Genomic DNA, 57,671 nt, shown 5'->3' on the forward strand with positions numbered 1-57,671 from the left:
GGCATAGCCGATAAGTAAGCCAGCGCCTGATCAAAATCGGTAAACTGCTTTTCATTACCTTTCTCTCCAACGCGATATATGCCATTAGCATTACAGCATTCAGTGCCATTAGCATTACAGCATTCAGGCGTAAACATTGAGCCATCCTTAGCCTTGGGTAACTTCATTGCTTGCTACAGTTCTCCCTTGAATGCTTTTTGGCTTAGAGAGTTAACTAACTCCTCAATTTTTTGCTGACTACTACCAAGTTTATGAACGAATTTATCTATAGCCTTAACGACTTCATCAAACTTTTTCATAATGTTTGGTGGAGGAATTGGCAATTCTATTTCTTGCAAATCGGCTTTGGTTAAACTTGGAATTGTCACAGCTCTATTTAATTTTTCGAAATTAAATAGTTTGCAAAACCAGAAAAGGTAATTGTGGCTTAATAAGTCGATATTCGGAACTAATCCAAATGCTGTATCTACGTTCCAGTATTTTTCTTTAACTAGCAAAGGTTTGTTTATATTGCCTTTTCGACCGATTACAACAGAGTTTTCTGGGCAAAGGTAGTCTTCAGCTCGGCCCATTTCACCACCGCTCCCGTAGATTGGGTATGGTCCAGTATCGGACTCTACCTTTTTTTGATTTTTTCCATTGATAATTCGGACTGCTTCTTTCCAATATAACGTACGCCAACCGTTGGGATTTATGATTGGATCGCCAAACATTGTTAAAAACGTGTCGTGCAAAAACTTGTCTGCTAATTCTATGGCTTGTTGGCGTTTATCACGGATGCTGTTGGCTTTATCCAAGATCGCCGCAATTCGCTTTTGCTCGGCCAAGCTCTTTGCTGGGTCATTTGTAAAAGGAAGTGGTATTTCATGTTCCCAGAAGACTTTCATAGAAACACGTGGCATTTTAGCGCCAGCGACTTGTTGATTGACCCAGCTCAGGAAACGCTCAGATCTTAAATAGTGTGCTAAGTAGCCTCTATCCAATACATTTGGGTTAGGTAGTAAAGGTACTAGTTCAGTTGTGGCTAAACCTCTGCAATTAGGCAACACTACCTTGTTCAAGTACGGCCTTAGCTTTGAGTAAAGTACATGCTCTTCACTGAACCAATGAGTAGAGGAACCTGCCTCAGAGATCGGTGCCATAACCTTTTGAGTAACTTTGCCAGTATTTGACTCAATCGCATCTAGGTTTAAATGCCAAACCTCTTCGTCTGGCAAAAGGCTTTTAGGTTTTAGTGGTCTAGCCGGCGCAACATCACCGAGCTTTTTGGCTCCCCAGTTCAAAGTAACGACTCCAGTTCTTTAATTTCTGCCTGGATTTGGTTTTCCAATTCGCTCAAGTTTTTCAGTATGACTTTCGGGTCATCATAGGTAGGCTCAATATAGGGCTCTTGATAATATTGATTGAAAGACAAGTCATAATTGTTTTCGGCTAGCTCATCCTTGCTCACCCAAAAGCTTTGCTGAGAGCGGTCATTAGCTTCAGTATTTGCAATACTTTTATCGCGATTGTGATAACCGTCAACCACTTTGGGCAGGTCTCCCGCAAAGTCGATGGTATTACCTAACTCGTCCAGATATTTAGCTGAGCGCTTATCATCTAAAGTGAAGCCGTCGTCTTGCACGTTGTAAAACCACACGTGGTCGGTTTCACCGCCTTTGGTAAACACCAAAATGGCCGTGGCAACTCCTGCATAGGGCTTAAATACTCCTGAAGGCAGGTTAATCACGGCTTCCAACTGGTTATTTTCTATTAGCAGCTTACGCACTTGTTTGTGGGCATTCGATGCGCCAAACAATACACCTTGCGGAACCACCGTTGCGCTTCGCCCACCACTTTTCATCATGCGTAGTATTTGCGCCAAAAAGAGTAGCTCGGTCTTTTTGGTTTTCACCATTCGCAATATAGGTGGGTTGATAGTGTCTTCGTCCAGAGTTCCCTTAAACGGCGGGTTAGCCAGCACCACATCGAAGGCATCTTTTTCAGATGTCGGGAACCTCTCTGCAAAGCTTTGTGCGAGGGAGTCCTGATAATGAATGTCGGGGTCTTCGGCTCCGTGCATATATAAGTTCATGGCAGCAATGCGCAACATGGTGCTGTCAAAATCGAACCCGTGAAACATTTGAGTACGAATATGCTGCCATTGTTCTTGGTCGAGCAGATCACCGGTGTAGTTCTTATCCACTACACGCTGGCCTTTGTCATTGATAAGCTCTTCTTCGATAACGCCATCGGGTGACGTGTAGCGCTGTTTGAGCTCTTCCAGTGTACCTACTAAAAATCCAGCAGTACCACAAGAAGGGTCCACCACCTTTTCGTGAGGCTCGACACGCATGAGTAATACCATCAGCTTGATGATGTGCCGTGGTGTTCTGAACTGGCCGTTTATGCCTGCAGTAGATAACTTGCTTAACAGGTACTCGTACAAGTCACCTTTAGAGTCGCCTACTTCCAGCGGCAGGTCTGACACCATTTCCACTGCTTTGACCAGTAATGAGGGCTTATCAATGGCCAGGCGCGCGTCTTTCATGTAATCGCCAAATGAGATGTCGCTGGCGTGCTCTCGGAAGTGCTTAAATACTTGGTCTCGCACTATGTTCATCAGTTCGTCGGCATCTTCAATGTGCTTTAGCCTGGACCAACGTAATTGCTGCTCTGTTTCATTAAAACGCCTTTTGAACGTTTGACCGGTACGACTGGCTCGCTTTTCATCGCGAGACTCGTTAATGTCGAGCATGCGTGCAAACATTAAGAAGGTAATTTGTTCTATGACTACAAGGGGGTTTGATATGCCGCCCTGCCAGAATTCCAGCCATAGTTTGTCTACTTTCTTTTTTAAATCACCTGTGATCATTTAATTCTCTATTTTACTGTTTTTAATGAGATGCACTCGACGGTGGTGCGCTACCAAAGGAGGAAACGATAGCCAACAATTCGTCGATTTGCTGTTCGTTGTTAAAAATATTGTCTATGTCGCCAATTGATGTGAATGGCATTTCGTAAAGGCTACTTACATCGATAGCACCACTGCGTGCAATTTGCCGTTTTAGCATGCCCAGGAATTGCACTTGTTTTGCAGTGAGTGACGGGTAGTGCTGTATAAACTCAGCAAACTTGCTATTCACCAGCTCAGCATCTAAGCCAACGATAGTGCGAAGTATTTGTTGTAGCGGCACTGCTGTATCGTAAAAGCCTTTTAATGTTTCAAGGTCAATATCTGGATGTTGGGTGTGTATCAGGGTATTAAGCGAAGATAATTCATCTTCACTGACTTGCTCGCCATTTTTGATTTTTTGCAATACCGGGGCGTTGTCGAATACATCTTGTAAGGCTTGTTCTACCCGCAGCCTGTATGCCCGCATATCCACTGCACTTAAATAGGTTTTCTGTGGCTCGGCGACTTCATCACTGTCGGTAATATCGATCACCGGGGCTGTTGAAGGTGGTGTATTGCCTTTCTCGATATGCTCCATGATACTACGCAGGTCTTCACGCACTGACTCAAGCTCGTCATATGAAGCCGATTGCCACCATGAAGGTTCACGACATTGTTTGATAAGGTCTGCCTTGGCCTTTACCTGGTTCTTACGCATTTCCAGTTGCCACAACAAACCGATAGCTTTGCCAGTGAGGTCGTCAAAGTTGGATGAGTTTTTTAATTTCTCTTGTTCTATTTGGGTAATAAGTAAGTCCCACTGATATGCATTGCTGTGGCCGCGGGTATCCATGCCGCGCATAAGCGGGGCAATTTCTGTTTCCAATAGAGTCACGGTGTTGGGAGCAAATTGCTGAAGAATGCCAAGATCAGAAAGTTGTTTTTTTACTTTCCACTTCTCTCGCACCGCTAATGAATCGTCGTTCAGACTATTAATGGCTTTGTGGACCCAGCTTATAGCCATTTCAAACAGATCTGGCTCTGCGTAATGCAGTGCCAGTTTTGCCAATGATAGACGCGCTTCAAAGAGCCGCTGCATCATGCTTTTCGACTCATTTATCGTGACTTCACGTCGTTTGGCGCCGTGATATTCTATAACGCCCCAATGGTCAAACACCTGGAAATGGGTTTTATCTTTGCCCGGGCCGAACAGGTCTTTGCATAGGCGAGTGCCCCGACCGATCATTTGCCAGAATTTCACCGGAGATTTGACCGGACGCGCGAAAACCAGGTTTACAATTTCAGGTACGTCGATACCGGTATCCAGCATATCTACTGAAATAGCAATGGTAAGCTGGTCGTTGCTGCCTTCACCTTTGAAGTCGTCGATAAGGTCTTCAGCGCGGGGGTCATAGTTATCGATAACCTGGCAAAATTTACCACCATACTGTGGGTACATGTCATTGAATAACTCTTCGAGTAATTTCGCGTGCATGTGATTACGCGCAAACACGATAGTTTTGCCCAGGGTTTGCCCGTCTGCCTGGCGCTCGCCACAGTCCATCAGGTTCTGCAAAATCTTACGGTTGGTGTCTTTGTTGTATATTGCCCGGTCGATATCTGTGCTGTCGAAGTCCAACGTATTGGGGTCGATGCCTCTATCTTCCAGCTCGGCAACCTGTTCAGGCGTCAGTGCATGACCACGAATGCCTTCACGTAAAAATTTGGTAGTGTGCTTCACTGGATTATAAGGAACGAGATAGCCTTCTTCGATGGCCTTTTCTAAATCATAGTTACTCGTTGGCTGTTTAAAATCACAGCCGAACATTGAACAGGTTGAACGACTGACCATCTCAACGGGGGTTGCTGTGAGGCCTAACTGCAATGCATCGAAGTACTTGAAAATATCGCCATAGACATTGTAAATACTGCGATGAGACTCGTCGGCAATGATTAAGTCGAAAAAGCCAGGGTCGAATTTTTGAAAATGCTGCAACATAGCCGGGTAAGTCGATACAAATACACGGTTTTGTGTATCTTCCACACTCTTACTGGTTAACACAGTAATGGGCACGCTCAGCCATTCGCTGTAGGCGTTTTTAGCTTGTTTTCGTAATTCTTTGCGGTCACATAGGAACAAAATGCGCTTTACCCAGCTCGCTTTCATGAGAACGTCGGAAACAGCGATGGACAGGCGGGTTTTTCCCGTTCCCGTTGCCTGCACAGCCAGAGCCTTACGCTTTCGAGACTCGAAGCTTTCGCAGATGCGCTTTAGAGCCTCGTGCTGATATAACCGGTCAGTCAGAATCTCAGGCTTAGGTTTAACAGAGTTGAGTTTTTTGCGATTGTTTCGTTGCACGGTTTGGTACTGAAGACTTGACCGTGAATAAAACCCAAACAGGCGCCTGGGTGGGTAGTTCTGACTAGGATGGTCATCCCATATCCAGATATCATAACCATTTGTATAGAAAATAATGGGTCGGTGACCGTGCATCTTCTCTAGACCATCAGCATAGCCTTTAGCCTGATGCCTGCCTTTTTCAGCATCCACTGCCGTTTTTTTTGCTTCCACCACTGCAAGGGGTTTATCGTCATCATCCCACAGGATGTAATCGGCATAGCCGACACCTGTTGGTGTGGACTGATGGAGAATTTTGTTACGCTCGCGTGTGCTGCCGTAATCTACAGTAACCTGTTCAGGGTCTTCTACATTCCAGCCTGCACTGATTAATAAGCTGTCGATGAGATGCTTTCGGGTATCATCTTCGCTAAATGCCAGTGCGTCTGCTACTTGCTTAGCTTTAGTTCCTTTTTGCGCTACGCGTTGTTCCAATTCCTGCTTTGACTGCTCAAGCTGTTGGACTTTAGCTTGTTCGTCTTTGAGTTGGTCAAGTAACGCTGACATCTGCGCTTCTTGCTGGGCATATTTTTGAAGTAGCGCTTTCTTTTGCTTTTTGAACTGCGACTTTTCGCTTTCTTCAGGTTGGGGAGCAACGTATTCAGGAATACTAGTTACATCACCATTTGCGTAGGTAGCGAAAAGCCAACGGCCTAAATCGAATGCTTCTTTAATTAGCCAAAGTGCATTTTGCGTAGAAACTGTATCGCCATGAGCGGCCTTATTGCCATGAATACGAATTGCGTGCAACTTACTTACCACCACATCTGGAGTAACGGCTTCGAATGCATCGTTTTTGAGCAAATCAATAAATTGTGACATCCCTGGGCGAGGTAATTTGAGCTCGCCATACACAATATCCACGGTGCGTTCTGCAAAGCTGCGAAGTTTAGTGATTGCGCTTTGAGGATCAGAGAACGCATACTTCTCAGCAAACCCACCCAAACCGGCAAGTTCTTGCCAAGTACTTCTGAGAAATTCAAAGTTTATTGATTGCATAATATTTTTTTCGCTCATATTCCGTTAAATGCGAGAGGCATGCCAGTTTTTAACTTGCGCCATATTTTTCTATCCAATTATTTAACGTTTGATAGTTCTTCAAACCAAGTAGCTCTGAAGCACGCTTCTTGTTACCGCCAGTAACGTTGAGAGCTTTGCTGATATAAAACATGCATATATCAGCCACAACATCATTAATATCAATACCTTTAGCCACATCTAACGATTTAAAGTCCTCTCTTTTGCTTCTCTGTGTAATGAGCGCACTTTCGATGTCTGACCGTTGAATGGTTTTGCTCGAGCACCAAATTGAGGCCCTTAATAAGGTTGCATCCAATTCACGCACATTGCCTGGCCAAGGGTAAGAAGATATAAAATTTATTGCACTAGCAGAAAGTTTTTTATCATTATCGAAGTCTGAAATTGATTTCTTATTGTGTTGTTCAAGTAGGTATTCAGCGATAATCGGTAAATCACCTGCTCGTTCTCGAAGGGGAGGAAGATCGAGAACGCCGACAGCTAAGCGATAGAACAAATCTTCTCGGAAATTACCCTCTGCTACTTCGTTGATAAGATTTCTGTGGGTGGCAGCGATAATTCTTACGTTTACTGATCTCTTCTCCGTTGTACCAACTGGGCTGAATGTACCTTCTTGCAGCACCCGCAGTAATCGTACTTGGCTTTCTAACGGCAACTCACCCAGCTCATCAAGAAACAAGGTGCCGCCGTCAGCGTCTTCAAAATAGCCAGTAGCTTTTTCAGTTGCTCCAGTAAATGCACCTTTGACATGACCGAACAGAGTTGTATCGATAAGATCTTTTGGAATGGCGCCACAGTTGAGTGTTAGCAAAGGGCGGTCTTTGCGTCGACTAGAATTGTGAATTGCTTTAGCAAATAATTCCTTGCCGGTGCCTGTCTCTCCGTGTATCAGGATAGGCACATCTCGTGCTGCAATGATGGCTGCTCGTTGCTTGAGGCGCTCCATGTCGGGGTTTTGCGTAATTATGTTATCAAACTCAGCCGTGTCAGGAGCGTTTTTACTTAAGAGGGCGGTAAGCTCTGCATCTCGCTTGTTTACCAGGGCAGGTATAAAGTCAGCGGCAATATCAAAAGGTAAATTGACCTCCTGCACACCTTGTTCAATTGATGATTGTATAAACTTTGTAGAGTATTTTGCTTTTCCTAAAAGAATAGAGACAGCCGACATTGCTGGTGTGCCGGAAGTGATTTGTAGGAAAAGGTCACTTTTTGGATAAGATGCTTTTATCTTTTTTAATATGCTGTCGGCCGCGGTGTAAATTTCCGCAAACTCTATTGGGCTAGTCAGAGTGACTGGATTAAAACATACTTTTCCTTTGTACTTTGATAACAAAGCCTGTTTAAAATCTTCAACCTCGTCCTCGCTGTAGTTGTGGGCTATATGAAGCTCATCAAATGGTTTGTGTTCAATGATGCTCATCAGTGGACCAGGACCACCATTGCTGGTAGCGCCGGTAAGGTCCGCTTTTCCAACCCACGAAAATAGTATGGTCTTAACACCCATAAAATTATTTACTTTTATATAAAATATCTACTTATTGTATACGCTTAACGGTCTTTGTCAGCAATTAAATGCAAGCCTTGCATCTAGAGGTTGTTGATAGAAAAGGGCATAGTGTTTTGGTAGCACACTGAGTCGGTATAAAAGGCTTACATAGCGTAATTTCACGCTTTTTTAAGATTAGTTAAGCGCAGATCAAAAACCGGACACCAGATGCTACTTATCGATCACTTCATTTATTTAGTCTTGTACCTTTTCGAGTATGTCTTCTATCGGACAGCCAAAGTAATCGCAGAGTGTATCAAGCACTTCAAAGTCTACTCTTAACGCTGTTTCTTGATATAGCCGTGTAATTGTTCCCCTGTTAATACCTGTATCCCGAGCCACATCTACAATTTTTAGTTTTTTCTCGCCCATTAAGCGAGACAAATGACACCTAATCATACCAATTAACACCAAAATGTTCTTCTGTAGAGCAAAAAGTCTTGCAAAAGATAATTATGCTCTTATAATCAAAAATGTTCTCTAGGAGGTCATAATGATTTCTCCATGAGCTTTTAAGTCTACAAGAGGTGATGGTGTATGTCACAACAATATTTAACCACAGCTGAGCTGTCCAAAGTGATCAAGTACGACTGCCGTACGATTCGTGAGCAGTTAAAGGATTCTGTATTGATTGAGGGGGTTCATTACATTCGCCCGTTTGGTGGCCGAAAAATTTTGTATGACTGGGATGTGATTAAACGTGACATGTGCAAGTTTTCTAAGCAGGCAATGGCGATTCCTATGACCCAGGGAGGTGTGTCACATGGCTAGCATTAATGTGCGCAAAGAAACGGGGAAGTTGTACATCGACTTTCGTTATCGCAATGTGCGTTGTCGCGAGCAAACTGACCTGACTGATACCAAGAAAAACCGGGAACGTTTGCAAAAGCTGGTGGATAAGATCGAAGCTGAAATTTTGCTGGGGCAATTTGACTATGCAGCAACGTTTCCCAATAGCTCAATGCTAAAAAAGATCCGGCGGATTGATGCTGCGACTGAACGCGAAGATGTAACCCCAACATTTCGTCAGTTCGCCAAAATTTGGTATGACGAAAAATCAGTTGAATGGCGACAAAGTTACAAGGTGACAGTGGAAGGCATCCTTTCCCAACGAGTCATTCACTATTTTGGCGACTTCGCAATCGACTCAATAACCAAAGCCCAAATTCTTGATTTTAGGGCTGAGTTAGCAAACTCCAAAAAGAAAAATGGTAAGCCGCTGTCAAAGTCGCATATCAACCGACACTTAAAGATTGTTAAGGCTATCTTTGACGAGGCCTCCGAACGTTACAGCTTTGTATCGCCATACAAAAACATCAAGCTGTTAAACGTACCAAAATCGGATATTCAGCCATTCACGACAGAGGAGATCCTGTTAATTCTTGAAAATGTCAGGGAGGACTTTCGAGATTATTTTACTGTGCGCTTTTTTACTGGTCTTCGAACCGGTGAGTTAGATGGACTGAAATGGCGTTATGTCGACTTTGATAACCGACTCATTTATATCCGAGAGACGCTCGTGTGTGGGCAAGAAGAGTACACAAAGAATGATTTCAGCCAACGAGACGTGCAAATGAATGAGCCTGTTTTTCAGGCTCTTAAATCCATGGAACAGCGAACCGGTGATGGCACATTCGTTTTCGTTAATAAATGTGGGAAGCCACTCGATCACAATGCTGTGACCAAACGCGTGTGGTACCCGCTATTGAATCATTTGGGAATACCAAAACGAAATCCTTATCAAACACGCCATACAGCAGCAACCCTGTGGTTAGCTGCTGGTGAAAACCCTACCTGGATTGCTAACCAAATGGGCCATGCTAACACCGAAATGTTATTTCGGGTTTACAGCCGATTTGTTCCCAATCTCACCCGTAAGGACGGAAGCCAGGCTGATTCGCTGTTTCTGCGGATCTTGAATCAACCTCGCCCTAACAAGTAAGACAGCATTTTTTGGAGTACATGATATGAAGACGTTATCAGAAAAGTCACTGCAACCCCTTCTTGATGAAACAACGAATTTCTCTCGTTTCATGGGGCGTTATTATCTCCATGATTTTCAAGAAGGTGTAAGTGCGTGCGGTCAGGAATATTGGTTAATGACGTTGGCCGATGCTTCGGGAGAGCTGAAGGTATATTGCCATAACCCAGAATTGATGGAACAAAAGCCAATCGTGGGTATGTGGGTCCACATTGAAGCTTCTCTCAGCCAACCCAAAGGCATGGCTTATTTCTGTTGTAAAAACCTGCTGTTGGAAGCACCTTTTGAGCGTATCGGGTCCGATCTCTCATCATTGCCGCGTTCAGCATGTCCGATTGATTATGCGTTCGACGCTCTCTTTTTCATCGTGAGCCGAATTTCAAACCAGGTTTTGCGGGACTTTGTCCGAGACGTTTTACTTCAGCCTGATGTGGCTGTCAGCTACTTACGCTGCCCTGCCAGCGTTAACCATCACCATAACTATGAAGGAGGGCTCCTTGTACATTCCCTGGAAATGGCCTGGCAAATAATGTGTGCTGAGGAATTATCGACAGATGAACAAGATATCGCTGTGGTTGCTGCGCTATTGCATGATATCGGCAAGGTTTGGACCTTAAAACCTCAGCTGCGCCGCACGCCCATGGGCAGTCTGGTTGGTCATGATTATTTGACCTTAGAAGTGTGTGCTAAGCCACTTAAAAAATTGAGTGAGGCTGCTCCTGGATTCGCAAACCAGCTACGTCATGCGTGGACATGTCACTCTCCGAAAGCTCGCTACGGGTTTAAGCCGAGGACTCGCGTCGCAAAATATCTTCAACGTGTCGATCACAATAGCGCATTTGTTGGTTATCCAGAAACCTTCTTGCCTCGATTCTCACAAACGAGCGAAGCATTGGTAGGCAACCTTTAAAGCAATTAAACAAATTAATTGAATTAATTAAACAAAAGGAGATGGTTATGGCGCGACATCCTGAAATTCCGGACAAGGCAATCATTCAAGCTGGTAAGGAACTTGAGGAGTTAGGGAAAACACCTAACCCTGGCGCTATTCGGGCTCACCTTGGCTACCGCGGTGGCTTGATAAGAATCAAGTCAGTGTGGAACAGTTTTGTTCAGCAACGAGAACAGAAGCTGATACCCGAAACCCAGGCGGAGTTGACCTTTGACGCTTTGCCGGAAAGCTATGCGGAGAATGCGGGTGAATTAATGAAAAAGTTAAACGCTGCACTAGAGCAACTTATTCTTGAAGCGTATCAGCACAGCAGAAAAGTGTTCGAAAAAAGAATGCAGGATATCGAACATTCGGAGCGCTTAAGGCTTCAGGAATGGACCGACGCCGAACAGCAAGCAGACAAATCGATTTCTAGGCTTGAGGACGAGGTGAATGATCTTCAGAAGGAACTGACCTCGCTGGCGGACCAAAACGCAAAGTTGCTTATTGAAAATGCCGAGTTTAGGGGCCGCCTTGCCATTCTTGATGAGCGATTTGCATCCGAGGGTAAAGTTAAACAAGTAGGAGAAACCGTATGAGGTATGGAAAAGCGATCAGTGTCGATTTCACTCCACTTGCGGGCGATGCGCTTTTGGATGAGCTCGAAAAAGAGTTTCAATACCAAATGGATCTATCGGACGGTTGTTATGTCTTTTGGAATGACGACGCTTTTCAAGGATGGAGAGTGTCCCCGGCAACAACAGCCGAATCGCAGGCAATTCTTCAGTTTTTTGCTGACTGCGCCTGTCCAATAAGCCTACACCGACTTGGTTGCTCACTTTCTCCCAGAAACGCAGAGCATGGGCCTATTACCTCCAATGAGCTTGCTATCAGATGTTTACTACAAGGATTTGAAACGATAGCAAACTGGAAATATGACCCAAAAATTCAGAGTGTTTTGAACCTCTACAGAGCGACGAATGATTACCGGCTCGCTTGCGATATTCTGGCTACCTACTGGGAAGATATCCAGACCAATCAACTTTGCCCCGAGGTTTTCGATACCGTTATCGATTTGAAAACGCTCGGCGGTAAGCACTAGTTTGCCAACGCGTCCCTAAATTTGCACATGCTGGCCAGTTCCGTGACCTCGCCGCCAGCCACGTATTCTTCAGTGGCTTGCCACACCAAAGCACGCAGCGCTTCAATTTCTGTTTTCAATTCAGCCAGGGTGAAATGCACCACCTGTTGATCCAGCACCGTGCTGCCAAACAGGTTGCGCTGGCGTGTGTAATTGATGGTTTCGTTCAGCACATGCATCATGCCTTCGATGCTGTTGGCCGCGCCCCACAGGCGTTCCTCTTGAAACTGGATCATCTGGTACATGAAGCCTGCGCCTTCCATGCCAATCAAATTGCGCTGAGGCACGCGCACATTGTCAAAGTGGATCAGGCCGGTGTCGGAAGCCCACATGCCGATTTTGTGAATCTTCTTTTCGATCGTGATGCCAGGGGTTTTCATCGGCACGATGATCAGCGATTTGTTCTGGTGGGGTTTGCCTTCGCTGGTGTTGGCCAGCAGGCAGATCCAGTCGGCTTGCAGACTGTTGGTAATCCACATTTTGCTGCCGTTGATGACATAGTCGCTTCCGTCTTTTCTGGCGGTGGTTTTGACACCTGCAACATCTGACCCAGCACCAGGTTCAGACACGCCGATACAGGCCACCATGTCGCCTGCTACCGCAGGTGCCAGAAATTCACGGCGCAGTTCGTCGCTGCCGAACCGCGCCAAAGCGGGTGTAGCCATATCGGTCTGAACGCCGATTGCCATGGGTACGCCCCCACAATGGATTTTTCCCAAAGCCTGCGCCGCAACGACGGAATAGCTGTAGTCCAAACCCATGCCGCCAAACTCTTCCGGTTTGGTCAGGCCCAATAGACCCAAGTCACCCATCTTCTTGAATAGCGCGTGGGCAGGGAACATTTGCTCCTTTTCCCAGGTGGCCACATGTGGGTTGATTTCATTTTCTACAAAACGCTCGATTGTGCGTTGCAGTTCTTTGTGCTCTTGGGTCAGTCTCACTCAACTCTCCTGAAAACAAATCAAACGTTTGTTCGAAATAATAGCATCAGCTTTTGAAAATCGGAACTTTTAAATGCAATGAATTAACTCAACTTGACAGTCAATTTGATTTTGGAGTGTGACCCCCATGCCAGACCAGATTCGTTCAGCACAGCCTGAAGCCAGCCATGTTGACCCAGGCAGGCTGCATAAAATTGCGTCTGTAGCCAAAGCGGGTTTGAGTAAGTGCGCAGTGACCGTGAAGAACCTGGCGAGTCAGTTGAAGTCGACGGTGTCCGGTAACTTTTCCAAAGTGGTTGCATGTTTCGGGCAAGCGCCTTCAACTGTGCAGACTAGACAAAATGCCATTCCAGGCATATTGAAAAATCTGAAGCCCAGTCCGGTCGATCAAACCATGGTGTTGAAAAAACTGGATTCCACTGCGCCGAATGCTGTTACGAAGCAATTGGAAGCCTTGAGGAGCATGGAGTCGGTCGAGCGCTTGAAATCCGTTGTGAGTCGATCAATTTGCTCTGAAAGTGGCAAGGTGAACCTGAGTTTCATTGAGCATTTTTGCGGACTGCGTAACGATGCAGCCAAAGCGAGTCCAAATTTTCGTCCCTCGCCTTCAGAAGGAAAAACCGAGTTTTTGGCGCCTTTCAAAGACTTTTCCGTCGATATTCTGGCCAATGAAATTGAGTTGCTTGACAGCATTGTCAGCGATTGCGAGCGAAGTGATGTGGCAAAAGTGCAAGTGATCGCACTCGCGCGGCGATGAGAACCGTCTCTGACATTCTGAAGAATAGCGCGAATTTGATGTCGAAGATCAGCAGACATGAACTGCTGGTGAATCAGGCAGGTACGCCCAGGGCAGTGTCGAATGCCGCGAAAGAATGTCTTGCAGCTGTTGAGCAACTGCCGCCTAGCGGCAAAATCCTAATACCACTGACTTTTTATTCTCTCGGTAGTGGCGTATCAAAAAGTGCGGGCCATGCCACCTACATGGTGGTTGAGAAGAACTGGGACGACACCGTGAATTTGCACATGGTAAACCGGGGTGCGGGAAGCGGGTCGCACCCGCAACAGTTTGGCCAGCGTTTGAAGCCGGGCCAGCGACCAAAAATTGAATCAGCAGTATCCAAATGGAATTTGCCTATAGGGCAGAAAAAAGGATTTAGTCATAATTTTTTGTGCAAAACGTTGATGTACACACTCGACGCAGCCACAACGCACAATGGATGCGCAGTCGCAACAACTCGTGTTGATCCAAATCGACAGATGCGAGCGAACATCGAGCAGTTTTATCACGAGTTTGGACAACGTGTTGGTTGTAGGCCGGGCCCTACTGACCATCAGCCGATTTACCAGCGGTCCCAGAAAGACGGCAATTGCGGTTACTCGAATCTGAAAGCATCGATTCGTTATTTGCTGAACGATCAAAAAATGTACAACCAGATTGATTTGATAAAAACAGAAAAGGTTGCAAAACTGACGCTGGGTTATATGAAGGAGAATCTCCTGCATAACCTTAATGGGGATACTGCGGTATTGAAACGCTTTAGTTTTAATGCTGAAAATGCGGTTCAAAAGCTGACTGAGAAATTTGAAAAGGCGGAGCTGCGGACCAAAATGGACAGTGGGGCAGCTCTGCCATTGAAGTTACCGCCTCACTTGCAAAACGTGACAAATTAAGCCGTTATGGCCGCGCCACCCCAAACTGCATGGTTTGCACGCTACGTTCTTGTTGAAGGCAGGCAGTTAGCGCAAGCGCCAAAACCTGCCGGGTGTCGCGCGGGTCGATTACACCGTCGTCCAGCAACAAGCCGCTGGTGTAGAACGCGCTGGTTTGCGACTCGAATGTGTCAACAATTTGTTTCTTCATGTTTTCCAGCATGAACTCGGGCACTTCCATGCCTTTGCGGGCTGCGCTGGCCTGCATCACGGTGGCCATAGTGCCGGCAGCTTGTTCGGCACCCATCACCGCAGTTTTGCTGTTGGGCCAGGCGAATACAAAGCGGGGGCCAAATGCGCGACCACACATGCCATAGTTGCCAGCGCCAAAGCTGGCACCGCACAACACTGTGATTTGCGGGACGGTGGCGTTGCTGACGGCCTGTATCATTTTTGAGCCGTGCTTGATGATGCCGCCCTGCTCGGCCTCTTTGCCGACCATGTAGCCGGTCGTGTTTTGCAGATAGATGATCGGTGTTTTGGTCTGGCAGCAGCTTTGTATGAAGTGGGTGGCCTTGGTTGCACCCGCTGTGTCGATCGGCCCCAGATTGCTGATAATGCCAATGCTGACACCCATCAGTTTTGCATAGCCACACAGTGTGGCTGAGCCGTAACCCGCCTTGAATTCAAGGAAATCCGAGTCATCGACGATGCGGGCGATTACCTCGCGCATGTTCACCGGGGTTTTGATGTCGGCAGGCATCACCCCCAGCAATTCTTCCGAGGGGTAGCGAGGTGCAGGCGCGTTTTCGTTCATCGCAGGCAACACACTGCGGTTGCTGTTGTTCCAGTCGATTTTAGCCATCACTTCACGGGCCAGTGCAATGGCATGCCGGTCATCATCGGCGATGTAATCGCCCAGCCCGGAAATTGAGCAGTGCATGTCGGCACCACCCAGTTCTTCATCGGTTGCAATTTCACCCGTGGCGGCTTTCAACAAGGGTGGACCGGCGAGAAACGCGCGGGCCCGTTCGCGAACCATGATCACCACGTCGCTCAAACCTGGAATATAAGCCCCGCCTGCGGTGGATGAGCCGTGGAGCACATTGACCACGGGCAAACCAGCAGCGCTAAGCTTGGCAAGGCGGTAGAAGTTGCCACCGCCCAGTATGAAGTGTTCGACTTTGTACTTCAGAAGGTTTGCGCCCGCTGATTCGCCCAGATTGATGAAGGGCAGTTTGTTTTCAAGCGCGATGTCTTGCGCGCGTTGCATTTTCTCGATGCCCATGGCTTGGAGTGCTCCGGCTTCAATGCCGGAGTCGCTGGCCACCACCATGCACAAGGTGTTTGATACATAACCCAAACCGGCAATAATGCCGCCGCCCGGAATGCTTTTGTCAGCCTTCTGCCCGTCTTGCATGTAACCAGCCAGCGTGCTGAGTTCAAGGAAGGGGGAGCCTGCATCGAGGAGCAGGGCTACACGGTCGCGGGGCAAAAGTTGGCCGCGCTTGGCAAATGAAGGTGCTGCTTTGGCCGATGCGTCGCGTGTGCGCTTTTCCAGTGCCCTTAGCTCATTCAGGGCCGCTTCCATATTGGCTTTGTTCAGTTCAAATTCACTGGAAGTGGCGGCTACAGCGCTTTCTAGAATAGGCATTGTGTGGGCTTTAAATGTCGGTTAAAAAATCAAACGTTTGTTTGATTTTGAACGCGAGGCTTGATCAAGTCAAGCCGCGTGCCTGCTTGAGTTCTTATTTACTTTTTGCAGCCGCACGTGCAGCATCGCGGCGTTGAATGACTTCCGGTACGCCGCCCAGATGAAAGCTGTTAAACGCCGGATTGGCTTTGCCTGTGCCGACTTGCCAGATGCGGCGCGCATTGGGCGCTGCACCGTCGATTCGAATACAGGATCCTGAAATGAATGAGGCAGCAGGGCTGCACAGGAATACCAGAGCACCAGACACCTCTGCTTCCAAACCCAGTCGTTGCAGGGGTATGGTTTTGTCCAGTTGCATGATGGTTTGCTTCATGGGTTCGGGGTAAGTGTCCATGCCGCTTGATGCGATGAAGCCGGGAGCTACCGCGTTCACTCGCACGGGTGCCCATTCATTGGATGCCGTTTCCGAAAAGTTCAGCATGCCCGCGCGTGCGGCGCCGGAGTGGCCCATGCCCGGCATGCCATTCCACATGTCGGCGATGATGTTGGTAATGGACATGTCTGCCTCGCCCAAATGCAACATCATGTATTGGTTGAATACTTCACGGGCCATCAGAAAGCCGCCGGTGAGGTTGTTGCGCACCACGGTCTCGAAGCCTTTGCCGCTGATCATGTTCAAAGGGGAAGGAAACTGGCCACCCGCATTGTTAATGAGGTGGTTGATTTTGCCGTGTGCGGCCAGCACATCGGCCACGGTTTCCCTGACTCGGTCTTCTTCGCGAATGTCGCAGCTGTGCAGTGAAATTTTGACGGAACAGGTTTGCTCGATCTCCGCTTTGACGGTTTCGAGTTTTTCCATTTTGCGACCGACCAGTGCAAGGTCGGCACCCAGGCTGGCCAGTTCATGTGCGGTGCAGCGACCAATGCCCGAGCCGCCGCCAGTGACCAGCACGGTTTGGCCTGCAAATAGATTTGGGCGGAAAACGGACTGAAAGCTGTTCAAGAGATTCACCTGTAAATTGTGCGTGCAAAGTTTATTCAAACGGTCGTTTGAATTTAAGCACGCTTTTTTGGGTCGTGCCCTTGCAAAACACAATTCACAGGAGATTTTTAGCGCACGCTGGCGTCGGCAAGTCGAACATTCTGTGGTTTTGCAAACAGCTGGGCGGCAAAAGCAATGGTGTGGGCCTGTAGTGCCTGAGAGCTGTCGTGTTCAGGGTCACGGTTGGAGAAGTCGGTTCGAATGGATTTCACGCGTTTGAAGACCACGTCGTAATACTCAGGGGCCACTTTTTGAACATAGGCCAAGCCGACCAAATCGGCCAGTGTCTCTTCGAAATGCATATTGTTCTTGAATTGAACACCCAAATGCTGCTGCAGCGCCTGCCTGGCGGCAACGCGTTTTCCCTTTTCCGACATCAGGCAGTGGGTCAGTTCGTGGGCAGAAGTGAATGCAAGGAATGCGGATTCTGAACCCTCGTGGCCAGTGTCGAGAAAATGCGACCACACGCGCTTTGCATCGGCATGCTGGTTCACATGCAACACACAGGCTTTGACTCCGCTGTTCGTCAGAAACGGTGACGGATTGTTCATGGTGCTTTTGCGTACATGGATCCGGCCGGTGTCGATGGAATACACTTGGGCGAACTGGTGGATTTCGGCCTCCATGGCCGCCGTGTCGGGCAGACTGGCCTGGGGGGTGAAGAGACTGACCAAACCAAAAAACAGACCGTTCCACATGACATGCTCCAACAATTTGCGGGTATGTCTTGTGAACGGCAGCTTGGTACCTGTTCAACATTGCACCAATGCGTTGCCCTTAAAGGGGGTATTCAAAGCGGGCGGGGGCATGAAACAGGTGGGCTCATGTCAGAATAGTCAAAAATTCAACTTCATGGCAGGAGATATTTCTTATGAACAGCAGTCCAGTGGCGATCATCACCGGTGCAGCGGGCAATCTGGGGCAGGCGGTGGCCGTGCATTTGGGTGGTTTGGGATATCGCCTGTTGTTGATCGATCTGAATCAACCAGATTGGGACGGCGAAACGGATGCGGTGTCGATTGGCAATGTAGACCTGACCCTGCCCGAGCATGCTCAGGAAGTGGTGAATCAGGCCTGGGAATATTTCGGCCAGATTGACGCAGTGGTCAATATCGCCGGTGGTTTTGCATGGGAACGGCAGGCAGAGAGCAGCCTGGACACCTGGAACGCCCAGTACGCCATGAATGTGCAAACCACAGTGAACATGTGCCAGGCCATATTGCCCCAGTTCCAGGACCAGCAAGGTGGCGTGATTGTGAACATTGGCGCGGCTGCGGCCGGCAAAGCGGTCGAGGGCATGGGTGCTTATGCGGCTGCCAAGTCGGGTGTGTTGCGTTTGACCGAGGCATTGGCGGCGGAAAACAAACATTTGGGAATTCGCGCCAACGCAGTGTTGCCCAGTATTCTGGACACACCAGCCAATCGGGCTGCCATGCCTGAGTCGGACCCCGCAGATTGGGTCACCCCTGAATCATTGGCGGGCGTCATTGCATTTTTGTTGTCAGATGCCGCCCGCGACATCAATGGTGCGGGCATTCCGGTCACGGGCAGGGTCTGAACTATTTGCGGTTGACCAGTCCGTGCAGGTAGTTGTCGATCGTGAATTCGGCCTGTTCCATCAGGTCGAACAATTCCGGGCTCAGCACGTAGTTCGCGAACAGGCCGTCAATCAGTGAATGAAGACCAATCGCCGCCCGTCGGGCATTGGTGCTGGCGGGTAATTCACCCTTGTCAATGGCCGCCTGGAAATCAGTTTCAATGGTCTGCAGGCAACCTTGAATCGTTTCGAGGTGCATGTCGCGGATGGGCAACATGTCATCAACCATCTCTGTTTTGTGCATCACGATGTCGAAAACCCGTTGAATCTGTGGGTTTTCCGCCAAGGTGCGAACCACATGCATGGATCGAATTCTGAGGTAGGCCAGGGGTTGCTGCTCGGGGTGCAGGTCGGGTGTGGCGATGAATTCATCCATTGGTAATATGACGCGCTGTAACATGGCGTCAAACAGGTCGGCCTTGTTCTTGAAATGCCAATAGATGGCGCCCCGTGTCAGATCGGCTGCCTTGGCTATATCGTTCAGCGTGGTTCGTGACATTCCTTTTTCTGAGAAAACGGTCTCTGCCGTGTCCAGAATCAGATTGCGTGTTTCCTGCGCTTCTTCCTTCGTTTTTCTTACCACAATTGTTGTCACCAAAATTTGAAAAAAATATTTACATACACTCGTGTATGTATGTATTATCTGACTTCTCGGTCAGTAAATCAACCCGAAAAATTCCCACAAGGATATAACAGGGCACATATCATGCACAGCAACTCATTGAATTCAAAGCAAACTCAAGCTTCCCCTTACAGTCGCGCATTTGCAGGAGCCACCCTTCTGCCTTCGCTGCTGGTGACCGTTTTGTCCAGCGTTTTGTTGCTGGGTTGTGGTCAGGGCGCAGACGCCCAAGCCCCCGGAGGTCCCGGTGCCGGTCAAGCCGCACCAGTTCCGGTGGTTGAAGTGAAAACAGAACAACTGGAATTAACCTACGAATACCCAGCCCAAATTGCGGGACTGCGCGAGGTTGAAATTCGCGCCCGTGTGGCCGGTATTATCGAACGCCGACTGTTCGAAGAAGGCGGTCGTGTGAAGAAAGGCCAATCTTTGTACAGCCTGGACAACGCACCGTACCAAACCGCGTTGGCCCGCGCTTTGGCTGATGAAAATGCCGCCAAGGTTCGTGCTGCGCAGGCTGAGCGTGATTACAAGCGCGTGATGCCACTTGCTGAGAGCAAGGCGGTTTCGCAGTCAGAGCTGGATGGTGCCCAATCCGCGTTTGAAGTCGCCAAAGCAGATTTGCAAGTGGCTAGTGCGGCTGTTCGCACTGCACGCCTGAACCTTGATTACGCCAAAGTTGAATCGCCGGTGAACGGATTTGCAAGCCGCTCCCTGTATTCAGAGGGCAGTTTTGTATCTGGCCCTTCCGAGTTGTTGACCACTGTCACCCAGATTGATCAGGTGTATGTGAACTTCGGTATTCCGGAAAAAGACCATGAGCAGTTGCGCAAAGGCGTGGCCAGCGGTGCCGTCTCAATGCCCGGGGGCGATTTGGTGGTCGAAGTACTGGGTGCCGACGGCAAGCCCATGGGTTTTAAAGCCAAGCTGGGCTTTCAGGATGTGCGCGTGAACCCGGCCACGGGAACAGTGGATGCCCGAGCCGTGCTGGTCAATGACAAAGAAGTGCTTAGCCCTGGGCAGTTTGTGCGGGTCCGCGTTAGCGGTGCGGTACAAAAGGATGCCGTGTTGTTGCCACAGCGCGCTGTTCTTGAAAATCCGGAAGGTGGCAAGGTCGTGATGACTGTCAGCCCCGAAAACACGGTGGCACCCCGACCTGTTCAGGTTGCGCAGTGGAAAGACGACCAATGGGTGGTGACTGACGGTTTGGTGGCAGGCGACAAAGTGATCACCGACGGATTCATGAAAGCGCCCCCGGGAACCCCAGTACAACCCGTGATCGCTGGTGCCAACAACCAGCCTGAAGCAGCAGCGCCGGCTAAAGCCGCGCCAGCCACTGAGCAGAAGCAATAAGGGGTAAAACATGTTTTCGAAATTTTTTATCGACAGGCCTGTGTTTGCGGCCGTGTTGTCGATTTTCATCATGCTGGCCGGCTTGGCCGCCATGCGTGGTTTGCCGATTGCGCAGTACCCTGAAATTGCGCCGCCGGTGGTTCAGGTTCGTGCCGTATACCCCGGTGCTTCCGCTGAGGTGATTGCCAGCACTGTGGCTGCACCCATTGAGAATGCGATCAACGGGGTGGAAGACATGATGTACATGAGTTCAACTTCGGCCAGCAGTGGCGTGGTTGAAATCATGGTGACGTTCGAAATTGGCACTGACCCGGACCAGGCCGCGCTGAACGTGAATAACCGTGTGAAACAGGTTGAAAACATTTTGCCGCAGGAAGTACGCAGGCAGGGTGTGACTGTGAACAAGGGTTCTTCGTCGTTCCTTCAGGTGTTGGCGTTCTATTCTGAAGACGGTCGGTTTGACGACTTCTACACCTCGAATTATGTGACCTTGAACGTGCTCGACCGCATCAAGCGGATTCCCGGCACCACCAACGTGCAGATTTTAGGTGCGAAAGATTATGCCATGCGCATCTGGATCAAGCCCGATCGCATGGCCCAGTTAAAACTGACTGCGGGTGACATTGCTGCCGCGTTGAATGAGCAAAACGCACAGTTCGCGGCGGGCAAGGTGGGGCAAGCACCCAACAACAATGGCCAGGAACTGGTTTACACCGTGACTGCCCAAGGTCGTCTGAGTGAACCTGAGGAGTTTGAGAATATCCTGATTCGCGTGAATCCGGACGGCTCCTCACTTCGACTGAAAGACGTGGCCCGTGTCGAGTTGGGCTCGAAGGACTACGACTTCACAGGTCGTATCAATGGCAAGCCAGCCACGCTGGTAGAAGTATTCCTGCAGCCGGGTGCCAACGCGCTCGACGTGGCTCAGAATGTAAAAAACACGGTGGATGAAATTGCTGCGGACTTTCCGGAAGGTCTTGATTACGCAGTGCCTTATGACACCACGCGATTCGCGGAGGTGTCCATTCGTGAAGTGGTGAAAACGCTGGTCGAGGCGATGATACTTGTGTTCATCGTGGTGTATGTATTCTTGCAGAACTGGCGCGCCACCTTGATTCCGATTGTGGCCGTGCCTGTTTCATTGCTGGGCGCATTTGCAGGGCTTTATTTGCTGGGTTATTCCATCAACACGTTGACATTGTTCGGCATGGTGCTGGCCATCGGTATTGTGGTGGACGACGCCATTGTGGTGTTGGAAAACGTAGAACGGATCATGCATGAAGAGGGCTTGGGCGCGCGCAAGGCGGCGATCAAAGCCATGCAGGAAGTAACCGGCCCGGTGATTGCAATCGTGCTGGTACTTTCAGCGGTGTTCATTCCAATCGGTTTCCTGGGCGGCTTGACCGGTGAACTGTATCGTCAGTTCGCCATCACCATCGCCATTGCTGTGATCGTATCCGGCATTGTCGCGTTGACATTGACCCCGGCCCTTTGTGTGCTGCTGCTCAAGCACGAGCACAAAAAACCAGGCAAGTTTTTCACCGCATTCAATAACTGGTTTGCGCGGGTAACGACCAAGTACGTGGGTGGCGTGAAATTCATCAGCATGCGTCCAGCCATTGGTATTGGTTTGTTTCTGGTGATGCTGGTGGTCACTGCTGGTTTGTTCAAGGCCACACCGGGTTCATTGGTTCCTGATGAAGACCAGGGCTATTTTATTGCGGCCGTATTTTTGCCCGATGGCGCAACACTTCAGCGCACCGACAAAGTGGTTGCCGAGGTGGTGGATGCAGTGGCCGCCAACCCCGCCAACGAGTATTCCTTGGCGTTTACAGGCTTTGACGTCCTGGGCGGCAGTTTCAAAAACAACGCGGCCACCATGTTCGTAACCCAGCGCCATTGGGACGACCGCGAGGCTGTGACCACTGATTTGGTGGGCGAGTTGTTTGGCCGGACTGCGGGCATTCAGGAAGGGTTGGTGCTGGCTTTTGCACCACCACCCATCTTCGGTTTGGGCAATGCCGGTGGCTTTGAGTTCTATATTCAAAACCGTGGCGAAGGCGGCCCAGCCGAGCTGGCCAAGGTGATGAACGCCTTCATGGCCAAAGCCAATGCAGACCCGCGCCTGGCTGGAGTACAAACATTGTGGCGCCCCGGCACGCCTCAGCTATATGTGGATGTGGACCGCGAACGTGCCCGCGCAATGGGCGTGAACGTGAATGAAGTGTTCGACACCCTTGCGGCCAGCATGGGTACCTACTATGTGAACGACTTCAACAAATTCGGTCGTACCTGGCAGGTGTTGATGTCGGCGGATGCGCAATATCGCAAAAGCCCGACTGACATTGGCAACATGTATGTGCGCTCGAACACTGGCGAAATGATCCCGATTTCGGCCTTTGCCAAAGTGGAGTTTTCACAAGGGCCGGAAACTTTGGAGCGTTTTAACAATCTACCTGCTGTAAAGCTGTTGGGCAGTGGTGCACCAGGCATCAGTTCAGGCGAAGCCATTCAGGCCATTGAGGACATTGCAGCCGAGGTGTTGCCGGATGATTTCAGCTACGACTTTTCTGGTGCCTCGTTTCAGGAAAAGCGTTCTGAAGGTTCTTCCAGCTTTGCGCTGGTCTTGGGTGCGCTGATGGTGTTCCTGATTCTGGCTGCCCAGTATGAAAAGTGGACCCTTCCGTTTTCGGTGCTGCTGGCCATGCCGTTTGGCTTGTTCGGCGCGCTGCTTGCGGTGTGGATGCGCGACATGACCAATGACGTGTATTTCCAGATTGGTCTGGTGACGTTACTAGGTCTGGCTGCGAAGAATGCGATTTTGATCGTGGAATTCGCGGTGCTGAAGCGTGAAGAAGGTATGAGCGCCCTTGACGCTTCTCTGGAAGCGGCCCGTTTGCGGTTCCGTCCCATTTTGATGACCTCGTTTGCGTTTATTCTGGGCGTTGTTCCGTTGGCGTTCTCCAGTGGTGCTGGTGCAGGTGCACGCGCCGCTGTAGGTACCGGTGTAATGGGTGGCATGACCGCCGCCACATTGCTGGCCATTTTCTTTGTGCCCCTGTTTTACCGCTTGATCGATCGCAGTGAAAAAGGTGGACGACACCATGGTGATGAAGAGGAAGCAAATGATTCATCCAATCAACAATCAACAAACAAAGGGGGCGAGCATGTTTAAAGCCCTGCCGAAAACCGCAATCGCCTTGGGTTTGACTCTGGCCCTGACCGGTTGCGCATCCAGCATCCCTTTGCTGGACAGGTTCAATGGCAAGCCAGAGCAAGCCATGCAAGTTGAAGTGCCTGAAAACGCAAAAGGCGTGGGCATGAAGCAGGTTCAAAATGAGGCGTGGTGGCTGTTGCTCGGCGATCCGGCGCTGAACCAGGTGGTTGAGCAGGCGTTGCAGAACAACACCGATGTTCGTTTGGCCAATGAGCGATTGAATGAAGCAGGTGCGGTGCTTGGCATTGCCAAGTCGCAGCAGTGGCCTTCAATCTTTGGTCAGTTCACCACCGGTCGCAATCGCCCGTCACAGGCTGGCAACGTGCCGGTGTTTGGTGGGCAAAATGTGTATGAAAACCAGCAGCTGGGCATTGGCGCGACTTGGGAGCTTGACTTGTGGGGTCGAATTGGTGCACTGGAAGATGCTGCCCGCGCCGGCTTCATGCAGCAGGGCTATAACGTGCGTGGAGTGCGCCTGAGCGTAGCGGCCACGGCGGCTTCGTTGTACACCCAGGTTCGCGTGTTGGGCTTGCAGGTGAAAGTGCTGGAACAAACCCTGGAAAGTCGTGACGCAGCTTACAAGCTGGCCAAGCAGCGCGCCGATGTTGGCTTGAGCAACGAACTCCAGTTGCGCCAAACCGAAGCGGAATTGTTGGCAGTGCGTGCACAGTTGCCTGACACGCGCGAACAACTGTCCCGTGCGCAGAATGCACTGGCGGTAATTGTGGGGGGTAATTCACCGCAACTACCACCTCTTGAAGTTGACAACCTGCAGTTGACCAAGTTGTTCATCCTGCCGGAAGACACACCTTCCGAACTGTTACTGCGCCGCCCGGATCTGGCCGCAGCTGAACAACAGTTACTTGCTGGCGAGGCCAATCTGGAAGCCGCACGCAAGGCGTTTTTCCGACCATTGGTTTGAGTGCTTTTGGTGGACGAGAGAGCACCGATTTAAGCGACCTGTTCAGTGGCCCAGCCCGAATCTGGAGTTTTCAGACCCAAATTACACAGCCAATTTTTCAGGCAGGTCGTTTGTTTGATGAACGAGACGCCGCTGTGGCACGCCGCAATCAGGCCGTGTTGCAATACGAAGCCAGTATTCGTACGGCCTTCCAGGAAATTTACGATGCCATCGTAGCGCAGCGTGAGGCGCGTGAGCGTTTACAGGCCCGTCAAGAGCAAGTTCAGACCTTGACCCAGGTGGTTCGCCTGGCGCAATTGCGGGTGGACAATGGCGTGGCCAATCAACTTGAGCTGCTGGATGCACAGCGCAACTTGTTGAATGCCCAACTTAGCTGGGCTGCAGCATGGCAGAGCCAGCAAGGCGCCAGCCTTGCCATGATTCGCGCGTTGGGCGGTGGTTTTAACGCGGATCAAGTGGCATTTAAAGAGTAATTTCTTGCCTTTGAACTTTCTGAGCAGAGGCAACCGGGTAACTGGTTGCCGCTTTTGCTTCATGCATTGAACTTTAGTCGACCTGTGATATAACCAAAACGGGTTATCCCACAGCATTCACCAATAATTCATGCAAAGGAGTTGGAGATGGCAGGTTATTTCGAATTGAGCAAAAGCAGCGATGGGCAGTTTCGGTTTGTACTGAAGGCGGGAAATCACGAAACCATTTTGACCAGTGAGCTTTACAAAACCAAGGCAGCCGCTGAAAACGGCATTGAATCGGTTCAAAAGAATTGTGGAGAGGCAGCACGCTACGAGAAAAAAGTGGCCGCCAATGGCAAGCACCACTTCAACTTGAAAGCCGCCAATCATCAGGTGATCGGTTCCAGTCAGATGTACGCCAGCGAGGCTGCATGCGACAACGGCATTGATTCGGTAAAAACCAATGGCAAATCAACCACCATCAAGGATTCGACCGGCTGATTGGCATTTACTTTCTGCAAATCATGCGGAAATTTAACCGCATGATTTGCCGCACTGCGGTAGAGCAATTCCACTATCGGCGCTGCAACTTCCCGGTTATGATCAAACCATGACATCGAAGAATGTCATTCTCGACAAAATGCCGGAGACCGATCATGACCGCGACCACCACTGCCCGCAAAAAGCCTGCCCGCCCTGCATCCAGCACCGACACTGTGCTGAAGCAGCGAAACGTGAAATTTGATTGGTCGGAAACGCCGATTGACTGGCTGCCCAATGAGCCCTTCTCCAGTTACTTTATCAACGAAATCAACCTGATATTGCCAGCGGGTGAGTTCTGGTTCTGTCGCTTGTACAACAAAGCCTTGCCGTTCGTGACTGATGAGAAACTGAAAGAAGACGTGCGGGGTTTTATCAAACAGGAGGCCATGCATGCACGTGGTCACAGTTCAGCCACTGAAGAGTATTTGGCAGCGCGTGGCATTAAAACCGAGCGCAACCAGAAACTGATGAAATGGCTGTTTGATGTGGTGCTCGACGACAAACCGTTTGGCAAGAAAGTGCCTGCGCTTCTTGAACGTCGCTGGTTACTGGCACGCCTTGGACTGGTAGCAACCATTGAGCACATGACCTGTGTGCTGGGCATGTATGCGCTTGAAAATAAAAAGTGGGATGAGATCAACGCAGACCAGGTGATGCTGGATCTGATCCGCTGGCATGGCGCTGAGGAAGTAGAGCACCGCAGTGTTGCCTTTGACTTGTACAAGCACCTGGGTGGCGATTATTTGTCGCGCTATTACCTGGCTGCGATTGTGGTGCCAATGATCATCGGTTTGTGGGTGGACGGTGCCGCCAATATTGCCGGACAGGACCCTCGCTTCGCCAAGAAAAAACCTGCGGTGTACAAGCCCTGGATGTGGGTTGAATGGTTCAAGGCTTCGCGCAAGGAACTGCTGCCCAATCCGTTGTGGCTGGTCTTGCAACAGTTGCCCTACTTTAGCCCGTGGTACGACCCGGCCAAGGAGGGTTCTACTGAACTGGCACAGGCTTATCTCGATCAATCACCCGCAGCCATGGCCGCAGGGGCGATTGCTGCCAACATGAAAGTGGCTGCCTGATTTCAGGCAGCTTGCGCTTGTTGGGCGGGCTTGAGCTGCGGGAACCAGGTCGATATTTGTTGTAATCCTTCGAACCAACCCCACTGCGGGTATTCGCCCTTGTTGTTGTAGCCACCGGAAAGGCCGGGATTCATTCCGTCTTTCTCATGGCCATCATTGTCGTTCAGTGAGGTCATGTGCACGGCGTTTGCCAGTTCCCGGTTGCCGAACATGATGGCGTGAAGATTGTTGTGCTCATTGGTGCCCCAGACATTGATCAGTTCTGCATCACCGAGCCCAAACGTACTGCCCCCTCTGGATTCGATCAAATCACGTAGGCCGTCTGCGTCATTGTCCATGGCCATTAATTTGGCCTGGCCGTAAAAAACGCCCGCCTCGGTCTCGTTGGCAAACAGCCTTGGCGGTGCCATATTGTGTTTCATCACCAAATTCGCAATCAGGTAGGCTCCTTTCAGTTTTTGCTCTTCATTCTGGCCTTTGTTGTAGCCGCCAATTGAATCGAGTGTTTTGACAAGGTAATCAATCGTTTCCCCAGCCGGTCGCCCGAACATGGTTGCCATGGCTGCATTGTGCGCGTCGGCATTCAATAGAAAACCATGGCCATGACTCGCGTCGCCGACATGATCGTTGGGGTGGCTGCTGCCTTCCCCCGGGTCGATGTCGCCAGTCAGTGGGCCTGTTGAACTGCCAGTGTAGGGAAGCGGGGAGCCTGCGCTGTGACTGGCATGGCCTTCTTCGCTGGCTGGCGTGCTAGTGCGGCGTGCTGAGGTGGCAGGTGCAGTGACAGGTGCAGGCGAAGGTTGAGGCGATGATGTCGTACCATGACCATGGCTGTGTGAGTCATCAGTGCATTGTTCAGCCAATTCGCCGTGTAGGTGATCACTGTTGTCAGGGTTGCCGGTTTCATAGTGATTGATGGCCATTTGTAGATCACCGTCGTACATGTCTACAAGTTGTTTCAGGTGTTGAACTCCAGCGCGTATGCCTGCAGCCGGATTGTTTTTCAAATCAACCGCGCTCAAGGGGCGCCCATCGTCGTTGTAAAGGCCATGTCCACCAGGGCCTGCAAACACCCCGCCCTCAAGCAGTCCGCCGTGAACCAGCATGGGGCCATACAACTGCTCACCCGATCCATCGCTGCTGGAAATACTCCCGCCAAAATTCGGAGTACCTTTGCTTTTGATCAGTGAGGTAATGACCTCGCCCGGAATGCCGTATTGTTCTCCAACTGAAGCGGCGTAAGCCAGCCACTCGGCTTGACTGGCATTGATTGGCGGTTGTGTCATGGACGCACCCGTGGACGATGGCGAATGCTGGCTTGAATGGTCCCCGTGTGCGGCTGTGGTGGCTGTGGTGGTGCACATATTGTCTCCTGGTGTATCGAAATTCCTCCATGAGTTAAGTGGTAAGCTGAATGCATTAGTTCAACCATCTGGCTCGCCTTTCTGATGCAATCAAAATCAAGGACCGCACCTGAAATCCTGAACACTGTTGAACAGTGTGTGGAGCTTATTCTTCAGCGTCTGGGTAATCAGATCAGGGTGGGTTTGCCCTTGGGGTTGGGCAAACCGCCAGAACTGATCAATGCCCTGTATGTGCGCGCGCAGGAAGACCCTTCAATTCAGTTGACGATACTGACTGCGCTGTCTCTGGAGAAACCTGTTGCAGGTTCTGCGCTGGAAGCTGCGTTTCTGAAGCCTTTTGTTGAACGGGTATGGGGCGACTGCCCTGACCTGCGATACGCCGTTGACGCCACACAAGGCAAACTGCCTCCGAATGTGAAGGTGCAAGAGTTTTTTTTCAAACCGGGAAGCCGCATGGGTAACTTGGCTGCGCAGCAGAACTATGTCAGCACCAACTACACCACGGCTGCACGCGATATCTTTGACATGGGCTGCAACCTGGCGATGCAAGCCGTGTGCAGGCCAGATGAGGGCACGGCCACCCACTATTCACTGAGCTGTAATCCTGACACCTCAATCGAGCTGGTTCGCATGCTGCGTGAAAGCGATCGACCGCATCTGGTGGTTGGCGTGGTGAATCAGCGGCTGCCTTTCATGGGGCACAGCGCCCAAGTGGCCCGCGAGGAATTTGATTTTGTAGTCGACAATCCTGCGTACTTCACAACCCTATTCTCTACGCCAAAATTACCGGTTGATGTTGCGGACTATGCCTTGGGTTTTTATGCAAGCGCCTTGGTGAAAGACGGCGGTACTTTGCAAGTGGGAATTGGCGCTTTGGGTGATGCTGTGGTGCATGCATTGATACTTCGCCAGACCGACAATACAAACTACACCAAGGTACTGCAGGCCCTGCACCGTCCTGAGTCTACTGTAAACCTGATGACCAAAATTGGTGGCGACCAGCCGTTTGAGGCGGGTTTATATGGTGCCACTGAAATGTTTGTGGATGGCTTTCTGCATTTGATGCGTGCCGGTGTGTTGAACCGGCAAGTGTATGACCATTGGGCCTTGCAGCGCCTGATTAACCAAGGCAAATGCAGACCGGAACAAGTGCATGAATCTGTACTGGATGATCTGGCTGAGTTGGGTGTGCGTGAAATTACACCGCACGATTTTGATGTGTTCAAGCGACACGGCCTGTTCAAGGAAGGTGTGTTGCTGCAGGGTGTACACCTGGTATTGCCAAACGGGCAGCGCGTATTGGCCAATCTTGCGGACAAGGCCACCCGTGTAGCATTGGTGGCCAGTGGCCTGGGCAAGGTCTTGGTCAACGGCACCGTGCTTCATGCCGGGTTTTTCCTCGGGCCCAATGCCATGTATGAGGCGCTGAAGAACATGCCTGAACTGCAGCGTAATTCAATTCACATGCTGGGTGTGGAGCATGTGAATCAACTGGATCTGAACCATGCCCTGTACAGCGCACAGCGAGCGCATGCGAGATTTGTGAACACCGGCATCATGGCCACACTGAGTGGCGCGGTGGTGTCTGATGGACTGGACGATGGCCGCGTCATCTCAGGCGTTGGCGGTCAATACAACTTTGTGTCGATGGCACACAAGCTGCCCACGGGGCGAAGTATTTTGATGATTCGCGCAGTCCGGGAAAATGAACAGGGCGGTAAAGCCACCAGCAACATTGTGTTCAGCTATGGGCACTGCACGATTCCGCGCCACCTGCGGGACATTGTTGTGACTGAATATGGAGTCGCCGACCTGAGAGGCAAGTCAGATGCTGACGTGGCCAGGGAATTGATCAATATCGCCGACTCCCGGTTTCAGGCGGACCTGTTGAAGCAAGCCAAGCTGGCGGGAAAAATCGAGGAGACTTACGAGATACCAGAGAGTTTCATGCACAACACCCCGAAAAATCTCGCCAAGCGACTCGATTCCTTGACCAGAGAGGGTGTATTGCCAGCTTTCCCGCTGGGTTGCGATTTCACGGATGTGGAATGGGAATTGGCCAAAGCCTTGAAAGCCGTCAAGGCCATAGCCAACAAAACACCCAAATGGAAGCTGTTGTTGAAAGCAATGTTCGCCGCAAAGCCACCTGCATCGGCCCAACCCTTTTTGGACAGGATGGGGCTGAACGAACCTGCTGATCTACAAGCCAAGGTAGTGCGTGCATTGTTGGTGGAACAGCTCGGGCTGCAGGGTGCGTTGGTGTGATTATCATGGACAGGCATTGCAACTTTCCCCAACTTGCCGAGTCTGAGGACTAATGCTATGTTGCGGTCTATGACAAAAGTGGTACGAACCTTTCTCATGTGGATAATGTTGCTTGCGTTGCCTGTCCAAGGCATGGCGCAGGCGAGCATGTTTGCATGCCACTTGAATGGTGATGGACCTGGTTCAGTCCAGATCATGGACCATAGCAACATGGATCATCGCAGCATGGATCACAGCATGCATGAGATGGACTCGCATGATCATGCAAATTCTGATGACTCCAAAAAATTGATGAAATCGTTGCACGGTTGCTGCAACTGCGCACCCACCTGTGCGGTAGTGCTGCTGCCCGTGGCACAAGCCAGTTTCGGCGCGATCCAGCACGACACATTGCACCCGCTGTCTGCCCCCCAGATTCCCCATTCTGCCGACACGCGTCGAATAGATCGGCCACCGAAAACACTCGCAATTTGATTCGTGGGCACTGCGTGGGTAAAGCCCGTGCATGCCCTGTGTATTGAACAATTGCGAGGATGTATGACTTCCCATTACCCATTCGTACTGCTGTTGTCGGCGTTGGCTTTGCCAGCGCATGCTGAACCAGCTGTGCAAGTTCTTGAATATCAGTCGGCATTCGAAGGCTACCAAGCGTATTCCGATTCTGAGATACAAAACTGGCCCAAAGCCAATGAACTGGTTGAAGAAATTGGCGGCTGGCGCGTGTATGCGCGAGAGCCCTATGAAAACAAAGCCAAGGAGCAACCGACAAGCGCCAAGGAGACTGTCAAACCCAGGACGCACAATCATGGGGGTGAGCAATGAACACCCCCCATTTGCTGAAAAAAACCGTCGTTGCGCTGGCAGTGCTGGTGCTCGCGGGTTGTGCATCGGTGAACATCAATGAATCAGTGAACCAAACCAATCAGGAATTGACTGGTTTCACCAACGGCAAGCTGAGTCTTGTTCAAACTGATGAACAAAGGCAGGCCATGGCCTCCAAGGCCGGCGAAATACTGAAAGAGCCGCTAAGCCAACCCGCCGCTGTAGAGCTGATGCTGACCCACAGCCCACAGTTTCAAGCCGTGTTGGCCGAGAACTGGGCTCAAGCTGCGCAAGCCGCACAAAGTGGTCGCATTCACAACCCGGTGTTTACATTTGAACGCGTGCGCATCAAGGATGAACTGGAGCTGGGGCGTTTGCTGAGTTTCGGTTTACTCGATTTGCTCAGCCTGCCTGCGCGACAAGGCATTGCCCGCACACAGATTGACCGCGCGCAGTTGCAATTAACCAGTAGTGTGGTTGATCAAGTGACGCAGGTACGCCAAGCCTGGGTGGAGGCAGTGGCAGCCCAGCAGGCGCACACCTATGCCCAGCAAGTGTTTGAAAGCGCGCAAACCAGTGCTGAACTGGCCCGCCGCATGCAGGAAGTGGGCAACTTCACACGCCTGCAGCGTGCACGCCAGCAAAGCTTTTATGCCGATGCAGCGCTTAATTTAGCTGCCACAAGGCACAAGGCCACGGCCACCCGCGAAGCACTGGTGCGCATGTTGGGCTTGAACACCGAGCAAGCTGCACAACTGAAGCTGCCTGAGCGCCTGCCCGATTTGCCTGAAGCGCCCAAAGCACCTTCAGAAGTGGCCAAGCGCGCTGAAGATCGATTGGATGTCCGAATGGCCAAGCAGGGCTTTGACAGCAGTGCAAAGGCACAAGGCTTGGGCAATGTGGCCAGTTTTCTGGACATTGAAGCGGGCATTCGTTACGACACAATTTTTGAGAACGACACTGGCGAGCGCAACAACAAAAAAGGGTATGAGCTTGAATTGGCCTTGCCGATTTTTGATTGGGGTGGCATGAAGCGCGACACATTCAATGCCAACACACTGGCTGCTGCCAACCGGCTTGAAGCAACGTTGCGTAGCGCACAATCCACCCTGCGGGAAAGTTATTCCGCCTACCGCACCACCTATGACATTGCGCGCCATTATCGCGATGAAATCATTCCGCTGCGGCAAACCATCGCCGATGAAAATTTGCTGCGTTACAACGGCATGTTCATCGGGGTTTTCGAACTGTTGGCCGACAGCCGCGACCAAGTGAATGTGGTGGTTCAAGCCATCAACGCCCAAGCCGATTTCTGGCGGGCTGACGCCGCTTTGCAGGCCACTGTGGTGGGCAAGCCCATGATGGTGTCGGTCAGTGGCGCAGCAGCCAGTGCTGGCGGCGACGCTGGCGGTGGCCACTAAATGAAAGGATCTTCAACATGACTTCCAGACGAGAGTTTTTTAAAGCAGCCGCCTTGACCGGTGGCGCAGTGGCAGCGGCCAGCGTCAGCAAAGTCGCCATGAGCGCCTTGCCCGAACCTGTATTGCAAACATCGCCCGACACAATGCCCCCCCTGGTGCCCAACACCGGGCGACCCTACAACCCGGTGGTGACCTTGAACGGCTGGACATTGCCCTGGCGCATGAACAATGGCGTGAAGGAATTTCACCTGGTGGCCGAACCTGTGTTGCGGGAAATGGCACCGGGCATGACAGCGCATTTGTGGGGCTACAACGGGCAAAGCCCTGGCCCCACCATTGAAGTGGTAGAAGGCGACCGGGTGCGGATTTTTGTGACCAACAAATTGCCTGAGCACACCAGTATTCACTGGCACGGCCAGCGCTTGCCCAACGGCATGGATGGCGTAACCGGTTTGAACCAGCCCGGTATTCCTGCTGGCAAAACCTTTGTGTATGAATTTGAGGCCCGAAGGCCCGGCACCTTCATGTACCACCCCCATGCGGATGAAATGGTGCAGATGGCCATGGGCATGATGGGCTTTTGGGTTACACACCCCAAAAACAAGAACCCGCTAATCAGCGAAGTGGACCGCGATTACTGCTTCCTGCTGAATGCTTATGACATTGATCCTGGTGCTTACACACCGAAAATCATGACCATGCTGGATTTCAATTTGTGGACGTGGAACAGTCGCCTGTTCCCGGGTATTTCGCCTTTGGTGGCCCGCAAAAATGACCGGGTGCGAATTCGTGTGGGTAACCTGACCATGACCAATCACCCCATTCACATTCACGGCCATGAATTTGAGGTAACAGGCACCGACGGCGGCCCAACACCGAAGAACTCACGCTGGCCTGAAGTGACTGTGGACATTGCCGTGGGACAGATGCGGCAAATGGAGTTCATTGCCAATGAAGAAGGCGATTGGGCATTTCATTGCCACAAAAGCCATCACACCATGAATGCCATGGGCCACGATGTGCCCACCATGATCGGCGTGGACCACCGCGGCATGACCAAAAAAATCACCAACCTGATTCCGGATTACATGGCGATGGGTGAACGTGGCATGGCCGACATGGCGGAAATGCAAATGCCGCTGCCCGACAACACCATTCCGATGATGACCGGTGAGGGGCCTTTTGGATCTGTGGAAATGGGTGGCATGTTCAGCATGCTGAAAGTACGCAAGGACCAAAAGCCGGGCGATTATTCAGACCCGGGTTGGTACAAGCACCCTGAAGGTACGGTTGCATATGAGTTCACCGGTGAACTGGCCAAACCCAAACGCAGCGGCAACGCAGGGCAGCCGAGCATGAAGTTGGCGCAGAAAAACCAGCCTCACATTGAATTGCAGGTGCGCAAACCCACGGGTCATTCAGGTCATTGATTGGCTGTTAAGTAAAGGAATGTAAATGTTTAAATTTTCAGGACTTGTATTGGCCTGTGCTGCGTTAATAGGGGGAGTGAATAATATTGCTCTTGCCCATGGCGACAAGAAAGGCAGTAACGCACCAGTGGTGAAAGAACAAACTGATTGGGGCGTTGCGGGTGATGCTGCGAATGTGATCCGAACTGTCGACGTCAGCATGGGTGACGACATGCGATTCCAGCCTGGCAAGCTGGAAGTCAAGCAGGGCGAGACCATTCGCTTCCGGGTCAAGAACACCGGCAAGTTGTTGCATGAGTTTGTAATTGGTACACAAGCTGAGAATGCAAAGCATGCGGAGTTGATGCTGAAATTTCCCGGTATGGAGCACGACGAACCTTACATGACCCATGTGGACCCAGGCAAAACAGGCGAGATTGTTTGGACCTTTAAATTTTCCAACTAGGGGTTTTGCGCCCATCCCCTCGAAATCGGCATCAGAATGATGACGGCCAAATGAACGCGCTTTTTGTGAATTCTTCGAAAAACTGCCAAATAATTAAAAATAGGCATAGATAACTAAAATGATAAAAGCTTCTGCTGTGAGAATGACCCTCATGCTTGTTCAAGCAATAACTGCGCGTACAGTGAAATAGTCTTTTGACTAATGGTAGACATCGCCAAGACTATTACTACTAGTAGACAAAGTTGTGAGGTGTCCACATGTCTAAAGATGTAAATAAGCTACTCGCAGGTCAACTTCTGATTGTTGAAGATGACGCCATTACTTCTGAACTTATATCAAACAACCTCACAGCATTAAAGAAAATCCGTATTGTTGCAAACGGTAAAAGTGCAGTTAAGTTTTGCCAATTGTATAAACCAGATATCATTGTGCTAGATGTTTACTTACCAGACATCAATGGTATTGAGCGCTACCGACTTCCTAAAGAAGCCACTATCTCTCTCAACTCTTCAACAATGACTTGTTAAACACTTGAATACTTCAAAACAATTAGAAACATATCGAGAGTTGATACATGTAGATCAATTGACTGGTGTGTTTAGTCGGTACTATTTTAGTATGCACTCAATACATCATAAGCGGCATTTTCATCAGCATGGACAGTAGTTGAGCCGCAGATATGCTTTGTCATCGCTGCTTCAACGGCATCTGAATTTTCAGAACGAATAATAACAAGTAAACTTGAGGGGCGTTTTCGGGTTAGCAATCAACACCCCTCTAAATAGTTCTAGTAGAGGATGATGCTTGCGTTTGCTCTAACTGTCACATTGCCAGCTGGATCGATAATAGTACCCGCATTGGCGTAAATTGTACCGCCGAGACTCTTTTTATACTCCTTTGACTGTACAACCCAATTCATAGTGTAGATTGTATTGGGTTTTATCGGTGCTGTGAACTTTACATCCATGTGAGCTCCAAGCATAGGACCAAATTTCATGAAGTGAGTAGGAAGAAGAGCGGAAAATACTGCAGTGATATGGCTGCCACTTGCAATAATCCCTCCAAGACGAATTGTTTGTTCGTTATCTGGGTCATTATGTACAGGATTTAAATCGCCAATGAACTTGGCTCCATCTACTACTTCCTTCTCACTTAAGAGTAATTGGGACTCAATGATGTAGCCTACGTCTGGCAAATATTCTTTCTGCTCCTGAACGCTTTGCATAGATTGCATTAGCCAACCTCCTTTAGAAGATGGTGCTGATTTCTCAGATTAAGATTTTCGCTAGTTTGCAATGATGGCGCGGAATAGCGGAAATCATGAGCCCATACAAATTGATGCCAATAGCTCTCTGCAATCTCAATCCATATTTTGAGTAGATTTTCATCTTTGACGAATCTCTTTTGATTTATCATTATCCAACTCATTACAGCTTGGCTGTCTCTACAATCCTCGCAATGTCCTGAAGTGCAGCAAAAGTTTACCGTTTTGCAGTCTGAGGCGTAGGCATTAAATCCTGGAAGTACAGCATTACCGTTCTTAATTCTTTCAGCATTTTGTGGATGGTCTACACTCACACTGGGGCAAACATCATATCCAAAATCTCCCCAGTGACTTTTCCCTGTTACCATAGCTTCAATGTAGTAAGGGTGGCTAGCGAGTGTCTCTGGAAACAACTCCCTGACTCGCAAAATTTCATCAAGTAATCTTTTTTCGTACTTGGTCCGGAGTGGATCGCTCGTACCATACTTACTATAAAAATTAACTGAGACTGTATTTCCATTTTCCGATATTTTTCTCACTGTCTCTTCGATATGAGCAATTCCATCTTCAGTCACTGCAAAAATGAAATGGGCTCTCGGATCATATTTATAGTTCTTAAGAGCAGTCTCAAATAGACCCGAAAAGGAGTTTCCGTTAGGTTTGATCGCTCGCAGGTCATCGTCTAGAGAGCCACCACCAAACAAAGAGATTAAAACCGAAAAATCCTTAAAGCCTTCTTTGGGCAAAGCTTTAAGACCATTGGTTGATATGCTATTAAACTCCATAATCTCAGCAAATAATTCGAGTCTTTTGGGATGGAGCGTAGGCTCGCCTCCTATAATCAGACTAGTATTGATACCTCTATTCCTCTCAGAGATAAGAAACTTTTTAATTTCATCCTTTTTGGACAAATCTTTTGTTCTTTTGTCAAAGTCATATTCAAAAAACCAACAACCTTTACACCTTATATTGCACGCTGTAGTGATTAAATACTCTGACACTCTAACTCTTGAACTAATTTGTTTAATCCGTTGATAACGAGCATAATATTCAAAGTCACCGTTAAGCCTTTTAAATATTGCATTTTTGGTAACATCTTTCATAAGCAAATCCTTCTAGCATAAGATTAGAGAAACTTTCTGTTTGCAGTATCGTCTGGTACATGAAGTCCAAGAGCTTCTAATTTTCTTCTGGCCTTTTCCGCAAATTCGTTGCGTGCAACGGAATATGACTTTTGCCTCAACCCGTATTTCACGTACAATTCTGACCTTGGGGAATCACTTCTGCCAAAGGTATCAAGTGTTACTGGCCACATTCTTATAAGAGCTTCTTGAATTTGCTTGAATCCATTTTTCGTCTTACACATGCTCCTCGTAATCCTGAATCCATGCCCAACGTGCAGTTTTTCATCCTTTAAAACATGAGGGCACATGTCAGCAATAGGCCTGTAGGAACTTTGAGCCATTTCCTCTAGGACATCAATTACAGCGTCTTCTACAAGAGTCGAAATCAATGCTCTTTCAGCCCAATTTCGACAACTTTTTACGGCTTCGGTCGCGTAGAACGCTCTATCGTTCAAGTTTTGCGATAGCATAAATGACGTATCTATACCAATATCTAATAAAATGTCCGCAGCTCTTTGATAGTGGTCAAGTTCATCCTTGGCTAATTCGCAGCACACTGCTTTCTCGTAGGGGTCATTTGTCAAAAAGTAAAACAATTTTACATAGTCATCAGCTCCAGAAAGTTCCCCTTCAGCATGGGCAGTCAATTGCCTCTTAACGAGATCTTGATATTCTTTAGGTGTTTCAAGTAGTTCTGATGGAGTTGATATATGGAATGGGCTTACATCTTTTACAGCAATAGATTCTTGTAGCATTTCACAGTCCTTTTTGGAAAAGTAGTTACCAAGAACAAATGCGAAGTTAATCTTGGTAAGGTCCTGTCTATAGGATGCCCACCTTTTTCAGAAATTCAAATTGCTACTAATGTTCATGACAGCAGAAAATGAGTTACATCAATGCCTAACAGATAACTGGACCTTTAAAGCAAACACATGTTTTACTTGAACCTACAAAATAACTCAAAAAAATCAAGGCGAGTTCCACACAACGTCATACGGCTTTCCAATTGGAAAGTCCATACCACAAAATAACCATAGAAATGATCTGCAAATTTGTAAAGACGTTGTTTAAAAAATTTGCCAGAAAGTAATAAAGTTATTAACTAAGTTCTTAACGCTGGGAATTGATATCACGAGCTACGACCATACCTAAAGTATAGTCGCGTGATTACTAAAGGAACTTGACGGTCTAACTAACCTGAACTCGGTTTAAGAAATTGAACTAATTGCCTGTTCCAAGATCCGATCTTTCGACCAAGAAAAATATGGACCAAAAAGTGTTCAGCGTTCTCCAAGTCCCAATGCCACATACCGTCCAATGACGAGTGTTCAATAAACCTGAATATGCGCGTATCGGATTGAACTAAGTCGAGCAACTCTTTCTCAAGTCTATGCAATGGTAATACCTTTTAGTTCAACGCCGACGTTTGAACTTCCTCTATTTACACCTACTGCTGTGTTAATGATAGCGTCAGTATCTCAATGAAGAAACTAATTAAATTAATACTAAATCAATAAATTCATCAAACAAGAAAGTATTAAAAAACGACCGTTTTATGAGAGTGAAAAGTATTTTCTCCGCTCGGTCTGATTTTATTGGTTCTATTTGTTTTATAAACCCATCTCATTTAATATAGTCTCATAAAGTCATTTTTCAACATGTAAATAAGATTATGGGGCTCAAAATAGGGTATGCTCGAGTAAGTACATCTGATCAAGACTTAAATCTACAGATCGATGCGTTAATGAACAACGGGTGTGCTCCTGAACATATTTTTACCGATAAAACGTCGGGAGCAAAATCAACTCGACCAGGATTAGATAAATGTCTTGATACATTGTCATCTGGAGACATTTTAATAGTATGGCGATTAGATCGTCTTGGCCGCTCAATGTCTCACTTGATCAATTTGATTGAGTCATTAGTTGAAAAAGACATTGGATTCAAATCGATCCAGGACGGTGCTATTGATACAACAACAGCTTCAGGTGAGTTGATGTTCAATATATTTAGTGCATTGTCGCAATTTGAGAGACGATTAATCCAAGAGCGGACCAATGCTGGTTTATCTGCTGCAAGAGCACGAGGACGGAATGGCGGTAGACCTAAAATCGGTATCAACAACCCTAAAGTCCAGATGGCAAAGCAGATGCACCAAAATAATTCACTTTCTATAGAGTCTATTTGTAATTCACTTTCTATATCTAAAGCAACTTTCTATCGTTATTTAGCAATGTGATTATAAGAAAGCAACTCATTGAACTATTATTCACTTTGCAGAGGCTCCACACCACTAAGCAAACCTGCCAAATCAATCGCTTTACGATTTTTGTTAAAGGCATACTCTCCGTTCAAGTTGATGTGCTGCCAAGCAACCGGTGATAGTTTAGAAATAATATCTACCACATCTTGTCTACCGTTTCTTTCTTGGATCTTCAAAAAGGCTGATAACAAGGCAGAATTATAATAGATAATACAGTTTGAAATGAGCCGCGCACAATCATTCCATTGAGACACCTGATAATCGTTACCACCACGAAATCTATTACCATTGACTGAGGTAATGGCTCGTTTTAACTGGTGATAGGCTTCCCCTCTATTTAACGCTTGCTGAACATAATGGCGTAGTGTTGAGCTATCAACGTACTCCAAAACGTAAATCGCTTTAATTAGACGATCATACTCATGCAAAGCTGACAACGTGCGACTCTTGCCGTTACTGAGCTTTCTAATGATGGTGCTTTGAGTAGTTGTCTTTTGGCTAAGAGAACAAAGGATATGTTGAATGTTTTCCCATTCTTCAGCCACTAATTTATAGTTAACGTCTTTCTTTAACTGAATTCGGCCACCTTCTTCTTCAGTAACTTCAAATAAGTCAAAAAACACTCGTTTCATTTTTGCGTATCGAGGCGCAAAGGTGTAGCCAAAGAAATCTAAAATAGCGAAATTGACGTTATTCGTGCCGTGGTTATCGGTGGATAACGTATTTGGCTGTATCTCAGAGGTATTGTTGTAAAGCAAATCAAATGCAAAATGACCTTCATATTCATTCGCGCCAATAACTTGAGTATTCACTGGCACATGATTTGACACTAACGTCAGCGCTGAGACACCTTTGCCTTTGGCAAAATACTTGGATGAATAACGGGCTTTAAAGGTGTTGATCCTACACTCGAATTTTTGACCATCGATGCTTGAAAATAACTGATTGTCATCAATATGGTAGTAAGCAAATATTGGCAGGATAGCAATGGCATTAGAGATCTGATCATTAGACTCTTTCAGCGTCTCGTATCTGATGTAACTATCATTAACACTGCGCAACTTTCCCATCGAACGGTCGGAGATATTGGCCATTTTATATAGGCCGTAATTCGTACCGTTGGCGAGTATGCAGGCAACCAGATCTTCTTTGTCTACTGATGATTTTTGTTTTGTGGTAGCGATATGTGTAAAAGCATTGAGGTAATTAGTTTTTTCGTCAACAAACAGCATAAGCTCGACAATACCCATATGCTGAATTTGATTATAGAGAGGGTTATCAACCGTTTGTTGCCAGCGGCTATTTGGGATAGACCATTTTAGTTCTGACTTACCAGGTATAACTTCGACGTATTTGTTGTCACCACTGAATATATGTGTGCCAGCCTCTTTCAATTTCACTTCAAGCTGATACTGCTTCTCATCCAAGGTTTGGTTAATTGGTGCTGATAGTTTATCAAGCCCTGTATTTTCAATAATATCGTCTTTGTTTTGCCATTCTTTTGGCTGGATTAAATCTGAACTCAGACTACGATTATTGACACTCTCTTTTACGGTAAGGCTATTGTTTTGAAATAGTTGCTCTGCTTTACGATACAGGAAGTACTCAAAACGAATAGCTATTTGCTTAGAAACTTCTCCTTGCAAATACCCTCGGTCACCTTTGGGTACCAAGTCTAGGTTGATGGTTCTAACAGCCTTGCATTCACTGAGTTCAGAGCGCAACGTTACATACTGATTATGTAAATCATCTTTTAAATGGATAAACTCAATGTCTATGGCCATGAACAAGGAGCGTAGAAGTTTACTCACCTTGCTTGACTGTTTATCAATAAATTGCCACTCATATTTACGCCCATCAAAATCATTGCTATCAAGATGTTCGCTAAGCAATTTAATGTTCTCAGCAGGTAGCAACTTAAAGGCTTTTTTGCGTACATCGCCAAAGGTCAATGCATCGTCAATATCGCTGTCAATGAAGTAATTCAGCAGACTGCCAGCCGATTTCAATTTTGTTCTGACAATGTTTATATCTTCGATAACTCCCTGTTTGGCGTGACTCTTTGCTCCTTCAGCAAGCTTTCGGACGAGATAGATAAATGCAGAAACGAGGTTGTCGTTAGTTTCGCGGTACCTGAAGAATAGATAACAAACAAGATATAACAAGGTTTGACTATCAGCATGTCTTTTTAACTTATAAACCGACTTGTGTTTTACTAAAGACGCGTAGTATTCAAGGTTTTTCGGTGACAGCTCTAATTCAGCAATCAGTGTCTTAATTTCTGGATAAAGCGCACGTATGATTTTATGCGTCTTTAGTTCTTGTGATATTTGGCTGGCTGAAAAATCCTTCGCCATGCGCTTTAACATAGCGAGATCTGTGAACGTGCTTTTGGAATCAAGCAATCTAAGAAGCGTAGCTTTTGTATCACTGCCTAGGTTTTGGTTCAGGACAGACTCAATGCGACTACGCTCACTAGAAAGTACACTCGATATGATATCTTGAAGTGTCGTATAACCAGCTAACGCAATCCTGTTTTGTCCAAAGTAAGCAATGCATTCATCAAACACATATCTTGGCTCTTGATTGATTTTAACAACGACATTGAGCCTTTTGAGTAAAGGTGCCTTGTCATTCTTGCTCTGGTAAACGGAGAAGCCTGTATAAGTCAGAAGTTTTCTAACTAACGCTGTTTTGGTTCGCGGTGGAATATCTTCATCTTGAACGCTTTTATCGCTGAAATATTTTGCTTTAACGTAGTTAAAGTCAGGTTCAACATCTGAGAATGTAAAATTGAAAATTATTGGTCTGGATCTGAAATAACCCAATAAGAGGATAAAATAGATTCTGGTCTCTGTTTGCCTCAACGTATTGACCAGTTTCTGAGTTTCCTTGTCGAGTGAAAAGTAGTCTTCTCTGTCGGAGTGACTAAAGTTGGGGAGAGCATAAAGTTCTTTGACTTCAAACGACGTGAGTATTTGAATGCGTTTTGTTTGTTCAGCAGCGATGGCATATAGTCCTGATTATTTTTTCATAATCATAACAGACTCAATGTTTTAATTCCTAATGCCGATTTCGAGGGGATGGGCGCAAAACCCCAACTAGTAGGAGAGAACTTATGAAATCACTTTTGCCGATCATTTCAGTCAGTAGCGGTAATTCCTCAGTCATTCTTGTTAATGGTGAAAAACTGAGTCGCAGATTTGGTTGTGAAACGCTTATCAAGGTAGCAAAGACTAGGGTGCATGTTCACCCTGAGGACTGGTGGGAGTTTATGCTGGTAGATGAAGCACAACGAGTGACACTGCTATCTTCAAATGATGTTGAAGTAAATGAGCCTACATCAATAGATTTGGTCGATCAGCTTGGGCACCAGGTCAGCCTTGCCCCTTGGCAACTGTTATGTCTTAATGGCAGCTTCGACCGTGGTGCATACGTTACATACCTAGCGGATGAGTAAGTACAGCTAACGAGATACTTCAACGTTGCTTATCTGTTTTTTTACGTCGAGGCTCAAGCTCAAGAGCCTTGATTTTTCTTTTTACTGCCTGAAGCGAAACACCAAGCGCCTGTGCGATTTTGGCTAACTCTTCACCTGATGAGTATTTTGAGACTAGCTGGCTTGTTCTCTCATAGCTCCAGTCATAGTGTGTATGACCATCATTGCCGCGCGAGAGCCCGAGAGTTTTCAACCTCCTCATTACCGCCTGCTTTGAAACACCTAGAATGGCAGCTAATTCAGGGTTATTTTTTATTTGATAGTGGGTTTTCAGATAGTCATCCATCTCTTCAGACCATTGATAATATTGAGGCCTCATTACATCTACCGGTTTTTTCTCAATATTGAGCTTGCGAGCACGACGCAACACAGCGTCCCGGGAGAATTCAAGGTGCTCCGCAATATCAATTGCACGCATTTTCAACCAGTTAGCACTTAGAAACTCGTCTGCATTTTTTGTCCAATCATAATTTGCCATGGTCTACTCCTCAGTCTCCGTTTCTAGCTCGCATGCTCGTTGATAAATGGCGAATATGTGTGCCGCGTATTGCAGTGCATTGGTTGAGTACTTGCTGTAACTGTGTTTGTCGAGCTCCATTTGCAATACTTTAGGTTTTAGTAAGTGAAGACTTGCTCTTCCCAATGGATACTCTTCAAGTCCTGTAACGTTTGAGCGTTTCGCTAAAGTAACGTCAATACGTGTCTTTTTTTTCCACTTAGATTGCTGTATCGCCGGGTCTATAGCCTTTTTCCCAACGTTTGGTTCTAGGATGAGACACCATTTAGCAGAGCTGGGTAAAATTGGGATAATATCGTTTAAAAATTCTTTAAGTCGGCTGGGACTGGAAAATATAACTCCACTTCGACCATGAGATGTTTGGCGAAAGAGGTAATCGACACTTTTTCGTAGTGTTGACCACGTGCTTTCAGGGGCTTCAATTAGCTTTTTCCAAATAGTCGTTACATATTCCCTTTCGTTAAGAGATTGTGGCGCAGGTGGCGCTAATTTTAGTGAGTTTTTGGGATATAGACGGCTATTTTTTCCGCGTGCGGTGAAATATTTTTTATACTGTTTGATATCTTGAGAAGCCTTAACGACATTAGCTGCCCAAGATGGTGTTAAGCCACATTTTGTGACAGCAGCAAAATAGTTATCAGAATTTCTGTCATAAGCTTTCAAGACTGTTTCACAGTCTTCCGGGCAGTATTGATGTTCTTTAATAGCGACTCTCTGGCACTTAATATCTGATTGTTTAGGACTTAAAGCGTTACTGGCTTTTGATGGCTGTATACTTCGCAGTACTTGAAGAACTTCAGAACCACTTAAATGGCCGACATTAGTTTTCTGTTTAGCATGTTTAAGCAGCGTCGAGGGTCTGAGACTACTGAGGTTCTGACAAAAACGGAGAGGATATTTTGCTTCTAAATTGCAGCAAGCCTGAAAAAGTAGTAGGTCAGTATGATGGGTGTATGTAGATAGTGTTATTGAAGACGACAAATGCCCAGCTAGAGACGATAGCTGCATTAACGTCTCATTATTTGCATCTCGGGCTAACCATTCCCGAATTTTTTTTGCCTGCTTAGCAGTGTAGGGAGTCAATTGCTCTATGAGTTCGTCGCTACCAAAAAGTACTAGCTGCAGAGCGGACTGACCGGCATGGCGCAATTGGTAGCAAGGCGTGTGCTCTCCTAAATAAGCAGTCAGAAGTTTAGTAACAGGTCGAGAAAGTGTAGAGCTTGAAAATCTAACATCATGATGCGGGTCAATCGAGAAAAGAAGTCTATTTTTACTCCCGTCAGCCTGATTTTTTCGTTTCGTTAAAAATTTTTGCAGAAGCGCTAACTCGTCACTTTTTAGCAAAAGGTGTGCAGGTAATCTTCTGACCGCTGAATGTGTCTTGACGAAGATAAAAGGGTGGCGACGGACAAAAAGTGAACTGTCAGTACTATAAATACTCACGTCTTTGATCCGAATACCAACCACTTCATAAGGTCTAAGGAACAGACGACGAACCAGGATAAGCATCAGATGAATAGCCTCTCGAATCTCATCCCTTTCGTTTTTGAAGTAAACTGCAATGTCAATCTGTAGCTGGCGAAAATGCGCTTCACTTGGAAGCGTATTAACTACCATAGTGTTCGGGTTTTGGTCATTCAGAGATTCAGGCAACGGAAATGAATAGCGATGATTAGTAAATCTAAAAAGGCTTTGTAATGCGTTGAGCACATTAGCATCTTGTTTTTTTCTGGCTTCTTTTATTAAATCATAGAGACATGATGCTCCATCAATATCTAAATCAAGCAATTCAATATCGTTGCTGAAAAGCAGCCAAGGTATACCAATAGCTGACAAGTTTCTCATCACTGTGCTGCTGGCGTTCCATTTACCATGCTCAAGTTCGTATATTGCCCACTCAAGTAGGATTTCTCCTGCCAAGGACCAATCTCCCGCAGTAAGACTTTTTAGTCTTTGTTTTGTCTCATTTACTGGGCGAAAATTTTTTGTGGTTGGGCATTTTATGGCCTCTATTACTACCGAAATGAAGGGGTGCTCCGACGGCTTTTGATTTGAAGCATGTTTCTCTTTTTTTCTCTTCCGCGGCGTTTTTACAATGTCGGCATTATAAGTTTCGGTCCTTGATGGCGCTTTGCAAGTGCCGCTTACCAAGGCTTTAAAGCTTCGAAGTGTCATCGAACTAGACTGTATAGTGCCGTCGGCGTAAAACCTTTGCCATTGAGGCATATTACTTTCAGGATTAAGCATAAGCCGGAACGCTGCGGTCCTGTAGAGCTGCCTTTGCGATAATGCGGTTACGCCTGTTGCGGTGTATGCGCGCCTCAGTAATGGCTTTAATATCGAAAATGCTGACTCCTCCACTAATTCAGACTTATCGGCTTTCTCTAACCGTTTGCGAAAACCATTTATCGCCATTAAAGAAATGGGCTCAATAAACAAGAGCCTTTCTGTTATTTGTCTGCCTTTGTCATCTTTTGCGTTAAAAAAGTGGCTTGGCTTTGTGTAAAAGAGCTGTATCAAGTCGAATTGGGCAACATGCTCTATAGGGTTCTTTTTGTGCTGAATTTTTTCCACTACAGCATCAGCCAGCTCTTTAAAGCAGGCACCCGACGACACAATCAGAAAATAGATCGCCCATTGAAGTGATTGTTCAAGTGATGGTGCGCTAGTTTCACTAATTTCTTTAACAACATACTCATGGATTTGGTTAAGAACTGATAGGTATTTTATATCTGATGCGCGAAGTGGATTCTGATTTTCCCTGGCAAGCCGTAACTTCAGCTTTTCTGACAAAGCGCTAAGTAGGCAGCCCATGCGTGCTTTGCTTAAAGAGGCTTGGCTAAAACCGATTTTAGCTAAATCATAGATTTCTCTTCGTCCACTCATTGGTATGGATGAAACGTTAGGTTCAGCCACGAGCTGCTCTAAAATGACTGACACGATGTGGTTAGCCATTTTTTTAATGAGCTTTTTATCACAAGTCCTGAACTCAAAAATCAGCTGGCTTAATTCCATCATCGCAAAGACCCTCTGCCAAATGGAGGCACAATGATTGGTACTTCCCAGTGTTCAAGGAGTAATTCGATTTGACGTGAAATCTCAATAATTGGTGTGTAGTCAAGAGACGAATATTGATTAAACCAGTGATCAAGAGACGGCTGGTGATCCGCAAAACAAGCGAGTTTGTCTGTGCAGAGTCCCTTTTCATACAAGGCTGTAATGACAGTGTGCCTATGCCAGTTTCGATGTATATCAAAGTGCGAAAGTCGAGTCTTAATTTTGCTAACAGTGACCGGAAGCATCTCGTCTTCTTCCCAAAAATGAAAAAAAGAAGCCTTCCCAGCAAGAATTTTTTGGACGATCTCAAAGATATATTTGTTGGTGAATGTTGATTGCGACTGGATTTCTTTTAAATAGCGAATGTAACCCTGTAGAGTAGGCCGAATAATCTTAGGAAGGGGCAGCAGACGTGGCGAGTCGTCGCCTTTATCCCGAATGAATATGAATTCAAAGGAATGATCGAAATTATCCAATGAACCAAAGATTGCATCAACCGGTCTACACAAGGTTACTAACTGCAGAAGGTCTATAACATATAGCGTAAAAAGATTAAAAATTGCCCGACTATCGTTAAAAATAGTTTTTTCTAGGATGTTGCTCTTGTACCAAGCAAATATTGATTGAATGCCCAGTTTATTCAGTGCACGTTTGCTTCCGAAATTCTGTACTGGCGGGGTAGGGTAACGCCAAGAGGTTTTAGCGAGTACCCAATCCCAAAACTTATAGAGTTTGTCGTATGTAGTCCCAACATCAAAACATACATAGTAGTTTTGACTTGTTTCATGCATTCGTTGCCCTGAAATAAAACGGCATTCGAATTTTGAGAGGCCAGCGCTCGAACCGTGATAGTGTAGGGTGTTGCTCACACGTACAGGCGTGATCCTAAAATCTTCTTCAGTTGGAATTTCTGCAAGTAATTTTCCTACACTTTTCTTGGTCACACCCCTCAAATTATGATGCGACTTTATATCCTGAAGCAGTTTGCCGAGCTCTTTGGGGAGTGGTATGGCAGCTTTGTTTTCCGGCTTAAGCAAATGTGCACAGAGAGGTGATTTGATTTTTGGGTCAGTAAAGCTCCATGGGGAAAGAAGATGAAAAGCACCTGATGAGTCGCAGACAAGTTTTGTTTCACTCTTAAGTAAATCTGTAACTGACCAACCAGTGAGTAACGAAATCATTGCCACTGCAGCATTTGGATTATCTAGCCATTGCTGGCAGTGTTCGCTCACTACCCGAACATAGTTGGAAGACAACCACTCAAGTTTACCCGCAAGCTGCTTTTCATTGCGTGCAGCATGCGTTTTCACATAACTGTTTTTTCTGTTTTTATTGATTGATTCATTCGCCACTTTAGAAGCCTCCATGCATGCTAACTATCAGTTCTTGCTGAAATTTTGTTAGCTGACGTATTGAGCGCTTCCTACCAACTTGATGGATATGTTCTGCAATTAGGTGAGGTTTTCCTTTGAGCCTTTCTGGTAGTTCCACAATTTTGCTCACACCCTCGTACTCCATTGCGAGTTGATAGGTGTGCACAAGAAACGTGTTTTCTGAAAGCGTACGGCTAATCTGCGTTAATAAGTAGGCCCAGGCTTGCTGCTCAATTTCTCTGTTGCTGACGCGTCGTTGTATCACGCTGATTGGTATGATTTGTTGTTTGTTAAAAAATTGTTGCTGAATTGACTCCCAGCCAGCGAAAACTTGGTAGTCCTCTTCTTCCTTTCCTTCAATTGCAAAAGGGAGGTCGTATGAGCGTGAACCGAAAAAGTTAACCGGTATGAGTGTAGTGTCTGCTTGATAGCAAAATTTCTGTGCAATGTTGAATGCTCTTTCAGCCATCGGATGAATGCTCACGGCACCGGCCGACACCCACACTAGTTCGGGTTTGTTTTTCCTTTTTTCGGTTGTCATGGCTATACCCCTTGCCAAGTTTAGATATGAGTCTAATTACAAAGGGTGTGCCAACAGTGTATAGAATTAATTTTGAACGATAATTATTTTTCTAAATATATGTTTTTATTAGGGAAATATATTTTTCATAATCGTTTTATCAGGTGTAGGGCCAAGGCTTGAGGTTGTAAGGCTTTTTACACATCGGCCAAAGGGCATAAAAATTGTGTAAAAGAAATTAGACACATTCAGCTTTGAAAACTTCGAAATTAATATTCCTATGATCAAGCTCTAAATACATCCTTGCGGAGGGAAACAAGTCAGAAAATAAATCATCATTTAGGATGAAATATTACTTCTAATATGATTCGGAACAAATAGCAGAGCTGTCCGCTATCCATTCAGAAAAGTCGTTATTTTACGCAGGCAAGTGAGTGTGCTTTCGGTTATGACCTCACCTACACTCATATCAAAATGTGCATTCGCCTGCTTGAGGGTGGAAGTGAGCGCTTCTTCAACCTTTTCGTCTAAGGAGGCTAATATGCCGAGTGTTTGCCCCTTATCTATACCTTGCCGCTTGCCGTGCTCTGGCCAGTGTCTAGGCATAATTTCATTCCATTTGTAGTGTGTATTTTTACTATGGACTTTCATTGCCATTTTTATTTTTTTTGCCTGAATATTGCCTTGACCAAAGTACGGATAAGCGCTTAGCACATCGTAGAAGGGGGTTAGACGGTATCCATCCTGATTCAGTGCGATGCTGAAGTTTTTTGCATGCCCATCAATAGCAGCAAGCAACCAAAATACTATTTGTACACGAAAAAATTCGAGTCGATCGTCATATGCGTTTTTTGAGCTCGACAGCAGTTCCATGACCTGCTGAGAACCAGGACCACCTTTTTCTTCATACTTTGAACCACTCACTTTCCCTAATGCTTGACACATATCCTCTTGGGGAAGCCGGAAAATAGTATCTTCCTCGATTCTGCGATCAAAGCGTTCCACCACCAATACTTTCTGGTCTTCAAATTGCGCAATTTCACAATCTGCCACATCCAGACCTAAGTTTTTCATAAATGTTTGGCAGAACCATTCGTTGTCTACACTAGAAGATAAGTCTATTCCCAAGCTTTCATGATGAAGTATGGGCGGCTTAAAGATATGCGTGGTTGGCGTTGAGCCATGTGGTCGGCACCATCTTCCTTCCCATAAGGTTAGAGCGGTCTTCTCCTGCGCGCCAGCAAGAGAAATTCTGAAGTCATCATCTGAGTTCATACCTAACATTTTCTCAAGACGAGTTTCTCTTATAATTTGTGCGACTTCCCCCTCAGATAATGGTGTGAGCGACAACGGAAGCATTTCTCCTGTTGCAGGCGATTGAGTGAATGTGAGCGCACCCACACAATCTTTTCCAACCTTAGCTAACAAATCGAATGGCTTGGCACTATCGGCGCCTAAGCGGTCTTTCATATGCTCTCTGATAGCGCTTGTATCCGGCAGCAAATTATCAAAATAAGCATGAACAGCGTCTCCTGTAATTTCAGCTCGTTGCATAGGTAGGCTTAGTGAGATAGCGCGGCTTCCCTCTACCTCTAGCCAGTTGGGGTCGTACTTAAAGCTCATGCGTCCATTTTTTAAATACAATTCACCCACCGGGAATCCGTTCATTGAGCAAAAGAGTGTGCGGGTATGTGATTTTCGTCCCATCAGAATCTCAGTGATTTTTTCGCGAGTGGAGTAGTCAGTGTGGATACTTCATCCTTGGACAGACTGTCGACCTTCAGCTCTAAGTCTAGTGACGCACAAAGTTTGATGAGCATATCGACCGAGACTTTTTCAGGTTTGGTTTCACAGTTAGAAATATCTCGTTGATAGACACCAATGCGTTTAGCCAAATTAGCTTGAGTCCATCCTTTGGCTTTTCTACTGTCCTTGATGATGGCGCTAAGATCCTTGGACGTATTAATTTTCATGTTAGTCTCTTATACCGATTTATGTATAAATTTAAAATATACGTTTTAATGTATAAAATTACTATATACACAAATCTGTATAAATCAAGTTTATGCGGATTTGTGTATAAGAAAGTAAATCTAGCCAGAGTATCGATTTTCTAATCTCACCAGGCCAACACTATTGATTGATACCAACTTATCGACCTTATCAGGCGTTATGGGATTCCCATAACGAAAAGCCTCTCGTTTAAATGGAATTCACACGGCTTGAGTCAATTCACCAAATTAATAAGAGGCAAAATGATACGACTTGCCTGAATTTTGATAAGCGCTAAACTAGGGTTTTACTCTTTCGCAAGGGTGAAAAGTGGACAATTTGTCCATCATTAAGAGCCGCTTTTGTGACCTAAGGTGTGACCAAGACCGATTTAACCGGTCCTAAATGGTGATTTTAGATATCTTGATAAAAACTCATAACCTCATGTAATTGAAGGGTTTATACGTTTTTCACCGTTTAATATCGACCTAAAACTTTTCGTAGGGTCGCTCTGAGGAGGCAAAGGTCGCGCGTTCGAATCGCGCCGGGTGTGCCATTTTTAAATGCTTCACCCTAATTTCACTTCCCATGCTCTACACTTAAAACTCGCTATACGCTAGGAGTTTGGCTTTCCATAAACAACATTTGTACCTCGCTTGTGGATACTAGAGCCAACTACGACCGCGTGTTTAATGAAGTATTGTTGAAAATTACAGATAGCTTACCTCGGAGAGACAATGGCAAGGTTAAACAATAAAGTCGCGCTGATAACAGGGGCCGCGCAAGGTATTGGTAAAGCGATTGCAGAGGTTTTCGCTAAGGAAGGTGCCTTTGTCATTCTATCTGACATTGAACGTGAAAAAGGGCAGCTAGCGGCAGCGGCTATCGGTGCTAATGCCTCGTTTGTGTATTTAGATGTTACTTCCGAGCAAGATTGGATAGATGCTATGCAGGTTATCGCTAAAGCGCATGGCCACCTTGATATTCTTATTAACAACGCTGGCATTACAGGGTTTATGGAGGCATCGGGGCCATTTGATCCTGAACACGTCAGTATGGATACCTGGCGTAAAGTTCATAGCACAAATCTGGATGGTGTTATGCTGGGGTGTAAGCACGCTATAAGTCTTATGAAATCAGCAGTCAGAGCAAGCATAGTTAACATATCATCTCGTTCTGGCTTGGTCGGTATTCCGGGTGCGGCCGCTTATGCGTCTAGCAAAGCGGCGGTTCGAAATCATACCAAATCAGTAGCACTTTATTGCGCGCAGCAATATTATCCAATTCGTTGTAATTCAATACATCCAGGGGCAATACTAACGCCTATGTGGGAGGAAATGCTTCCACAGGGAGACGATCGCGCCAAGGCAATTGAAAGTATTGCTGCAGATATCCCCATCGGCAGAATGGGTGAGCCCGAAGATGTGGCCTATGCTGCACTATATTTAGCCAGCGACGAGTCTCAATATGTTACGGGTATTGAGCTTAACGTAGACGGTGGCATTTTAGCGGGTAGTGCTGCTGCACCAAGTAAGCAATAAATTATGATAGCGTCAGAAAATATAGCCATAAGAACAGTACGTAGGCAGGATTTACCCTTGCTTTACGCCTTAAGCCAAGACTTCAGTAATGCAGGTGAATTTATGCCAGTGTCGCTTGTTTCTGAAAGTGAATTTTATGACACATTTGACCAAAATGGATTTTGGCAAGACAGTTGTGGCAGGCTGGTTATTGAAGATAATCAGTACAATATCGTGGGTGAAATTGGAAGCTTTAAAACCGCGCATTACATGAACGGAAGAGAAGTTTACTACCGCATTTTCGCTGGCCACAGACAAAAAGGCTATGCAAAAAAGGCACTTTGCTTATTCACGCAATTTTTCTTTGAGTCTACACACTTCAACCGGCTTCAAGCGGTTACAGTATGTGAAAACGTAGTGTCGTCAGCCATGCTCAAAAAACAAGGCTTCGTTTATGAAGGCACGCTTAGGCAGGGAAGATGGTTTAAGGGTAATCTTGTAGACTTAGAGATGTACTCATTACTCCGAGAAGAATGGAAGCGAACTGATAGCAAGCTGTGAGAATGTGTAGCCGTTTTCCCCGCACGCCTTATGAAGAAATATTGACGCTAAATTCACCCTGCCACTGTTAACGTTATTGCAAATTCGCTTCTATATCATAAGGAACTAGCAATGCGTTTAATGAAACTAGTCACAATTATTCTCTGTTTCTTTCAAGTAGCAGTATCAATGGCTGCTGATACCACTGTTATTTTTGAGGCAGGCTTTGGAACCAAAGGTCAAGTGTGGGACCCTGTGATAGCGCTGCTACCCAATAACCTAAAAGTCATAAACCAGACCCGAAGCAGCTTGATGACGCCCGATGCTGAACCAACAACATTGGCTCAGGATGTAGCTGCAATGCAAAAAAGAATAAAACAAGCCAGCCAAAACGGAAATGTGATTGTGGTAGGACATTCCTATGGTGGTTTGGTTGCAACGCAAACGTTAAAAAATAGCGTGTCAGAAATTGATGGTATGGTGCTTATTGAGCCGACGACGTTAGTACATCGATTGCGTTTCAAAGCATTAGACGAGGAGCGCGTTGTTGCTGATGACCTTGTCATCGCGAAGTACATGCCACCTCATCTTCAGGCGCAGTATCAGCGGTTAACTGACACATTAGATCAGGCTCAAGAAGCTTTAATTTCATTACCCGCCGCGCTTCCGACTATTCTTTTCACTTCAACACAAATATATGAAAAGCCAATGTTTATTGAGGAAACTCAAAAAGGCAAAGCGCTTTGGCTACAATTACACAATGCACTATTTCAGCAGGTGGAAACTGGACAGCATATTCGCTCAAACAAGTGGGGGCACTCGGTGCACATTGAAGCACCGGAAGAAGTAGCGCAAGCAATTATGAAAGTTGTTGAGATGTCAGCGCTAAAAGAAAAGTAAACTATAAATAGCATGTGGCTTTCCACCTAACCATGACAATAGACTTTCATAAATAATATTAACGCCAGATGGTACTTCACTTAGGATGAATGTATTGTTTATAACGTTAATTGAATATAAGGACGCAGAGATGAAAATTGATATCGCACTTCTAGAAGGTCAAAAGTTGCAGGCGAGTTTTGGTAAGCATCAAATTATAAGCGATCAAAGTGTATCAGCTGGGGGCGAAGAGGCCCATCCTGAACCGTTCGATTACTTCTTAGCTAGCATGCCGTTATGTGCGGCGTTTTATATTCGCAAATTCTGTGAGGCAAGAGACATAAGCACAGACGGTATAAGTTTAACCCAAGAGCATAGTACGATTGGTGAAGATAAATATCATAAAGCGTTTTCTATTAAAGTTACCTTGCCTGAAGGCTTTCCCGAAAAATATAAAAAGCCACTTTTAGCTGCCGCAAATAGCTGCACAGTGAAAAAAGTAATTCAAGCAATGCCAGAGTTCAGTATTCAAATTGAAGAGTAGTGGGCGCAATAAGTGGCATCTATTTCTTGTGCCACTTTAAAGGCAACACATATGAATTATGAAAAGTACTACTCACCGCTGCGCGCGGTGCATTCGGCAGATTTCCACCTCTGCTTCTATTGTGGCTGCGAGTCGGCTCAAAACGACTTTATTCCACCGATGAAGTTCATTCACGACTGGCGCGAGGGGAGTAAAGAGGCGGACTTTATTTCAGTTCCAGCGTGTAATGAATGTTGTGACCTTCTGAAAAACCAAAGCAACGGTACTTTGGAACACAGAGTAAGTGTTTTAAAAAGGCTCCTATCAGAAAAATACGCCAAAGCAATTAGGGTTTTTAACCATTGGAGCATAGATGAGATTGAAGAAATGGATGCCGCATTTCAAATAAGCCTTAAAGGCGGTATGCGTTTAGGTAAAGAAGCCCTTTCAAGAATTCGTTTTGCAGGCTTCGACTACGAAGTGAATGGCAGCTTTACGCGCGTTGCTGCACCGCAACACCAAGCGTTTACGGTATTTGAACAAGAGTTCGAGAGTTTTCGAGAGGCGTTAGCGTTCGCAAGCAACGCCTATCAGATAAAAAAGAGCCGCTTAAGCAAACTTTATTTTGAAAATGATGAATCGTTTGAAAAGGCGATTGAGGCTTTTCATGAGTTGATCGACCTGAATACTTAAGTTGGTAAGGCAAAAGACGCGCTATCACTGCTACCAGTCCTCCAGCTGCTGCAACGCTTTTATTCGATCGCGTTGAAGCGCAAATGCCTCAAAAACATCTTCAAAGTTTGTGTTATCTGGGCGTAGGTTTGGTAGCGCTAAATTTGCTTGGCTGAAAAATTCATTTTGGTCGTGCTGCCAGCCTTGTTTCCACCAGTGCACTATCAGTTCTCTAGAACTTGAAAGCTTTAGGCTTGTAGGTAGCTTGTCTGACTTTTTGGCATTTATTTGGGCCTTGGTTGGCAACAGGTTCCATAGGTCGTTGTTGGGCCATCGCGCGAAAGGGAAGGCATGGTCAACGGCGTAATTTTTTGCCATCAGCTTTTTGCCAGACCAACAACATGCCACGTCTTCATTGGCCATTAGCTCACTTACTCGCTTGCGAATTTTTGAGGTTGTACGTTCAGGATCTTCCCATTTCAGCGCATTTAAGTAGTCTAACTTGGTAAATTGCTTTTCTTTGTTGCGCCCGTAACCCGCCATTAACGAAGACCATTCATTGATTAACGCAGGCTCTATCCATACGCTAAATTGCGTTAACGAATCCCAAATATGTACCGGAACACAAAACTTACCCAGTGAAGATAAGAAGTTGAAGTCTAAACGTAGGTCAGTGGTGGGGCGTTTAGTTTTGTTAAGCTCTACGTGAAATACACTTTCTTTCGTGCCAGGTAGTGTAGTGTATTTGGCTGGCATGGTTTTGATGGTTGAGGCTATATCCTTAAGCGCCTGATACAGTGCCTGCACGCTTTCGTTGTCTGTGTAATGTGCGCCGATATAAAAGTCGTTACTTGAATAACCAGCAAAGCGCTCCCAGCCGTTTTCTGTTATGAATCCAAGCCCTTTACTCGAGTTGCTGTTTTGCTGCATACCAAACTGATCAACAAGGGGCTTGTAAAGCTTCAACCAGTAAAGGGCAACAAGCCCAACAGGCAGTACAACATATTCACTGGTTTGTTCAATAACGGCCCCTGGGTGACCTTCAGCTATTCTCAGTAACGCTCTAAGCAAGCCAACCTTGTAGGTAGATGATTTACTGTCGTTTACTACAATGTTTCTAATAAGTGGAAATGCGCCCGTGCCATTATCTGGCAAAGTAAGCATAACCGTTTGCCATGTCACACCATCACGCCCTAATACATCTGCGCTTTGTTCGTTAGTAAGCAGTCGGTAAGTAAGGCCGAATTGGCTAGCAAACTTCGCTAACTCATCTGCCGAAACGTCGTACATGGTGCGTTCATCGTCACAAATACCGTGGCGCAGAGAAATAATCAATTTGCCGTTGGGTTTTAACAGTGAAGATAGCTTTCTAAAGGCGCGTTCTCGTGACGATGGTGCAATGTGCATCCACACAGCACTTAGTAAAATAAGGTCGAACTTGGTTTGTAGCCCAAATACTTCAGTAAGTTCTGGTAGTGAGTCAGCAATCCAATGAATGGGGTTAGAAACTGTATACTGCTGGGCAAGTTCGCGAATGCCATTTGACGGCTCAACGGCTACCACACCAAGGCCTTTTGCTGCTAAGTAGCGAGCATCACGGCCTGAACCCGCACCTACATCAAGCACCATTCCGTCTTTAGGAATTTCGTTCAGCCAATCCTTATGGACAGCTTCAAACGGAAGGCTGTTATATTGCCTTGCCAGCTCAGAAGCGTTGGCAGAATAGTAGGTAATATTCTTCGTCAAAATGTTTACTAATTCGCAGCTTTGTTAGGTTCGATCTTATAGTGATTTTTTCAAGTATTCATCAAATTCAAGAATTTCATCTTTAAACGGCGATTGCTCCAAAAAGTCCTTGGCCTGCTGAGTACTTTTGCGTTTTAAACCCTGATATATAGTTTCTGAAAGTCGTTGTTGGTCTTTTTTACTATCAAGATAGCTCATGTAGTTCATTGCAAATTGAGGGTTTGAAGAGGCTGCATCATTAATAAATTCCGCAAACGTTTTTTGGTTGTAAATTGCGTTCGGTTGTTTAGAGAACCATCGCATAGCGGCCTTAGGTTCGTCCCAAGCCCAAGAGCGCAGGAAGTTGACAACTTTTCTTTGCACCTTGTCGGGCGCCGTATTGTCTATAAGCCAGTTTCCACTATTCTCTCTGTCGTTCGAAGCCCAGGTCAAAATAAAATTATCTTTTAGCTGCTCAAGGCGTTCACCATCATAATCTTCAAGAAGCCACGCACCCACTTCCTCGGGGTTATGCCTAGTCCAATTACTAATAATGCCTTCTTCAATTTCATGGTTATCCAAAGATTTAGTCAGTGTCAGTAAATCAACGAACTCTTGTTTAGACTTAAGGTTCTGAGTTAGTCCCCACATTGGCAACATAAGTTTGTGTCCGAGTTTGTTTAGCTCGTACAACTTATCAATCGCGAGCGACAAATCTTGCTTTGCCAAGCTCGAGAAAATTGGCATCAAACTACCAGTGAGGTGCATGTTGCTAGCCCTCGCTATGTTCTGTTGTGCGTCTGTTAGCCTGATAAAGTGGTCATAAGAAGCTAAGGGGTCCTGCTGGGCTAGACTGATTAAGCTTATGTTCAGCATGGCACTTTGAAGCCGTTCATCGCCTATTTCCGTTTTGGCAAAGTCGATGGCCGCGGCTGCGTTAATTTCGGTATACCGACTAAACAACATCATAAGTGCTGATTGGTTCTCTTTAACACCTGTATTTGATAACTCTTGAATAACCGCCAACAATTGCACTTCAGATAATTCCCCTACAAAACTGTAAAAGTTAGCCATTTCAGAAAAGGTAAGCGCCATAGGGTTGCTACCGATGAGTGCCTTAAGCTGTTGGGCAATTTCGTCGGTAGTAGGCGCTCGAGCGTCGTTTTCGCTTTCTACAGTATTTGTCGATGGTGCAAGTGCGGTTGTATTGGAAGTAACAAAGCTATTGTTGTCAGTAGCATCTTTTGGGGCTGAAATAGGTGCTTGAGGCTGAGCATCCAAAGAAAGCGTTTCAGAAGAAAAATGATTAACAAAATAGCCTGCAGTAAACGCAAGTAAGACACACACAATCCAAATAAGGTTTTTCATATAAGATTACTTACCAAGTCCTTTTAGTCAGCTCAGACTATCACCTTCAATTACCAAGAACAATGCAGGCTAACCATGCCGCTATTCATGCATTTTTGCGTTTTGGGCC

The 57,671-nt window shown here is 46.9% G+C and carries 54 protein-coding genes (2 of these 54 cut by a window edge); 28 read left to right on the forward strand and 26 right to left on the reverse strand.

Features of this window, described 5'->3' with window-relative positions; all coding sequences use genetic code 11:
* The 6 genes from LHL20_RS04775 to LHL20_RS04800 form a co-directional block, all read right to left on the reverse strand.
* Positions 1-167, reverse strand: partial view of a hypothetical protein gene (locus tag LHL20_RS04775; protein WP_226432453.1) — the 5' end (the start) only. The gene continues 1,585 nt to the left of window position 1, outside the view; 167 of the gene's 1,752 nt are visible here — the first part of the coding sequence; the start codon lies at positions 165-167; the stop codon falls past the left edge of the window.
* Positions 168-173: 6 nt separating this feature from the next.
* Positions 174-1,283, reverse strand: coding sequence for a restriction endonuclease subunit S (locus LHL20_RS04780; protein WP_226432454.1), 1,110 nt, complete (start codon positions 1,281-1,283; stop codon positions 174-176).
* The gene (locus LHL20_RS04785) at positions 1,280-2,854 is read right to left on the reverse strand and encodes a type I restriction-modification system subunit M (RefSeq protein WP_226432455.1); all 1,575 of its coding nucleotides are present in this window, start codon (positions 2,852-2,854) and stop codon (positions 1,280-1,282) included. Before LHL20_RS04785 ends, LHL20_RS04780 begins: the two co-directional genes overlap by 4 nt.
* A 22-nt stretch (positions 2,855-2,876) precedes the next feature.
* Positions 2,877-6,272, reverse strand: a complete 3,396-nt coding sequence (locus tag LHL20_RS04790; RefSeq protein ID WP_226432456.1) for a DEAD/DEAH box helicase family protein — start codon at positions 6,270-6,272, stop codon at positions 2,877-2,879.
* A 49-nt stretch (positions 6,273-6,321) separates the two neighbouring features.
* The gene (locus tag LHL20_RS04795) at positions 6,322-7,815 is read right to left on the reverse strand and encodes a sigma-54 interaction domain-containing protein (RefSeq protein WP_226432457.1); all 1,494 of its coding nucleotides are present in this window, start codon (positions 7,813-7,815) and stop codon (positions 6,322-6,324) included.
* A gap of 237 nt (positions 7,816-8,052) precedes the next feature.
* On the reverse strand, positions 8,053-8,256 hold the full coding sequence (locus LHL20_RS04800) for a helix-turn-helix domain-containing protein (protein WP_226432458.1): 204 nt from the start codon (positions 8,254-8,256) through the stop codon (positions 8,053-8,055).
* Between the two features lie 138 nt (positions 8,257-8,394).
* On the opposite strand from LHL20_RS04800, the gene LHL20_RS04805 reads away from it, so the two are divergent.
* The 5 genes from LHL20_RS04805 to LHL20_RS04825 are packed head-to-tail and all read left to right on the forward strand — an operon-like array spanning position 8,395 to position 11,871.
* Positions 8,395-8,628 carry a hypothetical protein gene (locus tag LHL20_RS04805; protein ID WP_226432459.1) on the forward strand — a complete coding sequence of 78 codons (234 nt, stop codon included), beginning with the start codon at positions 8,395-8,397 and terminating at the stop codon, positions 8,626-8,628.
* Complete coding sequence (locus LHL20_RS04810) at positions 8,621-9,799, forward strand: Arm DNA-binding domain-containing protein (protein ID WP_226432460.1); 1,179 nt, start codon at positions 8,621-8,623, stop codon at positions 9,797-9,799. The genes LHL20_RS04805 and LHL20_RS04810 overlap by 8 nt, the downstream gene beginning before the upstream one ends.
* Positions 9,800-9,824: 25 nt before the next feature.
* Complete coding sequence (locus LHL20_RS21225) at positions 9,825-10,748, forward strand: HD domain-containing protein (RefSeq protein ID WP_413228880.1); 924 nt, start codon at positions 9,825-9,827, stop codon at positions 10,746-10,748.
* A 47-nt stretch (positions 10,749-10,795) separates the two neighbouring features.
* The gene (locus LHL20_RS04820; protein WP_226432461.1) at positions 10,796-11,368 is read left to right on the forward strand and encodes a DNA-binding protein; all 573 of its coding nucleotides are present in this window, start codon (positions 10,796-10,798) and stop codon (positions 11,366-11,368) included.
* The gene (locus LHL20_RS04825) at positions 11,365-11,871 is read left to right on the forward strand and encodes a hypothetical protein (RefSeq protein WP_226432462.1); all 507 of its coding nucleotides are present in this window, start codon (positions 11,365-11,367) and stop codon (positions 11,869-11,871) included. The genes LHL20_RS04820 and LHL20_RS04825 overlap by 4 nt, the downstream gene beginning before the upstream one ends.
* On the opposite strand, the gene LHL20_RS04830 is transcribed toward LHL20_RS04825, so the two are convergent.
* Entirely contained in the window at positions 11,868-12,851 is a 984-nt protein-coding gene (locus LHL20_RS04830) for an acyl-CoA dehydrogenase family protein (RefSeq protein ID WP_443983610.1), read from the reverse strand. The two genes, LHL20_RS04825 and LHL20_RS04830, sit on opposite strands and share 4 nt — an antisense overlap.
* Positions 12,852-12,978: 127 nt before the next feature.
* Between LHL20_RS04830 and LHL20_RS04835 the strand changes: the two genes are divergently transcribed.
* Both LHL20_RS04835 and LHL20_RS04840 read left to right on the forward strand, forming a co-directional pair.
* Entirely contained in the window at positions 12,979-13,608 is a 630-nt protein-coding gene (locus tag LHL20_RS04835; protein ID WP_118845435.1) for a hypothetical protein, read from the forward strand.
* Positions 13,609-13,646: 38 nt separating this feature from the next.
* Positions 13,647-14,522, forward strand: coding sequence for a hypothetical protein (locus LHL20_RS04840; protein WP_162898085.1), 876 nt, complete (start codon positions 13,647-13,649; stop codon positions 14,520-14,522).
* Positions 14,523-14,526: 4 nt separating this feature from the next.
* On the opposite strand, the gene LHL20_RS04845 is transcribed toward LHL20_RS04840, so the two are convergent.
* From LHL20_RS04845 to LHL20_RS04855, 3 genes are all read right to left on the reverse strand, one after another.
* Complete coding sequence (locus LHL20_RS04845; protein WP_118845430.1) at positions 14,527-16,155, reverse strand: acyl-CoA carboxylase subunit beta; 1,629 nt, start codon at positions 16,153-16,155, stop codon at positions 14,527-14,529.
* A gap of 94 nt (positions 16,156-16,249) precedes the next feature.
* Positions 16,250-17,158 carry an SDR family oxidoreductase gene (locus LHL20_RS04850; protein WP_226432463.1) on the reverse strand — a complete coding sequence of 303 codons (909 nt, stop codon included), beginning with the start codon at positions 17,156-17,158 and terminating at the stop codon, positions 16,250-16,252.
* A gap of 107 nt (positions 17,159-17,265) precedes the next feature.
* Positions 17,266-17,895 carry a hypothetical protein gene (locus LHL20_RS04855; RefSeq protein WP_118845425.1) on the reverse strand — a complete coding sequence of 210 codons (630 nt, stop codon included), beginning with the start codon at positions 17,893-17,895 and terminating at the stop codon, positions 17,266-17,268.
* A gap of 173 nt (positions 17,896-18,068) precedes the next feature.
* On the opposite strand from LHL20_RS04855, the gene LHL20_RS04860 reads away from it, so the two are divergent.
* Positions 18,069-18,755 carry an SDR family NAD(P)-dependent oxidoreductase gene (locus LHL20_RS04860; RefSeq protein ID WP_118845422.1) on the forward strand — a complete coding sequence of 229 codons (687 nt, stop codon included), beginning with the start codon at positions 18,069-18,071 and terminating at the stop codon, positions 18,753-18,755.
* A gap of 1 nt (position 18,756) precedes the next feature.
* On the opposite strand, the gene LHL20_RS04865 is transcribed toward LHL20_RS04860, so the two are convergent.
* Positions 18,757-19,377 carry a TetR family transcriptional regulator gene (locus tag LHL20_RS04865; RefSeq protein WP_226432464.1) on the reverse strand — a complete coding sequence of 207 codons (621 nt, stop codon included), beginning with the start codon at positions 19,375-19,377 and terminating at the stop codon, positions 18,757-18,759.
* Positions 19,378-19,500: 123 nt separating this feature from the next.
* On the opposite strand from LHL20_RS04865, the gene LHL20_RS04870 reads away from it, so the two are divergent.
* The 6 genes from LHL20_RS04870 to LHL20_RS04895 all read left to right on the forward strand — a co-directional run bounded on the left by LHL20_RS04870 (position 19,501) and on the right by LHL20_RS04895 (position 26,979).
* Complete coding sequence (locus LHL20_RS04870) at positions 19,501-20,766, forward strand: efflux RND transporter periplasmic adaptor subunit (RefSeq protein WP_162898083.1); 1,266 nt, start codon at positions 19,501-19,503, stop codon at positions 20,764-20,766.
* Between the two features lie 10 nt (positions 20,767-20,776).
* Positions 20,777-23,941, forward strand: coding sequence for an efflux RND transporter permease subunit (locus tag LHL20_RS04875; protein ID WP_219142648.1), 3,165 nt, complete (start codon positions 20,777-20,779; stop codon positions 23,939-23,941).
* On the forward strand, positions 23,892-24,905 hold the full coding sequence (locus LHL20_RS04880; protein WP_226432465.1) for a TolC family protein: 1,014 nt from the start codon (positions 23,892-23,894) through the stop codon (positions 24,903-24,905). The genes LHL20_RS04875 and LHL20_RS04880 overlap by 50 nt, the downstream gene beginning before the upstream one ends.
* Entirely contained in the window at positions 24,902-25,378 is a 477-nt protein-coding gene (locus LHL20_RS04885) for a TolC family protein (protein ID WP_264180785.1), read from the forward strand. The genes LHL20_RS04880 and LHL20_RS04885 overlap by 4 nt, the downstream gene beginning before the upstream one ends.
* A 147-nt stretch (positions 25,379-25,525) precedes the next feature.
* Complete coding sequence (locus LHL20_RS04890; RefSeq protein ID WP_118845412.1) at positions 25,526-25,861, forward strand: YegP family protein; 336 nt, start codon at positions 25,526-25,528, stop codon at positions 25,859-25,861.
* 155 nt (positions 25,862-26,016) lie between these two features.
* A complete protein-coding gene (locus LHL20_RS04895; protein ID WP_226432466.1) occupies positions 26,017-26,979 on the forward strand; it encodes a metal-dependent hydrolase in 963 nt (320 codons plus the stop codon).
* A gap of 2 nt (positions 26,980-26,981) precedes the next feature.
* Here LHL20_RS04895 and LHL20_RS04900 read toward each other — a convergent pair whose 3' ends face one another.
* The gene (locus tag LHL20_RS04900; RefSeq protein WP_118845410.1) at positions 26,982-28,265 is read right to left on the reverse strand and encodes a hypothetical protein; all 1,284 of its coding nucleotides are present in this window, start codon (positions 28,263-28,265) and stop codon (positions 26,982-26,984) included.
* Between LHL20_RS04900 and LHL20_RS04905 the strand changes: the two genes are divergently transcribed.
* The 7 genes from LHL20_RS04905 (at position 28,264) to LHL20_RS04935 (ending at position 35,253) form a co-directional block, all read left to right on the forward strand.
* Entirely contained in the window at positions 28,264-28,428 is a 165-nt protein-coding gene (locus LHL20_RS04905; RefSeq protein ID WP_162898081.1) for a hypothetical protein, read from the forward strand. The two genes, LHL20_RS04900 and LHL20_RS04905, sit on opposite strands and share 2 nt — an antisense overlap.
* Positions 28,428-30,608 (forward strand): acetyl-CoA hydrolase/transferase C-terminal domain-containing protein, encoded by a 2,181-nt coding sequence (locus LHL20_RS04910; protein ID WP_118845408.1) that lies wholly within the window; start codon positions 28,428-28,430, stop codon positions 30,606-30,608. Before LHL20_RS04905 ends, LHL20_RS04910 begins: the two co-directional genes overlap by 1 nt.
* A 537-nt stretch (positions 30,609-31,145) precedes the next feature.
* Positions 31,146-31,430: a hypothetical protein gene (locus tag LHL20_RS04915; RefSeq protein WP_118845404.1), complete on the forward strand. Its 285-nt coding sequence runs from the start codon at positions 31,146-31,148 to the stop codon at positions 31,428-31,430.
* Positions 31,427-32,851 carry a TolC family protein gene (locus LHL20_RS04920; protein WP_118845402.1) on the forward strand — a complete coding sequence of 475 codons (1,425 nt, stop codon included), beginning with the start codon at positions 31,427-31,429 and terminating at the stop codon, positions 32,849-32,851. The genes LHL20_RS04915 and LHL20_RS04920 overlap by 4 nt, the downstream gene beginning before the upstream one ends.
* Positions 32,852-32,868: 17 nt before the next feature.
* A complete protein-coding gene (locus tag LHL20_RS04925; RefSeq protein ID WP_118845399.1) occupies positions 32,869-34,281 on the forward strand; it encodes a multicopper oxidase family protein in 1,413 nt (470 codons plus the stop codon).
* Positions 34,282-34,306: 25 nt separating this feature from the next.
* On the forward strand, positions 34,307-34,726 hold the full coding sequence (locus tag LHL20_RS04930) for a cupredoxin domain-containing protein (RefSeq protein ID WP_226432467.1): 420 nt from the start codon (positions 34,307-34,309) through the stop codon (positions 34,724-34,726).
* A 257-nt stretch (positions 34,727-34,983) separates the two neighbouring features.
* The gene (locus tag LHL20_RS04935; protein WP_015068647.1) at positions 34,984-35,253 is read left to right on the forward strand and encodes a response regulator; all 270 of its coding nucleotides are present in this window, start codon (positions 34,984-34,986) and stop codon (positions 35,251-35,253) included.
* Between the two features lie 86 nt (positions 35,254-35,339).
* Here the strand turns inward: LHL20_RS04935 and LHL20_RS04940 are convergent, their stop codons facing one another.
* Genes LHL20_RS04940 through LHL20_RS04955 form a run of 4 tightly spaced genes read right to left on the reverse strand, consistent with a single transcriptional unit; the run spans position 35,340 to position 37,869 of the window.
* A complete protein-coding gene (locus LHL20_RS04940) occupies positions 35,340-35,492 on the reverse strand; it encodes a hypothetical protein (RefSeq protein WP_020742482.1) in 153 nt (50 codons plus the stop codon).
* A gap of 21 nt (positions 35,493-35,513) precedes the next feature.
* The gene (locus LHL20_RS04945; protein ID WP_015068648.1) at positions 35,514-35,960 is read right to left on the reverse strand and encodes a MaoC family dehydratase; all 447 of its coding nucleotides are present in this window, start codon (positions 35,958-35,960) and stop codon (positions 35,514-35,516) included.
* Positions 35,960-37,093 (reverse strand): radical SAM protein, encoded by a 1,134-nt coding sequence (locus tag LHL20_RS04950; RefSeq protein ID WP_015068649.1) that lies wholly within the window; start codon positions 37,091-37,093, stop codon positions 35,960-35,962. Before LHL20_RS04950 ends, LHL20_RS04945 begins: the two co-directional genes overlap by 1 nt.
* A 23-nt stretch (positions 37,094-37,116) precedes the next feature.
* A complete protein-coding gene (locus LHL20_RS04955) occupies positions 37,117-37,869 on the reverse strand; it encodes a Phenylacetic acid catabolic protein (RefSeq protein ID WP_015068650.1) in 753 nt (250 codons plus the stop codon).
* A 917-nt stretch (positions 37,870-38,786) separates the two neighbouring features.
* On the opposite strand from LHL20_RS04955, the gene LHL20_RS04960 reads away from it, so the two are divergent.
* Positions 38,787-39,353, forward strand: coding sequence for a recombinase family protein (locus tag LHL20_RS04960; protein ID WP_015068652.1), 567 nt, complete (start codon positions 38,787-38,789; stop codon positions 39,351-39,353).
* Between the two features lie 26 nt (positions 39,354-39,379).
* Here the strand turns inward: LHL20_RS04960 and LHL20_RS04965 are convergent, their stop codons facing one another.
* Positions 39,380-42,385: a Tn3 family transposase gene (locus LHL20_RS04965; RefSeq protein WP_088941599.1), complete on the reverse strand. Its 3,006-nt coding sequence runs from the start codon at positions 42,383-42,385 to the stop codon at positions 39,380-39,382.
* 110 nt (positions 42,386-42,495) lie between these two features.
* Between LHL20_RS04965 and LHL20_RS04970 the strand changes: the two genes are divergently transcribed.
* Positions 42,496-42,837, forward strand: a complete 342-nt coding sequence (locus LHL20_RS04970; protein WP_226432468.1) for a hypothetical protein — start codon at positions 42,496-42,498, stop codon at positions 42,835-42,837.
* A 19-nt stretch (positions 42,838-42,856) separates the two neighbouring features.
* Here LHL20_RS04970 and LHL20_RS04975 read toward each other — a convergent pair whose 3' ends face one another.
* From LHL20_RS04975 to LHL20_RS05000, 6 genes are all read right to left on the reverse strand, one after another.
* Positions 42,857-43,354 carry a hypothetical protein gene (locus LHL20_RS04975; RefSeq protein ID WP_226432469.1) on the reverse strand — a complete coding sequence of 166 codons (498 nt, stop codon included), beginning with the start codon at positions 43,352-43,354 and terminating at the stop codon, positions 42,857-42,859.
* A gap of 3 nt (positions 43,355-43,357) precedes the next feature.
* Positions 43,358-46,411 (reverse strand): hypothetical protein, encoded by a 3,054-nt coding sequence (locus LHL20_RS04980; protein ID WP_226432470.1) that lies wholly within the window; start codon positions 46,409-46,411, stop codon positions 43,358-43,360.
* Positions 46,408-47,802 (reverse strand): hypothetical protein, encoded by a 1,395-nt coding sequence (locus LHL20_RS04985; RefSeq protein ID WP_226432471.1) that lies wholly within the window; start codon positions 47,800-47,802, stop codon positions 46,408-46,410. The genes LHL20_RS04980 and LHL20_RS04985 overlap by 4 nt, the downstream gene beginning before the upstream one ends.
* A 1-nt stretch (position 47,803) precedes the next feature.
* A complete protein-coding gene (locus LHL20_RS04990) occupies positions 47,804-48,364 on the reverse strand; it encodes a hypothetical protein (protein WP_226432472.1) in 561 nt (186 codons plus the stop codon).
* A gap of 372 nt (positions 48,365-48,736) precedes the next feature.
* Entirely contained in the window at positions 48,737-50,050 is a 1,314-nt protein-coding gene (locus LHL20_RS04995) for a type II toxin-antitoxin system HipA family toxin (RefSeq protein WP_226432473.1), read from the reverse strand.
* Entirely contained in the window at positions 50,050-50,316 is a 267-nt protein-coding gene (locus tag LHL20_RS05000) for a helix-turn-helix domain-containing protein (RefSeq protein WP_226432474.1), read from the reverse strand. Before LHL20_RS05000 ends, LHL20_RS04995 begins: the two co-directional genes overlap by 1 nt.
* Before the next feature lie 756 nt (positions 50,317-51,072).
* Between LHL20_RS05000 and LHL20_RS05005 the strand changes: the two genes are divergently transcribed.
* From LHL20_RS05005 to LHL20_RS05025, 5 genes are all read left to right on the forward strand, one after another.
* On the forward strand, positions 51,073-51,876 hold the full coding sequence (locus LHL20_RS05005) for a glucose 1-dehydrogenase (RefSeq protein ID WP_226432475.1): 804 nt from the start codon (positions 51,073-51,075) through the stop codon (positions 51,874-51,876).
* 3 nt (positions 51,877-51,879) lie between these two features.
* Positions 51,880-52,416, forward strand: a complete 537-nt coding sequence (locus LHL20_RS05010) for a GNAT family N-acetyltransferase (protein ID WP_226432476.1) — start codon at positions 51,880-51,882, stop codon at positions 52,414-52,416.
* Positions 52,417-52,527: 111 nt separating this feature from the next.
* The gene (locus LHL20_RS05015; protein ID WP_226432477.1) at positions 52,528-53,295 is read left to right on the forward strand and encodes an alpha/beta fold hydrolase; all 768 of its coding nucleotides are present in this window, start codon (positions 52,528-52,530) and stop codon (positions 53,293-53,295) included.
* A 130-nt stretch (positions 53,296-53,425) separates the two neighbouring features.
* Complete coding sequence (locus LHL20_RS05020) at positions 53,426-53,818, forward strand: OsmC family protein (RefSeq protein ID WP_226432478.1); 393 nt, start codon at positions 53,426-53,428, stop codon at positions 53,816-53,818.
* A gap of 51 nt (positions 53,819-53,869) precedes the next feature.
* A complete protein-coding gene (locus LHL20_RS05025) occupies positions 53,870-54,490 on the forward strand; it encodes a hypothetical protein (protein ID WP_226432479.1) in 621 nt (206 codons plus the stop codon).
* A 30-nt stretch (positions 54,491-54,520) separates the two neighbouring features.
* Here the strand turns inward: LHL20_RS05025 and LHL20_RS05030 are convergent, their stop codons facing one another.
* The 3 genes from LHL20_RS05030 to LHL20_RS05040 all read right to left on the reverse strand — a co-directional run.
* Positions 54,521-56,215, reverse strand: coding sequence for a class I SAM-dependent methyltransferase (locus LHL20_RS05030; protein ID WP_226432480.1), 1,695 nt, complete (start codon positions 56,213-56,215; stop codon positions 54,521-54,523).
* Positions 56,216-56,251: 36 nt separating this feature from the next.
* On the reverse strand, positions 56,252-57,562 hold the full coding sequence (locus LHL20_RS05035; RefSeq protein WP_226432481.1) for a hypothetical protein: 1,311 nt from the start codon (positions 57,560-57,562) through the stop codon (positions 56,252-56,254).
* Positions 57,563-57,643: 81 nt separating this feature from the next.
* On the reverse strand, positions 57,644-57,671 hold the 3' portion of the coding sequence (locus LHL20_RS05040; RefSeq protein ID WP_226432482.1) for a DUF6768 family protein. The gene runs 356 nt beyond the window's last position; only the last 28 of its 384 coding nucleotides appear in the window; its start codon lies beyond the right edge, outside the window — the gene reads right to left on this strand; it ends in the stop codon at positions 57,644-57,646.

Origin of the sequence: Alteromonas sp. McT4-15 (assembly GCF_020515205.1) — a bacterium.
Lineage (GTDB): Bacteria > Pseudomonadota > Gammaproteobacteria > Enterobacterales > Alteromonadaceae > Alteromonas.

What these genes read in the sequence shown, in the direction of transcription:
- LHL20_RS04785 (WP_226432455.1), bottom strand. Translation starts at nt 2,854, where the DNA reads ATGATCACAGGTGATTTAAAAAAGAAAGTAGACAAACTATGGCTGGAA.
- LHL20_RS04790 (WP_226432456.1), bottom strand. Translation starts at nt 6,272, where the DNA reads ATGCAATCAATAAACTTTGAATTTCTCAGAAGTACTTGGCAAGAACTT.
- LHL20_RS04795 (WP_226432457.1), bottom strand. Translation starts at nt 7,815, where the DNA reads ATGGGTGTTAAGACCATACTATTTTCGTGGGTTGGAAAAGCGGACCTT.
- LHL20_RS04800 (WP_226432458.1), bottom strand. Translation starts at nt 8,256, where the DNA reads ATGATTAGGTGTCATTTGTCTCGCTTAATGGGCGAGAAAAAACTAAAA.
- LHL20_RS04805 (WP_226432459.1), top strand. Translation starts at nt 8,395, where the DNA reads ATGTCACAACAATATTTAACCACAGCTGAGCTGTCCAAAGTGATCAAG.
- LHL20_RS04810 (WP_226432460.1), top strand. Translation starts at nt 8,621, where the DNA reads ATGGCTAGCATTAATGTGCGCAAAGAAACGGGGAAGTTGTACATCGAC.
- LHL20_RS21225 (WP_413228880.1), top strand. Translation starts at nt 9,825, where the DNA reads ATGAAGACGTTATCAGAAAAGTCACTGCAACCCCTTCTTGATGAAACA.
- LHL20_RS04820 (WP_226432461.1), top strand. Translation starts at nt 10,796, where the DNA reads ATGGCGCGACATCCTGAAATTCCGGACAAGGCAATCATTCAAGCTGGT.
- LHL20_RS04825 (WP_226432462.1), top strand. Translation starts at nt 11,365, where the DNA reads ATGAGGTATGGAAAAGCGATCAGTGTCGATTTCACTCCACTTGCGGGC.
- LHL20_RS04835 (WP_118845435.1), top strand. Translation starts at nt 12,979, where the DNA reads ATGCCAGACCAGATTCGTTCAGCACAGCCTGAAGCCAGCCATGTTGAC.
- LHL20_RS04840 (WP_162898085.1), top strand. Translation starts at nt 13,647, where the DNA reads ATGTCGAAGATCAGCAGACATGAACTGCTGGTGAATCAGGCAGGTACG.
- LHL20_RS04845 (WP_118845430.1), bottom strand. Translation starts at nt 16,155, where the DNA reads ATGCCTATTCTAGAAAGCGCTGTAGCCGCCACTTCCAGTGAATTTGAA.
- LHL20_RS04855 (WP_118845425.1), bottom strand. Translation starts at nt 17,895, where the DNA reads ATGTGGAACGGTCTGTTTTTTGGTTTGGTCAGTCTCTTCACCCCCCAG.
- LHL20_RS04860 (WP_118845422.1), top strand. Translation starts at nt 18,069, where the DNA reads ATGAACAGCAGTCCAGTGGCGATCATCACCGGTGCAGCGGGCAATCTG.
- LHL20_RS04870 (WP_162898083.1), top strand. Translation starts at nt 19,501, where the DNA reads ATGCACAGCAACTCATTGAATTCAAAGCAAACTCAAGCTTCCCCTTAC.
- LHL20_RS04875 (WP_219142648.1), top strand. Translation starts at nt 20,777, where the DNA reads ATGTTTTCGAAATTTTTTATCGACAGGCCTGTGTTTGCGGCCGTGTTG.
- LHL20_RS04880 (WP_226432465.1), top strand. Translation starts at nt 23,892, where the DNA reads ATGATTCATCCAATCAACAATCAACAAACAAAGGGGGCGAGCATGTTT.
- LHL20_RS04890 (WP_118845412.1), top strand. Translation starts at nt 25,526, where the DNA reads ATGGCAGGTTATTTCGAATTGAGCAAAAGCAGCGATGGGCAGTTTCGG.
- LHL20_RS04895 (WP_226432466.1), top strand. Translation starts at nt 26,017, where the DNA reads ATGACCGCGACCACCACTGCCCGCAAAAAGCCTGCCCGCCCTGCATCC.
- LHL20_RS04905 (WP_162898081.1), top strand. Translation starts at nt 28,264, where the DNA reads ATGGACGCACCCGTGGACGATGGCGAATGCTGGCTTGAATGGTCCCCG.
- LHL20_RS04900 (WP_118845410.1), bottom strand. Translation starts at nt 28,265, where the DNA reads ATGACACAACCGCCAATCAATGCCAGTCAAGCCGAGTGGCTGGCTTAC.
- LHL20_RS04910 (WP_118845408.1), top strand. Translation starts at nt 28,428, where the DNA reads ATGCAATCAAAATCAAGGACCGCACCTGAAATCCTGAACACTGTTGAA.
- LHL20_RS04915 (WP_118845404.1), top strand. Translation starts at nt 31,146, where the DNA reads ATGACTTCCCATTACCCATTCGTACTGCTGTTGTCGGCGTTGGCTTTG.
- LHL20_RS04920 (WP_118845402.1), top strand. Translation starts at nt 31,427, where the DNA reads ATGAACACCCCCCATTTGCTGAAAAAAACCGTCGTTGCGCTGGCAGTG.
- LHL20_RS04925 (WP_118845399.1), top strand. Translation starts at nt 32,869, where the DNA reads ATGACTTCCAGACGAGAGTTTTTTAAAGCAGCCGCCTTGACCGGTGGC.
- LHL20_RS04930 (WP_226432467.1), top strand. Translation starts at nt 34,307, where the DNA reads ATGTTTAAATTTTCAGGACTTGTATTGGCCTGTGCTGCGTTAATAGGG.
- LHL20_RS04935 (WP_015068647.1), top strand. Translation starts at nt 34,984, where the DNA reads ATGTCTAAAGATGTAAATAAGCTACTCGCAGGTCAACTTCTGATTGTT.
- LHL20_RS04945 (WP_015068648.1), bottom strand. Translation starts at nt 35,960, where the DNA reads ATGCAATCTATGCAAAGCGTTCAGGAGCAGAAAGAATATTTGCCAGAC.
- LHL20_RS04950 (WP_015068649.1), bottom strand. Translation starts at nt 37,093, where the DNA reads ATGAAAGATGTTACCAAAAATGCAATATTTAAAAGGCTTAACGGTGAC.
- LHL20_RS04955 (WP_015068650.1), bottom strand. Translation starts at nt 37,869, where the DNA reads ATGCTACAAGAATCTATTGCTGTAAAAGATGTAAGCCCATTCCATATA.
- LHL20_RS04960 (WP_015068652.1), top strand. Translation starts at nt 38,787, where the DNA reads ATGGGGCTCAAAATAGGGTATGCTCGAGTAAGTACATCTGATCAAGAC.
- LHL20_RS04970 (WP_226432468.1), top strand. Translation starts at nt 42,496, where the DNA reads ATGAAATCACTTTTGCCGATCATTTCAGTCAGTAGCGGTAATTCCTCA.
- LHL20_RS04975 (WP_226432469.1), bottom strand. Translation starts at nt 43,354, where the DNA reads ATGGCAAATTATGATTGGACAAAAAATGCAGACGAGTTTCTAAGTGCT.
- LHL20_RS04980 (WP_226432470.1), bottom strand. Translation starts at nt 46,411, where the DNA reads ATGATGGAATTAAGCCAGCTGATTTTTGAGTTCAGGACTTGTGATAAA.
- LHL20_RS04990 (WP_226432472.1), bottom strand. Translation starts at nt 48,364, where the DNA reads ATGACAACCGAAAAAAGGAAAAACAAACCCGAACTAGTGTGGGTGTCG.
- LHL20_RS04995 (WP_226432473.1), bottom strand. Translation starts at nt 50,050, where the DNA reads ATGGGACGAAAATCACATACCCGCACACTCTTTTGCTCAATGAACGGA.
- LHL20_RS05000 (WP_226432474.1), bottom strand. Translation starts at nt 50,316, where the DNA reads ATGAAAATTAATACGTCCAAGGATCTTAGCGCCATCATCAAGGACAGT.
- LHL20_RS05005 (WP_226432475.1), top strand. Translation starts at nt 51,073, where the DNA reads ATGGCAAGGTTAAACAATAAAGTCGCGCTGATAACAGGGGCCGCGCAA.
- LHL20_RS05010 (WP_226432476.1), top strand. Translation starts at nt 51,880, where the DNA reads ATGATAGCGTCAGAAAATATAGCCATAAGAACAGTACGTAGGCAGGAT.
- LHL20_RS05015 (WP_226432477.1), top strand. Translation starts at nt 52,528, where the DNA reads ATGCGTTTAATGAAACTAGTCACAATTATTCTCTGTTTCTTTCAAGTA.
- LHL20_RS05020 (WP_226432478.1), top strand. Translation starts at nt 53,426, where the DNA reads ATGAAAATTGATATCGCACTTCTAGAAGGTCAAAAGTTGCAGGCGAGT.
- LHL20_RS05025 (WP_226432479.1), top strand. Translation starts at nt 53,870, where the DNA reads ATGAATTATGAAAAGTACTACTCACCGCTGCGCGCGGTGCATTCGGCA.
- LHL20_RS05035 (WP_226432481.1), bottom strand. Translation starts at nt 57,562, where the DNA reads ATGAAAAACCTTATTTGGATTGTGTGTGTCTTACTTGCGTTTACTGCA.